This is a genomic window from Comamonas sp. lk (genome assembly GCF_900564145.1).
Taxonomy (GTDB): domain Bacteria; phylum Pseudomonadota; class Gammaproteobacteria; order Burkholderiales; family Burkholderiaceae_C; genus Comamonas.
This window is the reverse complement of sequence record NZ_UOOB01000002.1, coordinates 113,844-166,695: the sequence shown is the minus strand read 5'-3', so window position 1 is coordinate 166,695 and position 52,852 is coordinate 113,844. Positions and strand designations below refer to the sequence as shown.

Genomic DNA, 52,852 nt, shown 5'->3' with positions numbered 1-52,852 from the left:
CGCGCAGTGCGGCAGCACTCAAGGCTCCCAGCCGGTTGTCGGCGTTGATATCGGCACCGGCTCGACTTGCGCTGAGCTTGCCAAGTACCCGTTCTGCGCGCTGCCAGGCCATTTCATGGCGCGGGTCCGAGGCACGCCAGCGCATGAGCTCGGCTTGATGGGTGGAGTTGTTTCCTTCCGTTTGCAGCCGCACCAGCCACTCGGCTGCTTGCAGCGCCACGCGCGGATCAACTTCTGCAGGAGTGGAGGATGAGGCCATGGCTCAGATCGCCAGCAAAATGCACTGCGCGAACGCCTGGGCCATATAGCGCTTGACGGTGCGATCCGTGACACCCAGCTGCTGCGCTACTTGCGCATATGTCAGGCCATCCAGTTGAGACAGCAGAAAAGCCTCGCGGACCTTGGGCGGCAAGCCGTCCAGCATGGCGTCGATCTGATGCAGGGTCTCCAGAATCAGTAGCTGCTGCTCGGGCGAAGGCGCCATGGGCTCGGGCAGTTGCGCCATGGCATCCAGCCAGGCCTGTTCCAGAGACAGGCGTTGCACATGGTTGATGAGCAGGTTGCGCGCTACCGTCGTCAGGTAGGCGCGCGGCTCGCGCAAGACCAAGGCCCGCTGCTCCGTCTGGGCCGTCAGCACGCGCACGAACGTGTCTTGCGCCAGGTCGGCCGCGTGATCGGAGCCACCCAGCTTGCGCCGCAGCCATCCCAGAAGCCAGGGATGGTGCTCCCCGTAGAGCGCGGCTACGTCGGATGCGGCGTTGGAGAGCTGGGACAAGATGCTGTTGGTGTTTTATTTGAGAATGAGAATTATTGTTGATTGGTGGCAAAAATGAAATAGCTGCGGCTTCTATGAACACAAGGCACAAGCGCGGTTGTTGTTTTCTTGGCGCTTGCTTGAGGTGGTCCGAGGTCCGGGTCATGGCGCTGGATGCAGTCAGGCTTCCACGGCAGACGCTGATGGGAAGCGCCGTTGATCTGGCTTTTGCTATTGAATAGATAGCTTCTGGCGAATGATGAATAAGCGCTGCAGGCGATTTTCATTCTTGTTTTGGCTGTGTTCACGCTTGCGCAGGCTGACAGGCTGTCGTCCGGGTTTTGCGAATGGGGCAAGGGATTTGTATGCTGGGTGCGGACTTGTTCGGGCTCAGCTCTCCCCACTCTAAGAAAGAAGCCTCCATGACGACTCTCCAGATCAACGGCCAGACGCAGTCGGCCGATGCGGCGCAGGAAACCCCTTTGCTCTGGGTGCTGCGCGATGAGCTAGGCCTGTGCGGCACCAAGTTTGGTTGCGGCATGGCGCTGTGCGGAGCTTGTACCGTGCACCTGGATGGGGAACCCATCCGTTCCTGCATCACGCCGCTGTCTGCGGTGCAGGGCAAGGCGGTGGCCACCATCGAAGGCATGGAGCTCGACCGCGTAGGCAAGGCCGTGCAAGCCGCCTGGGTGGAGCTGGGCGTGGCCCAGTGCGGCTACTGCCAGGCAGGGCAGATCATGACGGCCGTGGGCTTGCTCAAGAAAACGCCGAACCCCAGCGACAAGCAGATCGACGAAGCCATGAGCGGCAATATCTGCCGCTGCGGCACCTATCCGCGGATTCATGCAGCGGTCAAGCTGGCATCCAGGCTTTTGACCGTGGGGGTGAAGTAAATGCAAGACCTTTTTGACACCCTAGACATCAGCCGCCGCAGCCTGCTGCAGGGCGGTGCGGGCCTGGTCTTCAGCCTGGGCGTCAGCCAAGGCGGTTGGGTCTTTGCCCAGGATGCGGCCAAGCCGCCCAAGGCCTATGGCGCGGATTCCATGCCCGGCGGCACGGTGGATGACCCCCTGGCCTTTGTCGGGATCGCCCTCGATGGTGCGGTCATCATCGTGGCCCACCGAGCCGAAATGGGCACGGGTGTGCGCACCAGTCTGCCCATGGTGGTGGCCGATGAAATGGAAGCGCGCTGGGAGCGGGTCAAAGTCGTTCAGGCTCAGGCCAATGAGGCCAGGTACGGCAACCAGAACGTGGACGGCTCGCGCAGCATGCGCCACTTTCTTGCGCCCATGCGCCGCGTGGGCGCTGCCGTGCGCCAGATGCTGGAGGCTGCAGCCGCAGCCCGCTGGGGCGTGCCGGTGGAGGAGGTCAAGGCCGTGCAGCATGAGGTGATTCACACGCCCAGCGGCAAGCGCCTGGGTTTTGGCCTTCTGGCTATCGATGCCGCCAAGCAGCCCGTGCCCAGGGGCGATGCGCTGCGGCTGAAGAGCGCCGCCGATTTTCGCTACATCGGCAAGGGCCAGATTGCGGCAGTGGATCTGGTGGACATAGGCCGTGGCAAGGCCGTGTATGGCCAGGACATGCGCTTGCCGGGCATGGTCTATGCCGTGGTGGCCAGACCGCAGGTGCTGGGGGCCAGGCTGCGCAGCTACAAAAGCGACCATGTCAAGCAGATGCCGGGAGTGAAAAAGGTGCTGGAGCTACCGGGCTACAAGGGCGCTCCCATGTTTCAGCCTCTGGGGGGCGTGGCCGTCGTGGCATCCAATACCTGGGCGGCGATGCAGGGCCGCAAGGCGCTGGAGCTGAACTGGGACGAGGGAGAGAACGCCAGCTACGACTCCGTCCAATACCGCAAGCTGCTGGAAAAAGCCGCCAGCAGCCCCGGTAAGCTGGTACGCAAAAATGGCGATCTGGATTCTGCGGTCAAAGCTGCGGGCGACAGAAAGCGGGTGGTTGGCGACTACTACATACCCCATTTGGCCCATGCCTCCATGGAGCCACCGGCGGCCACGGCCCTGGTCGCGGCGGACAAGAGTCGCTGCGAGATCTGGACTTCGGTGCAGGACCCGGAAACCGCCAAAAAACTGGTGGCCAGCTTTCTGGGTCTGACGCCCGAACAGGTGACGGTCAACGTGCTGCTGCTGGGCGGTGCCTTTGGCCGCAAGTCCAAGCCCGACTTTGCGGTAGAGGCGGCGCTGATTGCCCAGTCCATGCCGGGCACGCCGGTGAAGCTGGTGTGGACGCGTGAGGACGATATCCAGCACGATTTCTATCACGCTGTCTCGGCCGAGCGGCTGGAAGCCGTGCTGGGCCGCGACGGCATGCCCATCACCTGGCTGCACCGCACGGCAGCACCCACGATCGGCTCGCTGTTTCAGCTGGGAGCCAAGGGGCAAAGCAGCATGGAGATGGCCATGTCGGCCATCAACATGCCCTATCAGATTCCCCATGTGCGCATAGAAACCGGCGAGGTTGCAGCGCATACCCGCATCGGCTGGTTTCGCTCGGTCTACAACATTCCCCATGCGTTTGCGGCCCAGTGTTTTATTGCCGAACTGGCCCACCGTGCAGGCAGGGACCACAAGCGTTACGCGCTGGATCTGATAGGTCCGGCGCGCAGGATCAACCCTGCCGACCTGGGCGATGACTGGAATTACAGCGAATCGCCCATGCTCTACCCCTATGACACCGGCCGCTTGCGTGCCGTGATCGAAGCGGCGACACGCGGCGCGCGCTGGGGTAGAAGACTGCCCAAAGGCCATGGCCTGGGGCTGGCGTTTTGCTATAGCTTCATGAGCTATTCGGCGGTGGTGGTGGAGGTGGCCGTCGATGCCAAGGGCGGCATCAAGCTGGTGGCCGTGGATACCGCGCTGGACTGCGGCCCCCAGATCAACCCCGAACGCATTCGCGCGCAAATGGAGGGCGGCGTCATCATGGGCCTGAGTCTGGCCATGAGCAGCGAGATCAGCTTCGAGAAAGGCCGCGTCAGGCAAAGCAACTTCCACGACTATGTGGTGCTGCGCCATGCCGAGCAGCCCGGCGTGATTCGCTGCCATCTGGTGGGCAACAGCCTGGACGTGCCGCCCGGCGGCGTGGGCGAGCCGCCGCTGCCTGCTGTGGCTCCGGCATTTGCCAATGCCATTTTTGCGGCCACGGGCAAGCGGATCAGGGCCTTGCCCATTCAGTCGCTCGGCTAGCTGGCTGAGTCTTCATAAAAAGGCCGGCTGGCAGCATGCCCGGCCGGCTTTTTTGCATCTTCAGGGGCAGGGCTGCGTCGCCCGAGTCTCTGGGGTTGATACCGATGTTGATAAATCAACATTGGGTAAAGATGTCTGGTATTTTGTGCATATGTGAATTACATGGGCGCATGTGCAGAGGCCGATCCGGGGCTGACCTGGCCGGCACCTTCCACCTGTTTTATCCATCGCATTGCCATGAGCTCCGATTCCGCTTGTGAAGAGACTGTTTGCAGCCAGAGCTTGCCGCTGGACGAGTTTCTGACTTTCAAACTCATGGCTCTGGCCAATGCGCTGCAGATGCAGGTGACGCGCCACTATATTGCGCCGGTCACTTCCGTTGGCTTGGTCGAATGGCGCCTCATGGGTCTGTTGCAACAGCATGGCGAAAGCCATGCCGGGGCGCTGGCGCGCATCAGCCTGATCGACAAGGCGCAGATCAGCCGCAGCCTGCAGCCGCTGATAGAGCGCGAATGGGTGCAGCGCCGTGTGGATCCGCAGCATGCGCGCCGCCATCTGCTGAGCTTGACGCCGCAAGGGCTGAGCCATTTCAACTGCGTGCTGGCCCAGGCCAGACCATTTCAGGCCGCGCTGCTCAATGCGCTGACGCGGCAGGAGCGCGAGTCGCTCAATCAGATCATGGCCAAGCTGATGCAGGCCGCCGAGGCCATTGATGCCCAGGCCTCGCAGCAAGCTGCGGATTCAGAGCCAAACAGGCCTCTGGCCATTGAACAGTAAGCGCTGAATGCTCTTGTTTTGATAACAACCACGGAGACCGACCATGCACCCCGATGAAATCAGCGCACGCCGCGAGCTGGCTGCCTGCTACCGCATTTTTGCCATGCTGGGCTGGGATGAGCTGATCTACAACCACATTACCGTGCGCCTGCCGGATAGCGTGACCGGCGGCGAAAAGCAATTTCTCATCAACCCCTTTGGCCTGCACTACGGCGAGGTCACGGCAGCCAATCTGGTGCGCATCAACGTCAGGGGCGAGGTGGTCGGCCACTCGCCCCATCCTGTCAACCCGGCCGGTTTTGTGGTGCACGCAGCCATTCACGATGGCTTGGAGGGCGCGCATTGCGTGATGCATACCCACACCACGGCCGGCATGGGCGTGGCCTGCCTGGAGAGCGGTCTGAGCCAAAGCAATTTCTACAGCGCCCAGTTGCATGGCATGGTGGCGTATCACGACTTTGAAGGCATCACCATTCATGCCGGCGAAGGCCCGCGCCTGCTGCAAAGCATAGGGCGCTGCAAGGCGGTGATTCTGCGCAACCATGGTCTGCTGAGCTGGGGCAGCCATCTGCCCCAGGCTTTTGCCGTGCTGTGGACGCTGCAGCGCGCCTGCGAGGTGCAGCTGGCCACGCAGGCCATGGGTGCGCCGCGCATGATTGACGAGGCCACGGCTGCGCGTTGCAACGCGGACTCGCTGACCTTCAACGACGACCATGGCGGCCCCCGCGATGTGTTCGACCATCTGGTGCGGCGCGTGAATCGGGTCGACAGCAGCTATCTGGATTTGTAAGCGGAGTGTGGTGATGAGTCTGAAAAAAGCATGTATTTACGGCGCCGGTGCCATTGGCGGCTGGCTGGGCGTGGCGCTGGCCAAGGCCGGTTGTGAACTCAGCGCGGTGGCACGCGGCCAGACGCTGGCGGCCTTGCAGCAAAACGGCTTGACGCTGGTGCATGGCGATCAACGCGAGACCGTGGCCGTGCGCGCCGCGCAGGACCCGGCGGCGCTGGGCGTGCAGGACGTGGTGGTGATTGCCGTCAAGGCCCCGGCTATGCCTGAAGTTGCCAAGCAGATTGCGCCGCTGATAGGCCCGCAGACCCTGGTGCTGACAGCCATGAATGGCGTGCCCTGGTGGTTTCTGGCCGGCGGTGTGGATGCCAGCCTGCAAGGCCTGCAGCTCAAGACGGTGGACCCGGGTGGCGAGATTGCGCGTGCCATTCCTACCTCCCAGGTGATCGGCTCGGTGGTGCATGCCAGCTGCTCGCTGGATGCTCCCGGCGTGGTGCGCCGCCATTTTGGCAACAGCATCATCGTGGGCGAGCCCATGGCCACGGCCGGCGCACAGCCTACAGAGCGCCTGATGGCCCTGGCCGAGCTGCTGCGCCGGGGCGCTCTGGAGGTCAAACTCTCCGAGCACATTCAGCGTGAGGTCTGGTACAAGCTCTGGGGCAATATGACCATGAACCCGGTCAGTGCCATCACGGGGGCGACCACGGACAAGATTCTGGGCGACGAGCTGGTGCGCAACTTCATCACGGCCGTGATGCTGGAGGCCAAGGAAATCGGAGCCCGCATCGGCCTGCCGATTGCGGATTCTCCCCAGGATCGACACCAGGTGACGCTGAAGCTGGGCGGCTTCAAGACCTCCATGCTGCAGGATGTGGAAGCGGGCAAGCCTGTGGAGCTGGACGCCCTGGTGGGCGCGGTACGCGAGATGGGCGCTCTGTGCGCTATGGCCACGCCTTGTACCGATGCCCTGCTGGGACTGACCCGGCTGCGCGCCCAGCAGCTGGGTCTGTATCCGGCATAGGGGCGCTAGGCTTTGCGTCAAGTCTGGGTGAGTGCATTCGGAAAAAATCGTATGCGCGTGTATGCGGCTATGCAGCGGACGGAGCTTGGCCCTAGACTGGGCGACCATGAGCACCCATACCTCCAGCAAGCCCTCTCCTTCAGCTTCCGGCCAGGACAGTCGTGACAACCAGTGGGCCACGCTGTGCGTGGTCGTCACCACGGTGGACAGTGCCGAAGCTGCCGAGGACATGGCCCGGGCCATTGTCTCGGGCAAGGCCGCTGCCTGCGTGCAGGCCGAGCGCATCAACTCCTGCTATATGTGGGACGGCGTGCTGCAAAACACGCCCGAGTGGCGGCTGATCTTCAAGACCCTGCCCGATGCGCTGCCCCGGCTCACCCGGCTGATCCATGAGCAGCACAGCTATGAGGTGCCGCAGATCACCATGCGCACCGAGCGCTGCCTGCAAGACTATGCCAAGTGGCTCAAGGCCCAGATTCAGACCTGAATGAAAAAAGGAGTGCCCAAAGCACTCCTTTTTTGTATCAAATTGGCCTGAAGCGCACATCCATCAAGCGCTTGAGGCTATCGAATTTGCAGTATCTCAGGACAGCAAAGCCTGGGCAAATTCCTTGGCGTTAAAGGTTTCCAGATCCTCGATCTTCTCGCCCACGCCGATGAAGTAGACGGGAATCGGGCGCTCCTGCGCGATGGCCGCCAGCACGCCGCCCTTGGCGGTGCCGTCAAGCTTGGTGACGATCAGGCCGGTCAGCTGCAGCGCATCGTCAAAGGCGCGCACCTGGGTCAGAGCGTTCTGGCCGGTATTGCCATCAATCACCAGCAGCACCTCGTGCGGGGCCGAGCCATCGGCCTTGGTCACCACGCGCCGGATCTTGCGCAGTTCTTCCATCAGGTGCAGCTGGGTGGGCAGGCGGCCTGCGGTATCGACCAGCACCACGTCTTTTTTGCGGGCCTTGCCGGCAGAAACCGCATCAAAGCTCACTGCAGCCGGGTCGCCGCCTTCCTGGCTGACGATTTCCACGGTGTTGCGGTTGGCCCAGACGCCGAGCTGCTCGCGCGCAGCGGCACGGAAGGTGTCGGCTGCGGCCAGCAGCACGCTCTGGCCTTCGTCGGCCAGGTGCTTGGTCAGCTTGCCAATCGAGGTGGTCTTGCCTGCGCCGTTGACGCCGGCCACCATGATGACGGTGGGCGTGTGCTCGCCAATCACCAGCGGCTTTTCCAGCGGGGCCAGCAGATCGGCCAGGGCGTCGGCCAGCAAGGCCTTGACGGCCGCCGGCTCGGTGGTCTTGGTGTCCTTGACGCGGCGCTTCAAATCATTGAGCAGGTGCTGGGTGGCTTTGACGCCGGTGTCGGCCATCAGCAGCGCATCTTCCAGCTCCTCGTACAGCGCATCGTTGATCTGCGTGCCGGTGAAGACGGTGGCGATGCTGGAGCCCGTCTTGCGCAGGCCGGCCTTGAGGCGCTCGGTCCAGCTTTGGCGGCTGGCATTGGCGGCTTCGGGCTTGGCCGTGGGCTCGGGGGCGGCGACAAAATCGGCTGTTGGTTCGGACTTGCCGCCAAAGGTCTTCCGCCACCAGCTGGAGCCCTGGCTGGTTTCGGGAGCCTCAGCAGGCGCCGGGGCTGTTGCCCCTGGCTTATCCTGTGAGCCTGGTGCCTGCGGACTTTGCGCCTGCAGGCTTGGTGGCTGGGCGTCGCTCTGAACCGGAGACGGGGAGGCGGGCGCCGCTGCAGTCTCTGCAACGGGCACGTTTTCTGCCGCACTGGGCGGATTGGGCTTTTTCTTGAAAAAACTGAACATTGGCGGGTTCTTAGAATCACATCATTCTATGAAACATGTACGTGCACTCCCTGTACTGGGCTTAATGGCCTGTTTAAGCGCTGGGGCAGCCTTGGCTGCACCCAAGGCATTGTCCAAATCCGAGCCGGTGGTCGCAAGTGCTGCGGCCCCGGTTTCCACCAGCGCCGCCGTGCAGCAGTTCAAGCTGAGAAACGGCATGCAGCTGATTGTGCAACCGGACCGACGCGCTCCCACGGCCGTGCATATGCTGTGGCTGCGGGTGGGCGCGATCGACGAGGTCGACGGCACCTCGGGCGTGGCCCATGCGCTGGAGCACATGATGTTCAAGGGCAGCAAGACCGTGAAGCCCGGCGAGTTCTCGCGCCGCGTGGCGGCCTTGGGCGGGCAGGAAAATGCGTTTACCAGCCGCGATTACACCGGTTACTACCAGCAGATTCCATCCAGCCGCCTGGAAGATGTGATGAAGCTCGAATCCGATCGCTTTGCCAACAACCAGTGGCCCGATGCGGAATTCAAGAAAGAGATTGAAGTGGTCAAGGAAGAGCGCCGCATGCGCACCGAAGACCAGCCGCGTGCCGTGCTCATGGAGCAGCTGATGGCCGCCACCTTCATCGCCTCGCCCTATCACCGTCCCATCGTGGGCTGGATGAGCGATCTGGATGCCATGACGCCCGACGATGTGCGTGACTTCCACAAGCGCTGGTATGTGCCCGCCAATGCCGCCCTGGTGGTGGCTGGTGATGTAGACGTGGCCAAGGTGCGCGCCTGGGCCGAGAAATACTACGGCAGCATTCCCGCCCGCGCCGTGCCCGTGCGCAAGCCGCGCACCGAGCCGGTGCAGATCGGCGTGCGCCGCATCGAGGTCAAGCAGCCCGCCGAGCAGGCTTTTGTGGCCATGGCTTACCGCGTGCCTTCGCTCAACCATGTGGAACAAATGGATCAGGGCGACAAGGATGCGCTGGCGCTGCTGGTGCTGTCTGCCGTGCTGGATGGCTATGACGGTGCCCGGCTGGAGCGCGCCCTGGTGCAGGGTGAAGGCCAGAAGAACGGCCGCGTGGCCGACAGTGCCGGCAGCTCGGCTTCCATCATGGGGCGCGGTCCCAGCCTGTTCATGCTGACCGGCGTGCCGGCCAAGGACAAGACGCCTGCCGAGGTGGAAGCGGCCTTGCGCGAGCAGATCCAGAAGATTGCCCAGGAGGGCGTGCAGGCCGAGGAGCTGGCCCGCGTCAAGACTCAGTGGATGGCCTCCAACGTCTATGAGCGCGATTCCGTCATGGGTCAGGCTCAGAGTCTGGGCAGCTACTGGGTGCAAGGCATGCCGCTGGATGCCGAAGACAAGCTGCTGGTCGCACTCAAGAAAGTCACTTCGGACGACGTCAAGGCCGTGGCCGCCAAGTACTTTGGCGACGACCAGCTGACGGTGGGCACCCTGGTGCCCCAGCCCCTGCCTGCCGGCGGCAAGCCGCAGCGCCCCCTGTCCGGCAAGGCCGACGCCGGTGGACCGGTTCACTGAGCGCGGCTGGAGAAGTTTATGAAGAGTATGAAAAAGATAGCTTTCAGTGCAATATTCATGGGCGCAGGAATGGGATTGATGACTCAGTCCGCCTGGGCCTTGCTGCCGATAGAGCATTGGACCCAACCCAGCGGCGCCCAGGTCTGGCTGGTGCAAAGCCCCGGCATTCCCATGGTGGATGTGCAGCTGGATTTTGACGCCGGCTCCCGCCGCGACCCCAAGGAACAGAACGGCCTGGCTGCTTCGGTGGCCATGATGGCCTCCAAGGGTGTCAAGGCCACCGGCGATCAGCCGGCGCTGGATGAAAATGGCCTGGGCCAGGCTTGGGCCGATCTGGGCGCCAGCTTTGGTGCCAATGCCGGTCGTGACGGCTTCACCTATGGCCTGCGTTCCCTGACCGAACCCGATTTGCTGCAAAAAGCCGTGGCCCTGGCCGCGCGCCAGATGGCTACGCCCAGCTGGCCCGAGGCGGTCTGGCAGCGCGACCGCGAGCGCTGGGCCGCGGCCATCAAGGAAGCCGCCACCCGCCCCGGCACGGTGGCGGCCAAGGCGTTTCGCAAAGACATCTTCGGCAGCCACCCCTATGGCAACGAAGTCACGGGCGAAAGCCTGGCGCGCATCGATATCTCGGCCATGCAGGCTTTTCACCGCCAGCTGATTGCCGCCTGCCGCGCCAAGGTCAGTGTGGTGGGGGCCGTCAGCCGCGAGCAGGCCGATACCCTGGTCAAGCAGCTGCTGGGGCCTTTGCAGGCCGCCAACGGCAATGATTGCGCCCCGCTGCCCGAGGTGCCCAAGGTGGCCGATCTGAGCGAAGCCAAGACCGAGAACATTCCGTTTGAATCGGCCCAGGCCCAGGTGCTGATAGGCCAGCCCGGCATTGCCCGCAACAGTCCGGATTTTCTGGCCGTGATGGTGGGCAACCACATCCTGGGCGGCGGCGGCTTTACCTCGCGCTTGATGGAGGAGGTGCGTGAAAAGCGCGGCCTGACCTATGGCGTGTACAGCGATTATTCTCCGGGCCTGGACCGCGGCGCCTTCAAGATCGGGCTGCAGACGCGCCCGGATCAGGCGGCGCAGGCGCTGAAGATCTCGCAGGACGTGTTGCGCAAATTCGTGGCCGAAGGCCCGACCGAAAAAGAACTCAAGGCGGCCAAGGACAATCTGATAGGCGGTTTTGCCCTGCGCATTGACAGCAACCGCAAGCTGCTGGGCAACGTGGCCAATATCGCCTGGAATGGCCTGCCGCTGGATTACCTGGAGCACTGGACGGATCGCGTCCAGGCTCTGACAACCAAAGATGTGAAAGACGCCATGCAACGCATGATTCAACCCGACCGTATGGTGACCGTGACCGTGGGAGCCAAGCCATGAGCCGCAGCGCCATCAAGCTCCACACCCCCGCAGGCCGCAAGGCGCTGGACAAGATGATCAACGAGGCCGAGCGCAAGGCGCAGGAAACGGCGCTGACCAAGGGCGGCAAGCCCGTGGCCCCGGCCAAGAAAGCCGCTGGCAACGGTGAAATCCGCATCATTGGTGGCCAGTGGCGCCGCACGCGCCTGCCCGTGGCCCAGAAGCCCGGCCTGCGCCCCACGCCCGACCGCGTGCGCGAGACACTGTTCAACTGGCTGGGCCAGGATTTGACCAACTGGAAGTGCGTGGATGCTTTTGCCGGCACGGGCGCTCTGGGTTTCGAAGCCGCCTCGCGCGGCGCCAGCAGCGTGGTCATGAACGAGCAAGATGCGGCCTTGGTGCAGCAGCTGCAGCGCCTGCGCGAGCAGCTTGATGCCAAGGCTGTGAAGGTTCAGCGCGGCGACGGGCTGAGCTGCCTCAAATCCATCAGCGGCCAGGATCTGGTGTTGCTGGACCCGCCCTTCGATCTGGTCGACATGTTCGAGGCAGCCGTCAAGGCTGCGGCCCAGGCCATCAGCGATGGAGGCTTCATCTATCTGGAAGGCCCCGAGGCCTGGGGCGAGGAGCAGTTGCAGCCCCTGGGTCTGGAGCTACACCGCTACCTCAAGGCCGGTGCTGTGCATGCCCATTTGCTCAAGAAGCTGCCCTGAGCGGAATTTTCCGTAGCTTTTGCTATTGAATGAAGAGCTGCTGGTGCTTGATATACAAGCGCTAGCAGCTCTTTTTTATGAAATCTTGCTCAACATCAGCTCTGCTGAACCGGCTCGGAGGGCTGAATGCATAATGCTTTTTTCCGTGTGGCAAAGCATTGCCGCGCTCCCTCGAATGCCAGCAAGGAGACAAATCCCCATGAGCCAGGACCTGATTGCCGTGTATCCCGGAACCTTTGATCCCATCACGCTTGGGCATGAGGATGTGGTGCGCCGGGCCACGCAACTGTTTGGCAAGGTCATCGTGGCGGTGGCGGCAGGTCATCACAAGAAAACCCTGTTCAATCTGGAAGAGCGCATGGCCATGGTGAGCGAGGCGGTGGCGATCTATCCCCAGGTGCAGGTGCAGAGCTTTGACGGCCTGCTGCGCGACTTTGTGGTCTCGCGCGGCGCCAAGGCCATGGTGCGCGGCCTGCGCGCCGTGACGGACTTTGACTACGAATTCCAGCTCGCCGGCATGAACCGCACCCTGATGCCCGAGGTGGAAACCGTGTTCCTCACCCCCAGCGACCGCTACCAGTTCATCAGCTCCACCTTTGTGCGCGAGATTGCGACGCTCAACGGCGAGGTGGATAAATTCGTCTCCAAGGGGGTGCTCGACCGACTGATGGCCAAGGTGGGGCGCACGAGCTAAAGCTTTAGGCTGGCGCCTGCGCTCTGCGCTGGGTCAGCACCTCGTGCACAAAGCGCAGCTTGGCCCAGGCACCGGCAGACGTGGCAAACGGGTAGGCATCTCCATGGCCCAGGCTGTGATTGAGGCTGTTGTGGATCAGCGTCAAAGGCACCCACTGGGCTTGCACAAGGTCGAAGCTGGGCGTGGGCAGCGCCAGGGGGTCGCGCATCTGCCATGTGGGGCTGGGCGGAATTTCAGGCACCGTCATCTGCATTCGGTAGCTGGCTGCGGTTTCCAAAAGATCCATCATGTGCAGATAGTGCGCCCAGGTCTCGGCCCAGTCTTCCCAGGGGTGAGAGGTGGCGTAGGCGCTGACATGGGCGGCTTGCCAGCCGGTATCGAACGGGTTTTTGTTGTAATGGCTTAGCAAGGCATTGCCATAGTCTTGGCGCTCATCGCCGAATAGCGCTCGGTACAGCTCCAGCCAGGGGCTGTTGGCTATCAATTTTTCCCAGTAAAAATGCCCGGTTTCGTGGCGCAGATGACCGATCAGCGTGCGGTAGGGTTCATGCAGGGCCAGGCGGCGTTTGGCACGTTCGTCATCGTCGGCCTCGACGACATTGAGGGTGATCATGCCGCTGTAGTGGCCGGTCATCACCGGCGGTGCGCCCGGCATGTCGGCCAGCAAGGAAAAGCGCGGCTGCCAGTCATCATCCATCAGGCCCAGCTTGGCCAGGGTGTAGTAGAGCCTGCGCTTGGCCGTCTCGATCTTGGCCCAGCGGAATTCATTGGCCGGGTTGCTGGAGTCCGGTAGCCATTCAGTCTGGCGGCAGGATACGCACAGCGTATGTGCGTCGTGGGCCTCAATGGCGAAATTGCACAGATTGAGGTTCTGGCGGTGGGCGCACAAGCGGTAATGCAAGGGCTGGACGGCGGCAACGCGCAACTGGTCTGGCAGGAAGGCAAGCTGCGCCCCGCAGTGCACGCACTGCAGGCTGTCAAAGAAAACCAGATGGCCGCAGGCATCGCAGTTGAATACTTGCATGGGCTTTACTGTAAGGTCTGGTGGATCGGCTGCGGCAAAGTCAGGGCTTTGCCAAAAAAAGCCGGCATGCATGCCGGCTTTTTTCAAGAGGCCCGGGCATGCGCCCCGATGAGGGCGCTATCGGGCCGGTCTTTATGGGCGTACCACAATGCTGTTGCGCACTTCGCGCACATTCTTGGTGGTACGAGCAATCTCGCCAGCGCGGGCCTTTTCCGCATCAGATTTGGCAAAGCCGGACAATTGCACCGTGCCGTTGAGTGTTTCCACACTGATGGAGGTTGCGGAGACGCTCTTGTCCTCGGCCATCTTGGCTTTGACTGCCGTGGTAATGCCAGCATCATCCACATAAGAGCCTACGCTTTGCTGATTGCGGGCCACCGAGCAAGCAGTGGTTCCCAGCACAGCAAGACCAGTGACGGCAGCGAAAGCGAGAGTTCGGATCATTGGTTTCATGAAGCTCCTTTGCGGTTGAAAAACTATCGATGAGGCCAGTGCCGCAGTCACAGGCGTGTCTGCGGCAATGGCTTCAGATTCACTTTCTGCGGCTGCGGCCCAGCATGAAGGCCGTGGCAATGGCCGCGCCGGTGGCCGCAGCAATCAGCATGGAGCGGCCAGGCTGCTCGGACACATAACGTGTGGTGGCGTCGGCTGCCGTCTGGAATTGACGACGCGCCTTGTGCGAGTTGTCGGCCCAGAAATTGATGCTGCGCTCGGCCAGATCCTGGGCGCGAGTGGCCAGATCGTCGATCAACTGGCGGTTGTATTCGCTTTCGGCATCGCGCAGATTGCGACCCGCTTCATCAATGGCTTCGGAGGCGGTGCGTCGCGTGCTGCGATACGCGTCTTGGGCGGCATCCTTGACGTCGGCGGCCACATCCTGGGCTGCGTTGGCAGCCTTGTGGGCCGTGTTCTTGGCGGAGTCCAGTACCTCTTCGGCGGCGCCCTTGGCATTGCTTGCCACGTCCTTGGCCGAGGCCTTGATCTCTTCCACCACGGACCTGGCGTTGTTATCGGCTTGACTCATCAGCTTGATCTCCCAAAAAACGCACTGTCGCAAGCCTGCGACAGGCATGGTCATTGCTTATATGGCTCCCGCTGTAAGCAGCGGCGGGATTGATGATGGCGAATACCGCCTGTTTGTGCAATGCACCGGTCGGTATTGCAGGGTATTTGGTGTTACCGGTGGTGTTTATTTCTTGATCAGGCTCACGGCAAAGCTGATCACGGCCATGACGATGAACACAATGAACAGAATTTTGGCGATGCCGACTGCTCCGGCGGCGATGCCGCCGAAACCAAATACGGCAGCTATCAAGGCGATGACAAAAAAAACAATGGCGTAGTGCAGCATGACAGTCTCCTCAATCCGTGATTTCAATGACGCCGGTGGGCGCTGAAAAATGGGTGATGAGTCGACTGTAGGTACTGCAGCCAGGCCGTTTTGACGGTATCGGGCCTGCCTGGGCGTCAGGGCTATCGCAGGCATGCTTGTAGGAGAAGTACCGATTGCGCTGCTGCTGATTGCGCTGCTGCACCCTTGTCAGACCGCCAGGGTTGACAGCGGAATGACGGCAGAAATGGTGGTGCCCTTACCGATTTGCGATGAAACCGTCAGGCGACCGCCTGCGGCTTCGACTCTGTGACGCATGCCGGCAAGTCCGTGGGAGTTGGGGCGCATGCTGGCGGTTTCAAATCCATCGCCATCGTCCTGGATCTGCACCGCCACATAAGTCGGGTAATTGTGTACCGTCACCATGACATGCTGGGCTCTGGCGTATTTTCCGATATTGGTCAGTGATTCCTGCACCACGCGATAAACCGTCAACTGGGTGGATTCCGGCAGATCCACCTGCTCCAGAATCGACTCCACGTCAATGCCGCTGCGTTCGGCGAATTCGCGCGTCAGGATTTCAAGCGCCGTGGTCAGGCCCAGGTTGGACAGCGAGGAGGGACGCAGGTCTTCAATGATGCGCCGCTTGAGAGCAATGCCGCTGTTGAGCGTCGCGATCAGATGGGTAATGCGCTCCCCAACTTCTGGCGCGCTGATGTCGATTTTGGACTTGAGGCGTGCAACATCCAGTTTGGCGGCCGTCAGAAGGGAGCCCAGCTCGTCATGCAGCTCACGGGCGAGGTGGCCGCGCTCATCTTCGCGCACCTGTTGCAAGTGGGTGGCCAGTTCCGTCAGCGTGGCGGTGCGTTCGCGCACGATTTCTTCCAGGCGATTGCGTTCATCGCGCTGGATTTCCTGCTCGCGCTGGTTGGCCAGCTGCAGCAGATGCGCCTGGCGCAGATACATGAAAAATCCCAGAATCCCCAGCACGGTGACCGTGGCGATACCGATTCGGGAGAGAGCTAGCGTGTGCTCGATGTCGTTGACATCGCGCTCGCTCTGTTTTTCAATGCCGGCCAGGAGCATCTTGCTGTACCCGCGTATGGCATCCATGTTCTCCATGCCTACGTCGGTAAACATTACAAAGCGCCAAGCATCGTTATTGCCTTGGCGGTACAGACGAAGGCTCAGCTCCATTTCGCTCATCTTGCGTTCCACATGACGCGCCAGGGGAGAGAAAGTGGCCAGATCGCTGGGATTGAGAATGAAGATCTTGCGTAGCTCATCCATGGTGCCGTTGATGGCCAGCGTCGCGTCGGTGTAGGGGTCGAGGTAGCGATCTTCTCCTGTCAGCAGGTAGCCGCGCAGACCTGTTTCGGCATCCAGAATCTGTTGCATTAACTGATTGATTTTTGCGCGGGTATTTTGAGTCTGTGTCAGCGTGTCCAGAGCTGTCATGGAGCGCACGTAACCCGCTTCATTAATACTGGCCATCAGTACCGCCGCAATGATTGCAATCACCAAGCTGATTGCAATTTTGCGCAAATGTATCCAGCGCATCTACATCCTCTCACCTACAAGCTAATTTCCTGATATTCTGCATAATCTTATCGTCAATGACTGACGTGTGCATGTCGGTCAACCCCGGTGAAGCGCCGCGAGAGCTTGCGTAGCTTCATGAAAAAGAGGTATTCATGATTAAAGTTGGCATTGTGGATGACCATGCAATCGTCCGTTCGGGTTTGCGCCAGTTTCTCTCCGAACATGTGGACTTGCGGGTGGTAGGAGAGGCCGCCAATGGTCGGGAGGCGATTGATCTGGTTCGCGAGCATGAGGTGGATGTCCTGCTGATGGATTTGTCAAACGTCGCATCGACATTCAAATCCTGGCAGCGACGACGCACATCGGCCGTGGCATAGTTACTCAGGACAATCATTTTCTGATGGGGAAGACGCTGCTGAAATGCAGTAACCACGCCCAGACCGCTGCCTTGGCGCAGGAATAAATCCACGATCACCAGGTCCCAGGCATCGGCATGCTGGGCTAGCCAGTCCGTGGCCTCGGTCTCTGTTTCTGCAATGCCTACTGGCTGTACCTCGGCCAGCTCTGCCAAGGTAGCTATCAGATTTTCACGAATTGTTGGATTGTCTTCAACGAAAAAGGTGCGCAGCTTCACAGTAGTTCCAACTAGGTCATTTCACGGACGGTGTTGCCCATGAACCTGTCTATGCAACCGATTGTGGCGTATGGCCTCAAGCCGGCATGACAGCAGGTAAGCGGCACGCTCGTCAGAGCCAGGCCTACAAATTGTTTAGACAAACTGGGCAGTCCGGGTTGTGGGCCGTACGGATGCGGCTCCACTCCATGGTGCGTGCGTCCAGCATCTGAAGTTGTCCGGAGGATGGCTTGCCAAAGCCGGCTATCAGCTTCAAGGCTTCGGCGGCCTGCATGGTTCCGATGAGGCCGACGATGGGGGCAAACACACCCATGGTGGAGCATTGAACTTCCTGAAACTGCGCATCCGGAGGGAAAATACAAGCATAGCAGGGGGCGTCCGGTTCGCGGGGATCGATAACCATCAGTTGGCCGTCCAGCCGGATGGCCGCACCCTCGATCAAGGGCGTTTTGTGTCGTACGCAAGCCGCATTGATGAGGTGACGGGTCTGGTAGTTGTCCGTGCAGTCGAGCACCACACTGGCCTGAGGAATCAGTTCATCCAGCAGCTCCTTGGTGGCGCGCTGCTGCAGGCCGTGAAACTGCACATCAGGATTGATGGCATGCACGGCGGCGCGTACGGAGTCCACTTTCGGAGTGCCTACGCGCTCCATGGTGTGTGCAATCTGGCGCTGCAGATTGGTCATGTCCACGGTGTCGTGGTCGACCAGGGTGATCTGGCCCACACCGGCAGAGCCCAGATACAGAGCGGCCGGGCAGCCCAGGCCACCGGCGCCTATCACCAGCACATGGGCCGCCAAAATACGCTCCTGTCCCTCGATGCCGATTTCATCGAGCAGGATGTGGCGCGAATAGCGCAGCAGCTGATCGTCATTCATCTGGTTGATTTCCTTTGCTTCAGGCAGGAACGGTAGTCACCATGAAAAAAGCCGGGCTGGGGGCCCGGCTCGGTGAGGGGGACGGCAGCCGCGAGCGATCAGTGGCTTTTTTTCTCCGGACTGGCCTTGTCGGAGGGCTTGTCTGCCGCCTTTTTATCGCCGCTCTTCTTGTCGGCACTGTCACCGGCTTTTTGCTCGGGCGGGCGTTCGGTCAAGGTCTTGCTGACCTTGACGGGCAAACCTTTGAGCTTGTTCAGGGCTTGCTGCAGCTGGAAGTCCTTGTCCGAGCCGAACTCCGGCAGACGGCGCTCCGACAACGGCTTCTTGGATTCCTCTTCCAGGCGTTTGCGCGCCTCTTCACGGGATTTTTCCAAGGCTTCGTTCTTGACTTCCTCGGTGCCTTGTCCGCTGGACAGGTGTTTTTCCAGATCGGCTTCGCGCATGCTCAGCGCGGCAAAAATATCGCCTTCGGCGGTCTCGTCGACCATCACGTCCGGGACGATGCCCTTGGCCTGAATCGACTTGCCGCTAGGCGTGTAGTAGCGGGCCGTGGTGAGCTTCAAGGCAGTCTCAGGTCCCAGGGGGCGCACGGTCTGCACCGAGCCCTTGCCAAAGGTCTGGCTGCCCATGATGGTGGCACGCTTGTGGTCCTGCAGGGCACCAGCCACGATCTCGCTGGCCGAGGCCGAGCCTTCGTTGACCAGTACGACCATGGGCAGCTTTTTGAGTGCGGCAGGCAGACGCTGCAGCGGATCACCCAGACCGCGCTGAGCATAGAACTCGGGCGAAGCGGTATAAGTGGCCTTGCTTTCTTCCAGCTGGCCGTTGGTGGAGACCACCTTGGCGTCCTGAGGCAAAAAGGCTGCCGAGATGGCGATGGCCGCATCCAGCAGGCCGCCGGGATCGTTGCGCAGATCCAGCACCAGACCCTTGATGTTCGGGTCCTGCTTGTAGATTTCCTCGACCTTGCGCACAAAGTCGTCCACCGTGCGCTCCTGGAACTGGCTCAGGCGGATCCAGCCATAGCCTGGTTCTACGAGCTTGCCCTTGACGGACTGGGTCTTGATCTCTTCGCGCGTGATGGTGACGGGGAAGCTGCGGCTTTCATCCTTGCGCAGGATGTTCAGGCGCACCTTGGTGTTGGGTTCGCCACGCATGCGCTTGACCGCATCGTTGAGCGAGAGTCCCTTGACCGCAGTTTCATCAATCTTGGTGATCAGATCGCCGGTCTTGAGGCCGGCGCGGAAGGCGGGCGAGCCTTCGATGGGCGAGACAATCTTGATCAGCCCATCTTCCATGGTGATCTCAATGCCCACGCCCACGAACTTGCCGCTCGTGCCTTCGCGAAATTCTTTGTAGGATTTCTTGTCGAAATACTGGGAGTGCGGGTCCAGGCTGGAAACCATGCCGGAGATGGCATCGGTAATCAGCTTTTTATCGCTGACCTGTTCTACATAATCGGTCTTGATCAGACCGAAAACCGCGGACAGTTGCTGGATTTCCTCAAGCGGCAAAGGCGTGACGCCTCCACGGGCCAGAGTTTGCAGGGATACCGTGGTCAACGCACCGGCCACCACGCCTACAGAAATCCAGCCAGCAATTTTGATTTTTTGACCCATAGCACCCCTTTAACCATTCGCAATATACACCTTGGATGGCGCAAGGCTTATGAGGTTCCATAGCTCTTGCGTTGCTCTTGCCCCGGACTGCAAGGCTGGGCCAGCCGTCCGGGGCATGGGTATCAGGCTTTGCCCTGAGATGCCACAGCCGAGGCCGCCTTGGCTGCTGCTTGCGCATCGCCCAGGTAGTAATGGCGAATCGGCTTCAGGTTCTCGTCCAGTTCATAGACCAGAGGGATGCCGTTGGGGATGTTCACGCCCACGATTTCGTCGTCGGCGATGTTGTCCAGGTACTTGACCAGGGCGCGGATGGAGTTTCCGTGAGCCGTGACCACAATGCGCTTGCCGGACTTGATGGCGGGCGCCATGGACTCGTTCCAGAACGGAATCACGCGTTCCACGGTGTCCTTGAGGCACTCGGTCAGCGGGATTTGCTCGGGCTGCAGCTTGGCGTAGCGCACGTCGGAGCGCTCGCTGCGTGGGTCCGAAGCTTCCAGTGCGGGTGGCGGCACGTCATAGCTGCGGCGCCATTCCAGCACCTGGGCTTCGCCATATTGCTTGGCCATGTCGGCCTTGTTCAGACCTTGCAGGCCGCCATAGTGGCGCTCGTTGAGGCGCCAGTGGTGCACCACTGGCACCCAGGTGCGGTCCATCTCGTCCAGCACGTGCCACAGGGTACGGATGGCGCGCTTGAGCACACTGGTATAGGCCACATCGAATTCATAGCCTTCGGCCTTGAGCAACTGGCCGGCAGTCTTGGCTTGCTCAATACCGGTGGAAGTCAGATCCACATCGGTCCAGCCGGTAAAACGGTTTTCAAGGTTCCAGGTGGATTCACCGTGGCGGATCAGAACGAGCTTGTACATGGACTCTCTCAAAGTAGCAAAGCAGTTATGACGCAAAGTCAAAGCCCGCTATTTTAGGGGTTTGCATTTTTCCATTCAGCCGTCGGGATAGTGGCAACATGCTTTGTTGCATGGAGTTTGGGGGATTTCTTCGTTAGCGCCAGGTGTGCAGGCAGGGCGCCGACCCTTGGGGATCAGGCACTTGCCCTTGATTTCGCACAGTCTCAGACGGACCGCCGGGCGAACAGCCGGGCCTACCCTCTAAAATCGGCAGGTTTGCCATCCCAAGGAATGACGTGAAATTCATCATCGATAACTGGTATTTGATCCTGATTGCCGTGGCATCGGGCGTGATGCTGCTGTTGCCCATCGTACGTGGTGCCGGTGCAGGCTCGCTGTCGGCTGCTGCAGCCGTGCACCTGATCAACCGCGAAAAAGCCGTGGTGCTGGATGTGAGCGAGCCCGACGAGTTTGCTGCGGGCCACGTCAACGGAGCCAAGAATCTGCCCCTGGGCGAGCTGGAACAAAAGCTGCCCACCATGGTCAAGAACAAGAATCTGCCCCTGGTACTGGTCTGCGCCAAGGGTGCTCGCGCATCGCGCGCCGAAGGCATCGCCAAGAAGCTGGGCTATGAAAAGGCCCAGGCTCTGGCTGGCGGCCTGAAGGCCTGGCGCGCCGCGGGCCTGCCCGTTGAAAAAGCCTGATCCAGCCCCATCTGCTCTCAGATGATTTAGATAGCAGCCCGTAACGCGCCCTCGCCGGACGTGTTGCAGGCCTGAACAGCCGGGCTGGCGCAAGTGCCGCAGCCCCGGCGAACCGACCCACAGGAAGAGTTGCTCATGCAAGCCGTCAAGATGTACACCACCGCCGTCTGCCCTTTTTGCATTCGTGCCAAGCAGATTCTCAAGGCCAAGGGTGTGGAACAGATCGAGGAAGTGCGCATTGATGTCGATGCCGCTGCCCGCGATCACATGATGCAGACCACCGGTCGCCGCACCGTGCCGCAGATTTTCATCGGCGAGACCCATGTGGGCGGCTGTGATGATTTGATGGCTCTGGACGCCAAGGGCGGCCTGCTGCCTTTGCTGCAGAGCTGATTGCCAGACGCCTGTGCTTATCGCATTGCAGCATTCGCCAGGCTTTGCCCATGGGGCAATCCCCGGTGAGCAGTCACTGGACTTGGCTTCCGGAGCTTGTGCTGCACTGCATAATGCCAGTTGCTATTTCCTGGAAATGCCCGTTGTGACTTAGCGCGCAACGGGCATTTGCATTTCCCAGACTTTGTTTTCCCGAAAGAAGCATCTCATCATGGCCGAACAAGACAACGCTCCCGTTTTCCAGATCCAGCGCGTTTACCTCAAGGACCTGTCCCTGGAGCAACCCAACTCTCCCGCCATTTTGCTGGAGCAGGAACAGCCCAGCGTGGACATCCAACTGGGCGTGGAAGCCACTCCCGTGGCCGAAGGTGTGTTTGAAGTGGCTGTGACCGCTACCGTGCAGACCAAGATTCAGGACAAGACCGTGTTCCTGGTCGAAGCCAAGCAAGCCGGTATCTTCGAAATCCGCAACGTGCCCGAAGATCAGATGGGTGGAGTGATCGGCATTGCCTGCCCCCAGATCATCTATCCCTACCTGCGTGGCAACGTGGCCGACATCGTCACTCGCGCCGGTTTCCCGCCCGTGCACCTGGCTGAAATCAACTTCCAGGCCATGTACGAGCAGCAGCAAGCCGCTGCGGCCGCGCAGACCGAAGGTCAGCTGCCTCAGTAAGCAGCGTCTGCGGGCCTGGTTTTTGCAGTGTGCAAAAATCAGGGCTCAGGCACAAAAAAGAGGCCCGAGCGGCCTCTTTTGCTTATGTGGATTGCGCTAACTGCTATCAATATTCGTATATGAAAATTCTTGTCATAGGCGCCGGAGCCTGGGGTTCGGCCCTGGCCATGAGTGCCGCAGCCCGCCCGGACAAGCGCACAGTCACCCTCTGGGCGCGTGATGCCGCTCAGGCACAGGCCATGCAGACCGAGCGTGCCAACACGCGCTACCTCAAAGGCGTTCAGTTCCCGCCGGCGCTGGCCGTGGTGCATGGCGACGTGATGGAGCAGGTGCGCGACGCGGATCTGGTGGTGCTGGGCACGCCCATGGCAGCGCTGCGCGAATGGCTGGGCAAGCTCAAAGATTGCAGCGTGCCCGTGGTCTGGTTGTGCAAAGGCTTTGAAGCCGTGGCCGCCGGTGCGGCGGCCCGCAGCATGGGCCTGATGGCCCATGAAGTCTGCCAGCAAGTGGCGCCTCAGCTGCGCTGCGGCGTGCTTAGCGGCCCCAGCTTTGCGGCCGAAGTGGCCCGCAACCAGCCCACGGCCCTGGTCGCGGCCAGCGCCCATGCCGACGTCAGCGAGATGCTGGTGAGCGCTTTCCACGGTGATGCCATGCGTGTCTATGCCAATACCGACATCGTGGGTGTGGAGGTGGGTGGCGCCGTGAAAAACGTGCTGGCCATTGCCACCGGCCTGTGTGACGGGCTGCAACTGGGGCTGAATGCCCGTGCGGCTCTGGTCACCCGCGGTCTGGCCGAGATGACGCGTCTGGGCGTGGCGCTGGGCGCGCGCACCGAAACCTTTATGGGCCTTTCGGGCCTGGGCGATCTGGTTCTGACTGCGACCGGCGATCTGTCGCGCAACCGCAAAGTGGGCTTGTTGCTGGCCGAGGGCAAGACGCTGGAGCAGGCCGTGGCCTCGCTAGGCCATGTGGCGGAAGGCGTGTACAGCGCGCGCACCGTGCTGGCGCGTGCGCTGCACCTGGGCGTGGAAATGCCCATCACCGAAACCGTGGTGGCCTTGCTGGACGGCAAGCTGCCGGTCTCGGAAGCCGTGCAGTACCTGATGGCGCGCGATGCGCGCGGTGAGTAAGTTTTGAGGATTTTTGGCTTGAAGCGCTTATGTAATGTGCGCTTCAAGCTATCAAATCAGGAATAAAAAAGCCCGAAGCACAACCGTGCTTCGGGCTTTTTGCATGGACAGGGCGAATTACAGACCTATTTCCAGCGCCAGCAGCTCGTCCACCGTCTGGCGGCGGCGAATCAGCCGGGCCTGGCCTGCATCCACCAGCACCTCGGCAGCCAGAGGGCGGGTGTTGTAGTTGCTGGACATGGAGCTGCCATAAGCGCCCGTGTCGTGAATCACCAGCAGATCGCCCACCGTGGCGCCGGCCAGGGTACGTGGCAGCACCACGCCGCCGTCGCCCTGGGTGAATACGTCGCCCGACTCGCACAGCGGGCCGGCCACCACGCTGTCCTGCGCGGGCAGTTGCTGGCCGTCGCGGCGCAGCACTTCCATGCCGTGGTAGCTGCCGTACATGCTGGGGCGCATCAGCTCGTTGAAGCCGGTATCGACCAGCACAAAGTGGTTGCTGCCCGCATTCTTGGTGGCGCGCACCGTGCCCAGCAGCACGCCGGATTCGGCGACCAGGAAGCGGCCGGGTTCCAGCTCCAGCCCCAGGCTGTGGCCTACGATGGCTTCGGCTTGCTGGCGTGCTGCATCCCAGAGGCCGTGGTAGTGGGTGGTGTCAATGGTGGCATCGCCATCACGATAAGGGATGGACAGACCGCCGCCGGCCGAGATGGCGTGCAGATCGACGCCAGCCGCCTTGGTGCGTTCCACCAGCTTGACCATGGCGCCGCAGACTTCCTGCAGATGGCCGTAATCCACGCCCGAGCCGATGTGCATGTGCAGACCGGCCAGTACCAGTCCGCCGGACTTGATGGCGGCCAAGGCCGCTTCCAGCTCGCTGTGCCAGATGCCGTGCTTGCTGTGCTCGCCGCCGGTATTGGTCTTGTTGCTGTGACCGTGGCCGAAGCCGGGGTTGATGCGCAGCCAGACATGGTGTCCCTTGGACACGGCGGCCAGCTGGTGCAGCATGTCGATGGAGCCGGCGTTCACGGGAACCTGGTGCTCGACCACGGTGGCCAGCGTGGCCTCGTCCATCACATCGGCGGTGTAGACGATGTCACTGGGTTCGCCAAAGCCGGGCGTGAAGCCGGCGGCCAGAGCGCGCAGGATTTCGCCACGCGAGACCGCATCCACCTTCACGCCTTGTTCGCGCATCAGCTTGAGGATGTGGATGTTGGAGCAGGCCTTTTGCGCAAAGCGTACGGTGTCGAAAGCCTGCAACTGGGCGATGCGCTCGCGGATGGTGGCCGCGTCATACACCCACAACGGCGTGCCGAATTCGTCGGCCAGGGCCCACAGCTGGGCAGGAGAAAAAGGGTTGGACATGGCTTGTTCTTGCGTAAATCTAGGGATTGCTGCCGATGATGGGTGGTTTTAATCATTCAGTCCAATCGCTTTTTGTTTGAGGTTTATTCAATCTGGATATGCTTTGCCAGATGTCTCTGAGTTCTGCATCCCCCGATTCGACCGCGCGCATCACCCATCGCCATATCGAGGTGTTTCGCGCCGTGATGACGGCGGGCAGCGTCACGGGGGCTGCGCAGCTGCTCTATACCTCCCAGCCCACGGTGAGCCGGGAGCTGGCGCGCATGGAGCAGTTGCTGGGCTATGCCTTGTTCGAACGCGTGCAAGGCCGCTTGCGCGCCAATGCCCGCGCGCTTTTGCTCTGGGATGAGGTGCAGCGCAGCTGGCAGGGGCTGGAGCGTGTGGTGGAGCGTGCGCAGGAGCTGGGTCGGCCCCAGGCCGCGCACATCAGCGTGCTGAGCCTGCCGGCCCTCAGCCATGCCCTGCTGCCGGGGGCCCTGGCCCAGCTCTACCGCCAGCATGGCGCGGTCGCTGTCAGCGTGGCCACGCAAGAGGGGCCGATGCTGCAGGAATGGATGGCCGCCCAGCGCTTTGATCTGGGCCTGACCGAGCAGGCCGAGGCTCCGCCGGGCACACGCAGCCTGCCGCTGCCGGCCATGGATGAGGTGGCGGTGCTGCCTGTCAATCACCCGCTGGCGGCCAAGCCGCTGCTGAGGGCCGAGGATTTTGCCGGCCAGCCTTTCATCAGTCTGGCGCGCGACGACCCTTATCGCCTGCAGATTGATGCCGTGTTTGCCCGCGCTGCCGTGGCGCGCCTGCTGCAGCTGGAAACCCATAGCGCCGTGGCCGTATGTGCCATGGTGCAGCATGGGCTGGGGGTGGCCATCGTCAACCCCTTGACGGCACGCGCCTGCGCCGGGCCACAGCTGGTGGTGCGGCCGCTGGCGTTCTCCGTGCCGTTTCAGGTGCATGCGCTGCTGCCGCTGCACCGGCCTTCGGATGCTGCCGTGCAGTGGCTGCTGGAGGCGCTGGTGCATGAGAGCCACCGCTTTGCGCTCGGTGCCTGAGCCACAGGGTCGGGCTCGGGCGGTCATTCCGTCCTGCAGGCTGTAAAGGCTGGACTCAGGCCCTGATGCGTTGCAGCAGGCGCTGGCTGGCGGCATCCATGCCTATGACTTCCACCGTGCAGCCATGCTGTTGCAGGCGCTGCACCACCTTGTCCAGAGCGCTCACGGCCGTGATGTCCCAGAACTGGGCGCGGCTGACGTCGATACATACGGGGCGGCCTGCCGCAGCCCGTACGTCAAAAGCTTCGATCAGCGCATCGGCCGAAGCGAAAAACACCTGTCCGCTGACCTGCCAACCGCAAGCGCCGTTTGGGGCATCATCCATGCGGCTCACGCTGAGCATGCTCGATACCTTGACGCTGAAAAACAGGCCGGAGAGCAGTACGCCGGCCAGCACGCCAGCGGCCAGATTGTGGGTGGCAATGGTGATGAGCACCGTGCTCAGCATCACGGCGCTGGACAGGCGAGGGTGACGCAGCAGATTGCCTAGCGACTTCCAGTCGAACGTGGAAGCCGACACCATCACCATGATGGCGACCAGGGCGATCACCGGCACTTTGGAGACCCAGGGTTTGAGCGCCACCATCAAAATCAGCAGGAAAACGCCGGCAAACAGCGTGGATAGCCGGCCGCGGCCGCCGTATTTCACATTGCCGACGGCCTGGCCGATCATGCCGCAGCCGGCAATGCCGCCAAACACGCTGGCCGCCATATTCGCCAGGCCCAGGCCGGTGCATTCGCGGTTCTTGTTGCTGGGCGTGCCGGTCAGATCATCGACCACGGCGGCCGTCAGCACCGATTCCAGCAGGCCCACCATGGCGATGGCCAGCGCCGGCAGGGCGATGATGCGCAGCGTCTCCAGCGTGGCGGGCACCTCGGGCATCGCCCATTGCGGCAGGCTGGCGGGCAGGGTTCCCAGATCGGCCACGGTGTGCAATGGCAAATCCAGCATGCTGGCCAGCACGGTGAGCAGCAACACGGCAATCAGCGGCGAGGGAATGGCGGTAAAGGCCCGGATCTGCAGCCTCTGGCCCAGCCACGGCAGGCCGTAGATGATGGCCAGGCCCAGCGCCAGCATGGCCCAGGTGGCGGTATTGGCGCCATGCAGATGCGGGAGTTGGGCCGAAAAAATCAGCACCGCCAGCGCATTGACAAAGCCGGTGCGAACCGAGCTGGAGACAAAACGGATCAGCATGCCCATCTTGCATAGGCCAAACACGATTTGCATGATCCCGGCCAGCAAGCCGGCCGCCAACAGGTATTGCAAGCCGTGCGAGGCCATCAGCGGCGCAGCCACCAGGGCGACCGAACCCGCTGCCGCCGACACCATGGCCGGTCGGGCGCCAAACACCGCAATCACGATGCTGATGACAAAGGAGGCGAAAAGCCCTACCGATGGGTCCACTCCCGCGACAAAGGAAAAGGCAATGACTTCGGGGATCAGGGCAAAAGTGGCAACGGAGCCGGCCAGCAGTTCGCGGGGAATGCTGGGGGCCCATTCGGCGCGCAGGCGCTGGAGTAGAGAAGGCTGAGTCATGAAAGCAAGTCGGCCCCAGGGAAACATTTGCCGGGGCTCAGATGCGAGATGGTACGCAGGCTGGGGCGGCTTTGCTTGAGCGCTGCGCCGTGGCTGGCGGCGAAAGCTTGGGTGGCGAGGCCGGCTTGTCCTGCGAGACTCACCCTGGCGAGCCAAGCAAGCTTAGCGGCTGGCTGCCGCTTCCTCGCTGACCCAATCGATGAATGCCTTGATTTCAGGGCGTTGCATGGCGTCGGGGCGGGTGACCGCATAGTAGGCAAATCTGGCCGGCCAGGGCTTGTCCAGAACCTGCACCAGGCGGCCGGCGGCGATCTCCTCGCGGGCATAGACCTCGGGAACGAGTGCCAGTCCCTGGCCGGCTTCGGCGGCGCGAATCAGCAGAAAGTCGTCCTCGAACGCGGTGCCGCGTTCTGCGCGCGCGTCCGGGGCGGTCTCGTGCGCAGACAGCCACAGCGGCCAGTCGGCACGGTCGCTGTCATGCAGCAACGGGTAGTTCAAGCAGTCCTGCGGCTGATTCAGTTCTTGATCGCCGGCCAGTAAGCCGGGGCTGGCCACGGGCACCAGCACCGGCGCCATCAGACGCTTGACCTCAAGACCGGGGTAGTTGCCCAGGCCGTGGCGCAAGGCCACATCCACACGATCGCTGCGCATATCTGCCAAGTCCGACGTGGCTTCGACCCGCACTTCGATCTCGGGGTGGCGCTGATTGAAACGCCCCAGGCGCGGCACCAGCCAGGACGCGGCAAAGCTGGCCACCGTGCTGACCGTCAGAGTCGGGCGCTCCTTGCTTACCTCCAGGGCGGCCACAGCGCTTTCTATCTGCGCGAAGGCCTGCAGCAGCGAGGGATAGAGGCTGGCTCCGGCTTCGGTAAGGCGCAAACCCAGTCTTTCCCGGGTGAACAGCACTGTCTCCAGCCGCTCCTCCAGCAGCCGTATCTGCTGACTTACCGCACCTGAAGTCACGTGCAGGGCTTCGGCTGCAGCCTTGATGCTGCCGCGCTGCCCGACTTCGACAAAGGTGCGCAGCGCTTGCAGAGGTAGATGGGTAGACATTGAATATAGTTTTTCTAAATGCAAAACAAAAAACAATCGTTTCACTATTTGAGCATTGAAATAGATGATTGATCAAGTCTGTGGCGGTTCACAGATTTAGTAAAACTATATTGATTGGATCTTGAAATGACTTATTCGCACTGGCGGCTTAACCCTGTCCGCTTGCGCACGACGCAATGCGTCTACTGGCTTGATTTTTTGACCCCCGGGATTTCATGGCCGCAGTGCCTGGCCGCGCTCCCAGGCTCAGTTCCTGCTCAAGCGAGCCAGGCCATGATCGAGCTCTATACCGACAGCTCTCCCAACGGTTTCAAGATCACCATCGCTCTGGAGGAGCTGGGCTTGCCCTACACGCTCAGGCATGTGCGCATTGAGCAAGGCGAGAACCGCCAGGCTGATTTTTTGCGCCTGAATCCGCATGGTCGCATTCCGGTGCTGGTGGACCACGAGACGGGAATCACGCTGTTCGAGTCGGCCGCCATCCTGCTCTACCTCGCAGAGAAAACCGGCCGCCTGTTGCCGACCTTGCCGCAGACGCGTTGGCAGGCCATGCAGTGGCTGCTGTTTCATGCTTCCAGCGTCGGACCGCTGATAGGCCAGCGCGTTCACTTCGAACTGGGAAGCAGCGAGAAAAATCCTGCCGCCATCGAGCGATACCGCCAGCTGAGCAATGCTGTCTTCGCGGTGCTGGATCAGCGTCTTGCCGGTCATACGTATCTGGCTGGCGAGGAGTATTCGATCGCAGACATCGCCCATTTCGGCTGGAGCCATATCGCGCGAATCATTGATTTCGACTTCAGCGCCTTCACCCATCTGTCCGCCTGGCACGAACGCGTGGCCAGCAGACCTGCGGTACGCAAAGGCGTTAGCTTGCCCGCCCCCGCAACGGGCGCATGAAATGCGAACAGGAACAGCAATGAACGATAGCCTTTCCTTTGGCGGCGCTTCTGCCCCCGTTTTTGCGGCGCATCCTGGCTACCGCCGCATGTTTGCTCCGGATGCTCTGACCCTGGGCATTTTTCTGCCGCTGCGGTTTTATCAAGGCGATATGCAGGTGCTGGCCGGCCAGTCCGAACTGGTCAGTGCCATTGACCGCTATGGATTCGCTGCCGTGTGGGTCAGAGATGTGCCCTTGTTCGATCCCTCGTTTGGCGATGCGGGGCAGGTCTTCGATCCTTTCACCTATCTGGCATTTCTGGCCGCCAAGACCAAGACGATTGCGCTGGCCACTGGCAGCGCCATCTTCTCGCTGCGCCACCCTATCGAGCTGGCCAAGGCTTCGGCCACCATAGATCAGCTCTCCGGCGGGCGGCTGGTGCTGGGAATTGCCTCTGGTGACCGGCCCGTCGAGTTTCCAGCCTATGGACTCGAGCATGGCAAGCGCGGGGAACGCTTTGCGCAGTCTGTGACCTACTTTAGACAGTTGCTGCAGCAGGGCAGGCCGGTCATTGACTCCCCGTTGGGCCGCATTGATGGCGCGGAGTTTCTGCCCAAGCCTGCAAACGGCACGATTCCGCTGATCGTCACCGGTTCCTCCGGCCAATCGCTGCCCTGGATCGCAGAGCATGCCGACGGCTGGCTGACCTATCCCGGGCCCACCCATACGCGCCAGGGCCCTCAGCGCCTGGCTGAGAAGATCCAGGCCTGGCGCGCCATGATTCCTGATGGCGGCTTTCGCCCACATATGAGCAATGAGTGGCTGGATCTTGTGGAAGATGCCGACTATCCCCGTACGCCCATGCATGGCGGTTATGTGCTGCGCACCGGGCGTAAGGGCCTGATCGATTTGCTGGAGCAGTGGCAGGAGGCAGGGGTCAATCACGCCGCCCTTGGCGTGCAGTTCTCGCAGCGGCCCGTGGCGCAGGTGCTGCAGGAAATTGCCGAGGAGGTGTTGCCGTATTTCCCCTCTCACCCAGGCCCGGCCCCTGCCGCCGCCTTATGGTAGGCGCCAGGAGCTGTACCGCTGGTGTCGCGTGAACCTTTCAGGAGATAAGCCAGATGAATACCAAAAGCCATACAGACAGCACCGCGCTGGTGCTCAGAGAGATCAGGCCAAGCGATCGAACCCAATGGGAGTCGCTATACCGCCAGTACGCGGATTTCTATCAATCACCCATGGATGGAGCCATTCTGCAGAGAACCTGGTCGTGGCTGATGTCGCCTCAGCATCCTCAGGAAGCCATGGTGGCAGTCTCGGCGACAGGAGAGCTCCTAGGCCTGGCTCACTATCGTGGCTATCCCGAACCGCTTTTGGGGCAGGAGGTCGGCTTTCTTGACGATCTTTTTGTTCTGCCAAGCCATAGGGGCGGCGGTGTAGGGCGCAGTCTGATCGCTGCAGTTTCATCCATCGCCGAACGCAGGGGTTGGCCTTTGCTGCGCTGGATCACCGCACAGGACAATGCCGCTGCGCGCCAGCTCTATGACCGGCTTGCCCAGCCCACGGCCTGGGTGACCTATGAGCTGACGCCCGCCAGGCCTGGATTGGCGCCTCGCTGAAACCACCGGTAGCTCTGTCACCCGGCGCTGCCTCAGCCCCTGTCTTGCGAGTCACATCAGTTGCGGGGCAATTCCCGGATCTCCACTGTGCCGCCGGCTTCGTAGACCGGATTGCCAGCCAGAAACTGCTTGGCGCTTTCGAGACTGATGGCACGCACGCGAATGAAGCCGCTCAGATCATTGGCGCTGGGCTGGTCCGCCTGACTCTTTCGCAGGCGCAGCCCGGGGGCCATGGAGCTGCCGCCATCGAATTGCCCGCTGCTGCGCAACTGGCCCAGGTACTGCTCCCATTGCTGCGGGTCGCGGGCTGCTTCGGTGTGCTGAGCATCCTGATGCATCAGCAAGATGTATTCGTTCATGTTTGGATCCTTGGTTCGCGACAGCCACTAGATTAACTGAGCGCCGCAGGCTCTCGGCATTAAGCCGTGCTTGCGGTTTTCAGCGTGGACAGCCTGCCGTAGTTCATGGTCAACATGCCTGCAACGGCCATGGCGCCGCCCGTCACCAGAGAGGGGGTGATGGGCTCACCAAGCCACAGGCTGGAAAACACCGAGCCAAATAGCGGCACCAGGGCCATATAGGCCGCGGCCGCCCCGGCGCCCAGAACCTTGACGCCATTCAGATACCAGGCATAGGCCAGGGCTGTGGCGCCCAGTGCCAGAGCCAGCAGGCTGTACCAGGCGGCCGGTGCTGCATCAGCCAGGTCGCGCCAGGCCGCTGGCCCTTCCAGCGTCAAGCTGGCAATCAGCAGCAGAACGGCACCCATGGCTGCCGTGAGCGTGGTGGCGGTCAGCGAGTCGACGGTCACCAGCACCATGCGCCCCACCAGGGTGTAAGCGACCCAACAGGCGGCGCAGCCCAGCAGCAGCCATTCTCCTGCGCCGGAGCGGCCAGCTTGAAAGGCGGCCAGCGAGCCGTCGCTGAGTACATACAGTGCCCCCGATACGGCCAGCGCCACTCCCAGGCCCATCAGCCAGTTCAGCGCTTCACGAAACAGCAGGGCTGCGAACACCAGCGTCAGCACGGGGTTGAGCGCCACCACCATGGCGGCCTTGCTGGCCGCAACGGTCTGCAGCGCCAGCAAAAAGAAGATCGAGTAGCCCAGCACGCCGACGGCCGCCGCGCAGGTCAGACCTGCCCATTGCCGGGTGTTGAGCGTGCGCAAGCTGCTCAAGCGCCCGCTGCGGTACAGCCACACAAACAGCACCAGGCTGGCCAGCACAAAACGCAAGCTGGCTGCCGCCAGCGGCGGCATGGCTTGAGCGACGATGCGGCCCCATGGCCAGGAGGCTCCCCAGAAAGCGGCCATGCCGACCAAACCCAGATGCGTGGAATAGCGAGAACAGATCATGGTGTCGTACTATCTGCTTATCTTGATTCATCGTCGAATGAGTAAAAGCTCATGACTTTCACGCAGCTGGAAATCTTTTCCGTCCTGGCCCAGGTGGGCAGCTTCTCGCGCGCGGCCGCAGCGCTGGGCATTACGCAAAGCGCGGTCAGCCACGCCATCAAACAGCTGGAAACCGAGCTGGGGGTGAGTCTGCTGAGCCGTGAAGGCGCAGGGACCGTATTGACCCCCGTGGGCAGCAAGCTGCTGACCCGGGCCAACGACATCCTGCAGCAAAAGCAGGCGCTGCATCAGGAAGCCGGCTATGAGCGCGGCATTGCCCGTGGCACGCTGCGCATTGCCTCTTTCGGGGCCAGCAGCTCTTTGCAGCTGCTGCCGGCCTTGATGCTGGAATACCAGCAGATCCAGCCGCTGGTGGAAGTGCAGATCGACGAGGCCGTGGATGCTGTGGTCGTCCAGTGGCTGCTGGAGCGACGGGTGGAACTGGGCTTTGTGGTTCTGCCCGACGAGCGTTTTGAAACCCTGAGGCTGGCCACGGATGAGTTGGTGGCTGTGCTGCCGGCGTCCCACGCGCTGGCGGCCAAGTCAGCGATTGGCGCCGGCGATCTGCACGATCAGCCCTTTATCCGCACGGCTGCCGGATCGGGCCCGTATATAGACCAGTTTCTGGCATTGGACGGCGCGGTGCCCAGAACGCTTTTCCGCTTCGAGCAGCTTGGCTCCATGATGGGTTTTGTGGCCCAGGGCCAGGCCATCACGGTCGCTGCCCGTCTGGCATTGCCCGAGCCGCCGGCCGGTGTGGTCTATCGCCGCCTGCAACCGCCGCGGCCCAGGGAAATCGCCTTGGCGGCGCTGAACTTTGGCAAGCTATCGCCTGCCGCTCAGGCTTTTGTCGAGGTCGCCAGGAAAAAGGCGGGGTGCGGCCTGCTCAAGCCGCAGGCCGCTTGAAGCAGACCATCTTGGGCCTGAAGCGCTGCAGCACCTCGCCGCGCTGGTTCTTGGTCTGGCAGAGCACGCGCACCATGGCGCGGTTGGGCTTGGATTGGGAGGGAATGATTTCCACGATTTCCGACTCCACATGCAGCACGTCGTCGGGCCGGGTGGGCTGGGGCCAGGCCAGCTCTTCCATGCCGCCGCCGATCACGCCGTCAACCAGCGGAATGCTTTCCGTCACCAGACGCATGCTGATGGAGGCCGTGTGCCAGCCGCTGGCGGCCAATCCCTGGAAGAAGGTGTTCTTGGCCGCTTCGGGGTCGAGGTGAAACACCTGGGGGTCGAACTGTTTGGCGTAGGCAATGATTTGCGCCTCATCGAGCGCATAGCCGCCGCTGACAAATTTTTGCCCCACGTACAGATCATCCAGATACAGCTTCTCGCTCATGCCTGCCTCCTTGCATTGAATGCGCAGCAGTATGCATGCTGGCGGCGAAAACGGCTGTAGCGCATGCGGCATGCGGGCCGCCCGGCTATGCTGGCGGCCATGATGCTCGGGTTTGAAGATTCAGAAGTGGCGCAGATTCAGCGCCAGGGCGAGGACTTGCAGATCCGCTTTTCTGCAGCCCGCCTGGTGGAGGGGGGCAAAAGCGGGGCTGGCGAAGGCCTGTGGCAGCCTATGCTATTGATTTGAGAGCATGTGGTGATTGATGGCGCTGGGCTTGAGGTTGTTTTGACCTCAATTGGCCGTTTGCGCTACGGCCAGCTGGAGATTCAGGGCCAGCGCCTGCGCAGTCTGCCGTCTGCCTTCGAAAGCGAGGCGGCCTATGCGCTGGAGCTGGATTTTGCCAATGGCAGCCGCTGCCTGCTGCAGGGCCGGGGTCTGCGGCTGCAGCCCACCGGCCAGCAGTGCTCGGTGCAGTCATTTCAATGCGGCTAGCAGCCGCCTGGCCAAGCGGCGCTGTCAGAACTCCAGATTGTCGATCAGCCGCGTGCCGCCGGCCTGGCCGTTGACGGCATGGGCGCCTATGCGGGCGGCACCCAGCGCCACCAACTCACCGCTGCGGGCGTCTGCCGGGCTCAGCAAGTTGCTGCGCTGGCGCACCGTCAGGTAGTCGGGTTCCCAGCCCTTGGCGCGCAGATCGGCCATGGCCTGGGCTTCCAGCTCGGCCAGATTGCCGCCTTGCCGCGCTGCGTCGGCCAGGGTCTTGAGCGCCTGGGACAGTGCCATGGCCTGCACACGCTGCTCATCGCTGAGATAGCCGTTGCGCGAGCTGAGCGCCAGGCCGCTGCCGGCGCGGGCTGTATCGGCACCCAGGATCTCTATGGGCATGGCAAATTGCTGCACCATGCGGCGAATCACCATGATTTGCTGGTAATCCTTTTTGCCGAACACGGCCACGCCGCCGCCGGTGGTGGCGAACACGGCCTGGAACAGCTTCATCACCACGGTGCACACGCCGGTGAAGAAACCGGGGCGGAAATGCCCTTCCAGAATGTCGGCCAGCAGCGGATCAGCCTGCACCTTGAAGGTTTGCGCCTCAGGGTAGAGGTCTTTCTCCTTGGGGGCAAAGACAATATCGCAGCCTTCGGCCTCCAGCTTGGCGCAGTCGGCGTCAAATGTGCGTGGGTAGCTATCAAAATCTTCGTGTGGCAGAAACTGCAGGCGGTTCACGAAGATGCTGGCCACGGTCACGTCGCCATGCTGGCGCGCCAGCCGAATCAGCGACAGATGGCCTTCGTGCAGATTGCCCATGGTGGGCACAAAGGCGGGGCGACCCCGACTCGCCAGTGCGCTGCGCAGCTCGGCGATGGTTTGAACGATTTGCATGATCTGACTCTTCAACTTTCCCAACTGATATCCGTGATGCGGCCGGTCGCATCGCATTTGACGGCAAGTATCTGGTCGCTGCCTTCGGGATCGATACGGTAGTCCAGCACCAGGGGGGCGCCCTCGCTGCTGCACCACAGGCCCATGCTGTGCAGCGTGAGAAGGCCTACAAAATCGAGGGCGTCCACGCTGGTCTGCCCGGCGGACTGGGCATGGGCGATCAGGATCTGCGTGGCTTCCAGACCCTGGGCATTTTCTTCCTGCGCCAGGTCCACATGAAAGGCGATGAAGTCGCTGTCTTCCTGCAGATAGGTGAGCAGTGCGGCGCGGGCCCGCGCATCCAGGGTGGGCAAATTGTTGAGCGTGGTGGCAAAAGCTCCCAGCAGCATGCTGTTGAGTTCCTGCTGGGGCGCGGCCCAGAGCCAGGCTTCCACCTCCCGGCCGGCCAGTGGCAGATGGGCTTCCCACACCACATCGGTGTCCTGCAGCTTGTCGGTGTTGAGCGGGCCAAAGTACGTGTGATTGATCTGGGCCATGCGGCTCTCCTTGGCGCTTACCAGGCGTGAAGTGCGTTGTTGGGGAAGCTGCCATCCTTGACGGCTTTCACATAGGCTTCCATGGCGCCTTTGACGCTGCCTGCATCGGCCATGAAGTTGTGCACAAACTTGGCCATCTTGCCCAGGTTCACGCCCAGCATGTCGTGCAGCACCAGCACTTGACCGGCCGTGCCATTGCCCGCGCCAATGCCTATGGTGTGGCAGTGGGGCAGCTCATCCGTCAGCTGCGCGGACAGGGCGGCGGGCACCATCTCCAGCACCAGCATGGAGGCTCCGGCCTCCTGCAGCTCGCGGGCCTGGCGGCGCAGAGTCTGTGCCGAGACATCGTCCTTGCCTTGCACGCGGTAGCCGCCCAGAGCGTGCACGGTTTGCGGCGTCAGCCCCAGGTGGGCGCAGACGGGAATGCCGCGCTCGACCAGAAACTCCACGGTAGGGGCAGTCCAGCCGCCACCTTCCAGCTTGACCATATGGGCACCGGCCTGCATCAGCTCGCAGCTGCTGCGCAGGGCCTGCTCACGGCTTTCGGCATAGCTGCCATAGGGCAGGTCGGCAATCACCCAGGCCGTGCCCTGTGCCCGGTGCAGGCCGCGTGCCACGCTGGCCGTGTGATAGACCATATCTTGCAGCGAGACGCCCACGGTGCTGTGCAGTCCCTGGCAGACCATGCCCAGCGAGTCGCCCACCAGAATGCATTCCACGCCGGCCGCATCGGCCACGGCCGCAAACGTGGCGTCATAGGCGGTGAGCATGGTGATTTTTTCACCCGCTGCGCGCATTTGCGCCAGGCGCGGCAGGCTGACGGGGCGGCGCTGGGGCAGGGGAGGCGGTGGAATCGTGCCGTAAGGCGTGCCGGTGGTGGCGGTCATGCGGATCTCCTAGCTTGGTTCTCGGTATTGCCCTCGGGCTTTGAATGGGGCAAATTTGCCCGCGAGTCTATGCCAAGCAATGGCCCTACGCCAAACCCAAACAGACCATGCCCCGCCGGATCGCCGGTACTATGCTTTGCAGACGATCCGGCGCAGCGGCGCCAGATGACCTATTCGCACGAGGTGTGTTCATGTTGATTGAAGCGCAGGAGCCCACATCAGAGCTGGTGGCTCATTCATCCTCAAAAGCTCCCGTGGCCTGGCAGGGCTTGCGCAATGTGAACCTGCTGGAGTCGCTATCCGATGAAAAACTGGCCGAACTGGCAACCCAATGCCACTGGCACCGGCTCGAAGCCGGGCAGGTGCTGCACGGGCCGTATCTGGATCAGCGGCTGTACATGCTGATTCACGGCGGCTTGAACGTGGGCAGCTACACGCCCAACGGGCGGGGGCTGATTCTGGGCCAGCTGCAGCCCGGCGTTTTCTTTGGCGGTCTGGCACCTCAAGACCCCTTGCTCTGCGTGCCGGTGACGGTGGAGGCCACGCAGCCCAGCCTGGTGGCTTCGCTGTCCAAGGTGGACCTGGAAGCGCTGATCATGAGCGAGGTGCAGGTCATGCGGGCCGTGATCGAGCGGCTGAGCGAGCTGGCCGCTACCTTGGCGCGGCGGGTGGTCAATCTGGGCACGCTGTCGGTGCGCGGACGGCTGCATGCGCAGCTGCTGGAGCAGGCGGAGCGGGCGGGCATAGAGGGCGACGAGGCGCTGCTGTCGCCGGCGCCGCTGCAGCACGATCTGGCTTTGATGTTGGGCACCAGCCGCGAGGAAGTGGCACGCGAGATGTCGCGGCTCACGCGCCTGGGCTTGCTGCAAAGAGAGGGCCGTGACCTGCGCATCTGCCGCGTGGACGGGCTCAGAGTGCTGCTGGAGGAGTCGCGTTGATTTTCGTATGGTGAAATGCATTTCGGAGTGAGAAAACGCACAGACCCGAAAAGCGGCGGCGCGCATAGTCGAGCCATGCCACACACAGTGGCCTGAACTTGAAAGGATCACACTATGCGCACCCTCTCCGCAATCATCGCCGCTTCCCTGTTGGCTGCTTCTGGCCTGGTCATGGCGCAAGATCTGCCACAGACCGCCGCCACTTCCGGCAAGAGCCGAGCCGAAGTGCTGGCCGATCTGGAAATGTTCCAGCGCGCCGGTCTGGGCCTGCTGCCTTCGCCCGTTGGCTATGTGGAATCCGAACACACCAATGAGTACCGCAAGGCCTATTCCGAGTATCAGCGCCTGCTGGCCAGCCCTGCTTACACCGCAGCCGTGGCCAAGTACGAATCGCGTTCGACCTCGCGTCTGGCTTCCAAATAAGCTGAGGCTTTCTCTCTAGCCGTTCGAAGAGACGGCCATCTTGGTGGATGCGCGCTGCCGGAGTTTCTCCAGCAGCGCGTTTTTTTATGGCCAAAGCGCGGACAAGCCTAAGCAGTTATGCTGCCCGCATTCACCCGATTGCTCCCGCCCTGTTTTGATAGCTGCTTGCGTATATCCAATCAGGGCTTGAGGCCTGTTTGACTTGAAATCCTGCATAGACTTCTCCGATCCGCACGACCCGGCTGCACCACGGCTGCGCCAACAATTTGGCCGGCCTTTGCGCGTGCTGGCTGCCTATGCCTGCGACGAAGTGCCTGCGGTTTTGCAGGCCGTGGAGCAGGCCGCGCAGCAAGGCCTGTATTGCCTGGGCTGGCTGGCCTATGAAGCGGCCGCGGCTTTTGACCCCGCCTATGCCGGTGCCGTGCATGCGGCGCTGCCCGGCCAGCCGCTGGCCTGGTTTGGCGTGCATGAGCAGCTGCAGGACTGGGAGGCTTCAGAGCCGGATCAGCGCAGCCTGCCCCCGCTGCAGTGGCTGCACAGCCCCGATCGTGCCCGCTTTGATGCCGATATCGCCCGCATTCACGCGGCGATTGCCCAAGGCGAGTGCTATCAGATCAATTACACAGCCCCTCTGATTGGCAGACTGTGCGGGCCAGCAGGTCTGGACCGCTCGGCTGCGGCGCAAGCCTTGTTTGCGGTGCTGCAACGTGCCCAGCCCGGCGGTTATGCGGCGCTGGTTGATAGCGGCGACATGCAGGTGCTCTCTGTTTCGCCCGAACTGTTTTTTGACTGGAATGGCGAACGCATTCTGACCCGGCCCATGAAGGGCACGGCCGCCAGAGGCGACACGCCCGAGGCCGATGCTCTGCAGGCCCGCACCATGCGCGAATCGCCCAAGGAAAGGGCGGAGAACGTGATGATTGTGGATTTGCTGCGCAACGATCTGTCGCGCATTGCCGTGCCCCATAGCGTGAAAGTACCGCGCCTGTTCCATACCGAAGCCCTGCCCAGCGTGTGGCAGATGACCAGCGATGTGGTGGCGCAGACGCGCCCCGGCACCACGCTGGCCCAGGTGTTTGGTGCCTTGTTTCCCTGCGGCTCCATCACCGGCGCGCCCAAGCGCCAGGCCATGCGGCTGATTCAGGCGCTGGAGCCGCAGGCGCGCGGCGTGTACTGCGGCGCTCTGGGGCTGGTGCGCCCAGGGACTGCGCCGGGCCGGATTCACGCCACATTCAATGTGCCGATCCGCACGCCGGTGGTGCACGGCGATGAAATTCGCTGCGGCATAGGCAGCGGCATCACGGCCAGTGCCACGGCAGCGGCAGAATGGCAGGAGTGGCAGCACAAGCAGCGGTTTCTGGACCTGCTGGGCTGATCGTCAACATGCTCTCAAAAAGGAGCGGTGCCGCTGAAACAGCCGGGCCGCAGCAAGCCGTGGATTTTGAAATTCTGGAAACCCTGGCCCTCAAGGACGGCCGTTGGCAAAACTGGCCTCTGCACTGGGCTCGCCTGCAGATTGCGGCCCAGCATTTTCGCTATCCGCTAATGCAGATGCAGCTGGAGCACGATCTGCAGCAGCTGCAGCAAAGTCAGCCCATGGGGCACTGGCGCGTGCGTCTGGCGCTCAATGCGAGCGGCCAGATCGACATCACCTCGCATGGGCTGCACGACAGCCTCCAACCCGTACAGGTGCAACTGGCCGGCAGCCCGCTTCCCAATGCGTTGGCCCACAGCGAGTGGGTGCGCTTCAAGACCTCGCGCCGTGGGCATTACGAGGCTTATCAGCCGCAAGACGCTGCGGTGTTCGACACCGTGCTCTACAACGAAAACCGCGAGATCACCGAGTGCACGCGCGGCAATATCGCCATGCAGCTGGACGGCCGCTGGGTCACACCGCCGCTGTCATGCGGTCTGCTGCCCGGCGTGGGTCGGGCGCTGGCGCTGTCGCAAGCTAGGGTGGTGGAGCAGGTGGTGACGCTGGACGACGTGCCGCGCGTGACGGCCTGGGCCTTTGTCAACAGCTTGCGCGGCTGGCTGGAGGCAAGGCTGACGCCCTGACACGCACAAATGGTTTGCATGGTGCGGTGACTCTGCCAGAATCTTCTCAACTTCCCCCACAGGAGACCACGCCATGGAAGATGACGATTTTGATGGGCTGTATCTGGATCTGATGCAGGAGTTCCTCTCGGAAGCCACGCCCGTGCAATGGCTGGCTGTGGCCTGCACCATGAACTACGACGGCAATGGCAATGGTGCGCTGGTGGACTGGATGATCAAGCAGCGCCAGCTGGAGCCGGCCGTGGCCAAAGCCTTGTACTGGTATTTGCAGCCCAGCTACTACCAGCACTATGCCGTGCAGGAGAAGGTGCCCAGCATCAACCGCAAAGGCTGGGCGCGGGTGCAGGCTCTGGCCGAGCGTTTTGAATCCGGCAAACTGCCCGAACCCACCATAGGCTGGGACCCGGCCAACGATCTGGCATCGCCCACCTGCAAGTCCGAGCACCCCGGCTATGACTGGACGGCCGAGGAGGTCAAGGGCAAGGATGCGGCCTGGAGCATTCCCGCCATCATGCGCACTGCGGTACCCGGCCCGCAACCCGATATCTATGCCTATTGCGACGAGCATGACTGGGAAGAGGGCATGCCGCCGCATGTGCAGGAGGCGCTGAACGCCGCCATGAATGAAGAACCGGATACTGACGACGAAGACTGACGGGATGGCTTTGCACGCAGGCAATGCTGGAAATCGTTGTTGAAATCCTGGGCGAGTTTTTGCTTCAAGCCATTGGCGAGGCCTTGGTGGAGCTGGGCTTGCATTCGCTGGCCGAACCTTTTCGCCGCCCGCCCAATCCCTGGCTGGCTTCCCTGGGATATTCATTGTTCGGCGCCATTCTGGGCGGATTAAGTTTGCTGGTCTTTTCGCAGCATTTTCCGCAGGACGGACCTGGCCGCTGGCTCAATTTATTGCTGACGCCCGTGGCCGTGGGTGGCGTGATGGTGCTCATGGGTGCCTGGCGCAGCCGGCGTGGCGAGCAGCGCCTGCGCATCAACCGCTTTTTCTACGGTTATCTGTTGGCTCTGGCCTTTGCCCTGGTGCGCTTTGCGGCTGCGGTCTAGCAAGGCGTCTGTAGGGAATGCTCTGTTGGTATCGTTTAGCGATACCGGGTAAATATAGATCTCAAAATCGGCCCGCACATTTCTACTATCGCTTCACCACCACTTCTGGAGCAAGTCCGTGAACACACAGCAAACACACAGCAAGCCTTCATCCGCCTTTGTCGCTGCCTCCTGGGCCGCGCTGCTGCTGGGTATCGCGGCTTTCATGGCCGGGCTGTGGAACGCAGACATGCAGCTCAACGAAAAAGGCTTTTACTTTGCCGTGCTGGTACTGGGTCTGTATTCCGCCATTTCCTTGCAAAAATCCGTGCGTGATCGGCTGGAAGGCATTCCCGTCACCGGCATTTACTTTGGCATCAGCTGGGTGGCGCTGATCATCGCCGTGCTGCTGCTGGCCACGGGCCTGTTCAATGCCACCTTGCAACTCAGCGAAAAAGGCTTTTACGGTATGGCGTTTGCACTGGGCCTGTTCGGCGCGATTGCGGTGCAAAAGAACACCCGCGACAACCTGGGCGGCGAGGCCGGCGAAGAGCGCAGCGAGAAAAAGCGTGAAAGAGCAGCGGCTGCAGCCGCCCCGGATGCGGCTAAGCCCACCGAAGGCTCAGGTTCAGGCTTCACCCGCTGAGCGCCTGGGGCCCAAAGCCCTGTGATCCCTTCAAAGACCTGCTGGCATGGCCCGCAGGTCTTTTTCATGGGCGGGCGCGTTCGTCAGCCTGAGCGCGCTGCTGGGCGATGAAGCGGGAAAAGACGGCGGCCAGGCGCTCGGTCTCGGGTGTCTGCGCTGTCCAGTCTTCCAGCTGTGCCAGGGCCTGGACCGTGGCTTCAAAGCTGGACAGCTGCCCCGGTAAATGGGCTTTGCGAATGGCATAGCCCGATGCCGGAACGTCTTTCAATGCCAGGCGCGGCAGCGCTTGCAGGGCGGGGTTGAGATACAGCATCTTGCGGCTTTTGCGCCAGGTGCCGTCAATCACCACCAGTCGCAGCAGCCGGGGCGGGCAGGGCCAGTGCGCGGGCAAGGGGGCCGCGGGCAGCAACTGCAAGGCTGCGTCCTGTTCGGTAGTCTCTGGATACAGCAGCAGGGCCTGGCGCGGCTCTGTATCGATATCCACGCTGGCAGCCCAGGGCTGGTGCAAAGCCGCTTGCAGCTCGGCGGCATCAAACTGCTCGCCCACCAGCAGACGGCTGTGGGGCAGGCTCAGCTGGAGCAAACGTCCCGTGCCCTTGGCTTCGTGGACTTCCATGGGGTGCTGCAGTATCAATACCTGTACCCCGTGCTCCACGGGCTGTGCCAAGGCGCAAATGCAGGTGCGCTGTGCGCGCTGGCATTGCGGACAGCGCGTGCGTGGCGCGGGGGGGCAGGACGTTTTACTCATGAATTGATAGCTATAAGCGCTTGATGATCAATGGTTGGATGAGGTTTTGGCTTGTATTCCTCTACGGAGGACCATATAAAGCGCTATGTGAGCGAGCCCATAAAAAATGCCCGCAGCCAGTGCGGGCATGGGCTCGAGGGCGGTGCTGATTTACAGACGGCCCTTGAAGTAGGTGGCCTTGTCCATATCGGCCACATCTACGCTCAGCTGCACCAGCATATCGCCGGGCTGGGGCACGAGGCGGCGCAGCACGGCGGCCAGGCCGTCGGACATTTCCTTTTTGGCCTGTTCGCTGCGGCCGGACATCAGCTGCAGCTGCACGTGCACGAAACCGCGGTTCTCGGGCGAGCTGCCAATGTAGAAGCTGGTCAGGCGCGCAATGCGGGATTTGACGTCGGCTTCATCGGTCACCGTGGGGTGAGCGCAGACCACGGCATTGAGTTCGCGCATCAACTCGCGCTCGTTCAGGCCGGTGAGGTTGTCGGTGTATTCAATATGCAGATGAGGCATGGTCTTGTCTTGCTCTGTGCTTTCGCGATGGAAAGCCGTTTATAGCAGCTGCGTAGGCACCTTGTGGCGCAGTTCCACCTGTTTGTTCTCATCGTTGACGAAGACCAGCTGGGGCTGGTGGCTTGCCACATCGTTCTCGTGCACCTGGGCAAAGCTGGCAATGATGAGCAGATCGCCCACGCAGGCGCGGCGCGCTGCTGAACCGTTGACGGAAATCATGCCGCTGCCGCGCTGGCCCTTGATGGCATAGGTCACAAAGCGCTCGCCGTTGTCGATATTCCAGATATGAACCTGTTCGTTCTCGGCAATATTGGCAGCGTCCAGCAGGTCTTCATCAATGGCGCAAGAGCCTTCGTAATGCAGCTCGCATTGCGTGGTTTTGACGCGGTGGATCTTGGACTTGAGCAGGGTGCGGAACATGGGGTGTCTCTCTGGGGCGCTGTGCGCGTTGCTTGAATGGAGCAGGCCTGTGCTTGCGAAAAAATCACGCAAGTCTAAATGCGATCGGGAAAACCCATGTAGTTCATTAAGGGCATTGACAGCGAAATGCAGCGCAATGGCATTCCCGTTGCCGATAGCTGTAGCAGCGGTAGCCGAAGGCTTGAATGGCGGATTGCAATGCAGTTGTTGCTTTTTTGTCAATCCAAGGGTTGTAACTAATGTTTCATTTTCGATTTGTCTAATGACGTCAGTCCCAGGCGGGGCCGAGTCTTAGGGCCGGTCATACCGTTCTGCATGGGCTTTCTCATTTCTATAAACCCAGTGAACAGCATGAAACGTACTTTTCTCGCCCTTGCCACCCTGAGCGCCGCAGCCGGTGCCATGGCCCAATCCAGCGTTACCGTTTTTGGCGTGGCCGACGTGTCGGTGGCCCATATCTCCACCTCGACCAAGAGCGTTTCCGGTCTGGCCACCGGCGGCAACGCCAGCAGCCGCCTGGGTTTTCGCGGTGTGGAAGATCTGGGCGGCGGCCTGAAGGCCGACTTCTGGCTGGAAGGCAGCCTGAGCATGGATGACGGCACGGCCGCCGGCTTCAGCTTCGATCGCCGCTCCACCGTCAGCTTGCTGGGCAATTTTGGCGAAGTGCGCCTGGGCCGCGACAAGACGCCTGCTTACCAGAACCTGGAAAACTTCCACGCTTTTGGCGACACCGGCATGGGCGCCATCAACGGCCACAACCTGATCAGCAGCTCTGCTGCCGGCACCTCCGAAGGCTCCAACCCCAAGCGCAACTCCAACACCATCAGCTATCTGCTGCCCAAGCTGGGTGGTGTGTACGGCCAATTGACCCACAGCTTTGGCGAGAAGGCTGATGACCACAGCCTGGCCAGCTCCACCGGCTTGCGTCTGGGTTATGCCAACGGTCCGCTGAATGTGGCTGCAGCCTATGGTGTTGCACGTGGCGGTACGGCTGCTGTGGGCGTGGACTACAAGACCATGAACCTGGGTGCGTCCTACAACTTTGGTGTGGTGACCCCCATGCTGCTGATTGCCTCGGATCGCGGCAATGACAAGCGAGTTGATATGTACAGCCTGGGCATGAGGATGCCTCTGGGCGTTGGCGAACTGCGCGCGGCCTACACCTGGTACAAGGACAAGAAACAAAGCGATGCGGACTCCCAGCGTCTGGCTCTGGGCTATGGCTACAAGCTGTCCAAGCGCACCGAAATTTACGCCGCCGTGGCACGCATGAGCAACGACGGCAAGGCCAGTCGCAAGCTGGGTTCCTCGCTGAGCCCCACTCCCGTGGTGGGCAAGAGCCTGACCGGCTACGAAATCGGTCTGCGCCACAGCTTCTAAGCCGTCAGGCCTGAGGGGGCTGCGGCAAAAGCTGCGCTCTCGGGTTTGATGAACTTGCCGAGTTAGGCCTCCGGGTGGGGAAGCCTTCCGACTCTTCGCAAGCTTGCCCCGCATCTGCGGGGCTTTTTTATCTGCGCAATGCTCTCAGGTCAGATCGAGCACGCAACCGTCGCCAATGCTGTCGCGCCACACGCGCACGCGGCTGGGGGCGGGCTGCATATCGGCCAGGGCGTTGGCGATGAAGAGGCTCAGATTTTCCAGTGTGGGTTTGCCCAGGCCGGGGATTTCATCCAGAAAATGGTGATCCAGCTGATCACGCAGTAGCTCCAGGCGCGCGCGCAGATAGCCCAGGTCGATGACCATGCCGTTGTCCGGATTGCGGGGGCCGGTCACGCTGACTTCCGCGTAATAAGTGTGGCCGTGAATACGGCGGCTGCCCTCGGTTTCAATCGCGCGCTCCAGCGTATGGGCCGCATCAAAGAAAAAGCGCTGGTGAACGGTGAACTGCATATTAGTGATCTATGACTGACGCGGGAAATTGGCATGCACCAACGTCAGTGACAGCGAGCAAGAGCCGCCCCGAAGCGAGGCTGTCGTCTCCCTCCCGCGTAGCGAGAGAGGGGCGCCCGGCCAAGGGGGAAGGCGCGAAGCGACTCAGGGGGGGTTTCATCGAATCCCGGTGAGCTTGTGGGTTTGCAGACTGAGGCGCCAGGTCGGACGCTGCAGGCATTGTTCAATGCAAGCCTCGATGTTGGCTGCCTGATTGGCATTGTCCATGGGCTGCAGAAAATAGTGGGCAAACTGGGTGCCGGCCTCAATGGCTTGCAGATCGAAGCCGGGCTGGGGCCAGACCAGCTTGATTTCCTGGCCGCTGCGCTGAATCCAGTCGGCACCGGCCTTGGGGCTGATGCACAGCCAGTCAATGCCTGGCGGTGCGGCTATCGTGCCATTGCTTTCCACGGCAATGCGAAAACCGCGCTCGTGCAGGGCGGCAATCAGTGCCTCGTCCACCTGCAGCAAGGGCTCGCCGCCGGTCAGTACCACCAGGCGGTGCTGGCTGTCCGTGGCCGGCCACTGGGCCAGAATGCGTTCGGCCAGCGCCTCGGCGGTGCTGAACTTACCGCCCAGCGTGCCGTCGGTACCTACAAAGTCGGTGTCGCAGAACTGGCAGATGGCGCTGGGGCGGTCCTGCTCGCGGCCGGTCCACAGATTGCATCCGGCAAAGCGGCAGAACACGGCTGGCATGCCCGCCTGGCCGCCTTCTCCTTGCAAGGTGTAAAAAATTTCTTTGACGCTGTATGTCATGCCTGTGCTTTCACTGCGGGTGTGTATTTTTCATCCGCAGGTGGGCGAATGTAAGTCCTGACTGCCAGAGTCTGCTGTGCAAAGGCAAAAAGTCAGGATGAAGGGCTGGGGTATCTGTCCTAGGCGTTCTGGCTCAGACGGGCGTATAGGCCAGGCGCACGTAAATCGGTGCAAAAGCTTCGGCCTGGGTGATCTCGATCAGCGTTTCCTTGGCCAGCTCCAGCATGGCGATAAAGGTCACGACCAGCACGGTAGAGCCTTTTTCGGGGTTGAAGATGCGCTCGAACTCCACAAAGCGCTGGCCTTGCAACTGCTTCAAGATCTGGCTCATGTACTCGCGCACGGACAGTTCTTCGCGGGTGATCTTGTGGGTCTGCACCAGCTTGGCGCGTTTGAGGATGTCGCGCCAGGCCGCTTGCAGTTCGCCGATTTCCACGTCCGGAAAGCGCGGCTGCAGGCTTTGCTCAATATGCACCGTGGCCTTGAGAAAGTCGCGGCCGTACTGGGGAATTTCCTTGAGCTGCATGGCCGCCAGCTTCATCTGCTCGTATTCGAGCAGGCGCCGCACCAGCTCGGCACGCGGGTCTTCGGCCTCTTCGCCGCCTTCGGGCTTTTTGGGCGGCAAGAGCATGCGCGACTTGATCTCGATCAGCATGGCCGCCATCAGCAGGTACTCGGCGGCCAGCTCCAGATTGGTGCTGCGAATCTCATCGACGTAAGCCATGTACTGGCGCGTCACATCCTGCATGGGGATGTCGAGGATGTTGAAGTTCTGCTTGCGGATCAGGTAGAGCAGCAAGTCCAGCGGGCCTTCAAAGGCTTCGAGAAAGACTTCCAGCGCATCGGGCGGGATGTACAAATCCTGCGGCAGGGCGAACAAAGGCTCGCCGTACAGACGCGCCAAAGCCACCTGATCCAGAACATCCGGATAGGTGGCGGCAAGAGCGTCTGCGCTATCGCCCGCAGGCGAGGTGGGATCGGGCAAGACCTGGCTTGCGTCAGCCTGGCTCATGGCTTGCTATGCAAGCAGGAGCTTTCTGCGCTTGCTGGATAAGCGTAAGAGGCCGATTTCATCAAGATGTTGAAGCCAGGGCGCCGGGCTCAGGAGTGGTTGGTCTGGTAGACGTAGGGCTTTTGCTCCACGCGGCCGGCGCGCAGGTCTTCCCAGACTTCATGGTTCACGTCCTTGTCCCACAGCAGGGAGCGGCCTTCCACTTGCTGTTCGGCCAGCGCGGGATTCTTGCTCTTGAGTTCGTTGAGGAAGTTGGTGGTGTCGGAACGGTAGTCAGGGCGGCGGAAGAAGGACATGTGCTTAAAACCTCTTTGGATGCAGGATTTTAGCCGTTTGGCCGCACAAGACGGAATGGCGGCTATTTCAGGTCATTCAGGCAGATCTGGGCAAAGGCCTTGCAGTCAGCGGAGGCGCCGCTGTGCTGCAGCACTTTCTCCAGCAAGGCGCTCAGCTGCGCAGGGCCCACGGGATTGGGATCGCGCGCCAGCATCTCGGCGTCCGCGCGGGTGGTGCGGTCCAGCCAGCCAATGACCTGGGTGCTGGGTTGGCGCAGCAGCGATGCGGCCAGTGCCGGGGTGTAGCTGACCATGGGGTGCTCTTCGATCAGGCTGCCGAACGGTCCGGGGCCGCCGTAGTCGAGTTCGGGCCAGGCCTCGACCAGGGCCAGAATGCGGGGCAGCAGCGCCTCCAGAGGCTGGGCCTGCAAGAGCTCCATATGTTCATACACGGGGTCGATGATCAGCCATTTGTCTTGCTGCAGCTGGGCGGCTTGGGCGGCATGGTGGAACTGGGCGAACAGGGAATCCAGAGAGTGGCTCATGGCAGGTGGGGAGAAAAACGGGGAGAGGGTTTGGGCAGGCCGGCTTGCATATTCGCACGGACAGCTGCCGGCAAACTGTCAGAATCCCCAGTCTGTCCGCCACTCATCTGATGCATGTCCATGAATCTTCTGACCCGTCTGGCCGCTGCGGTGGCCACCGTCGCCCTGGGGGCCTTGGCCCTGGTGGGCTGCGATGAGCAAAAAATCAAGGAGCTGGAGGAAGGCCTGTCCACCGAGGCCGATGTGCGCGCCAAGTTTGGCGAGCCCGAGCGGGTCTGGCCCGAGCCCGATGGCGCGCGCACCTTTGAGTACAACCGCCAGCCTGCCGGTGCGCGCAACTACATGATCACCATCGACGCCGAGGGCAAGATGAGCGCGCTGCGCCAGGTGCTGGCCCCGCACAATTTCGCCAAGATCGTACCGGGCATGGAGGAAAACGAGGTGCGCCGCATGTTGGGCAAGCCCGCCAAGGTGATGACTTACCAGCTCAAGCAGGAAACCGAATGGGACTGGAACTACATCGATCCGCCCACGCGTGAGATGCAGTTCACCGTCACCTTTGGCGCCGACGGCCGGGTGTTGCGTACCTTGAACCGGGAGCGCCTGCCGGACGAAGCCCGCTGAGCCTGCGGTAAATGCTGCAATGCACAAAAATAATGGGCTTATAGGCATGAGAGCAACATCGCCGCAAGGCTGATGTTCGTAAAATTCGGGTTAACACCAGTGCTACCCGCCCTGGTGTGCCCGGCCTCCATCCAGGTGTCGGGCATGCAACTTGCTGTCCTACCCCGACATGTCCACGCCGCTATCGAATTCCTCCAGCCCGCTGACTTCAGCGCCGGCTTCTCCTCAGCCCGCCTTGCGCCACGGCCGCTTTGAGGATGCGCAAGCCCTGTTCACGGGCTCGCTGTTTGTCTCCATCACCATGCTGCTCTTCGCCCAGGCCGGCTTGCTGACCGGCAGCACGGCGGGTCTGGCCTTTCTGTTGCACTACGCCACGGGCTGGCCGTTTGGGGTCATCTTCTTTGCCATCAATATTCCGTTTTACTGGTTTGCCTGGAAGCGCATGGGGGCGGAGTTCACCATCAAGACTTTTATCTCGGTGGCCATGCTGGCGCTGATGGCCGATGTGGGGCCGCGTTTCATCCATGTGGATTATCTGAACCCGCTGTTTGCGGCCGTGCTGGGCGGCCTGCTCATGGGTACGGGCTGCCTGTTTCTGGCGCGCCATCACTCCAGCCTGGGTGGTGCCACCATTGTTTCGCTGTATCTGCAAGAGCGTTACGGCATTCGCGCAGGCAAGGTGCAGATGATGATTGACTGCACGGTGGTGCTGCTGGCGCTGTGGATTGTGCCGTTCGAGCGCGTGGCCTATTCCATTCTCGGCGCGGTGGTGATGAGCCTGTTTTTGTGGATCAGCCACCGGCCCGGGCGCTATACCGGCAATTGAAGCCAGATACTCTGACTTTCATAGCTGCTTGCGTTTGATGAATAAGCGCTGCAGCCATGTTTGATATGAAAAGCCCGCCCGGTAGATGCCGGAGCGGGCTTTTTTTGGGTCTGTTCAGTTCGCTTCTAAGGCGGCTGCAGCGGGCTCTGTCAGCTCGGCCTGATCGGCCAGCTCGCTCAACGCGACCAGCAACTGGGCCACGTCCTCTTGCGTGTGCGCGGCCGACAAGGCGATGCGCAGCCGCGCCGTGCCCTTGGGGACGGTGGGCGGGCGAATGGCCGGCACCCAGAGGCCGCGCTGGCGCAGGCCTTCCATCAAGGCCAGGGCCTTGTCGTTGCTGCCGATGACCAGGGCCTGTATGGCGGTGTGCGATGGCAGCAAGCGCCAGCTGGTGCGCGCCAGCAGTGGCTCAAGACCGGCGCGCAGCTGGGCTATGCGCTGCTGCAGCCGGTCGCGCAAGGCGGGTTCGTGTTCCATCAGCCGTACGCTGGCCTGCAGCGCGCGCGCCAGCAGGGCGGGTGCGGCGGTGGCAAAAATATAGCTGCGGGTTTTCTGCAGCAGCCACTCCACCAGCAGCTCGCTGCCGGCGACAAAAGCGCCGCTTGCACCGGCCGCCTTGCTGAGCGTGGCCATATAGAGCACGCGCGGCGAAGCATTGGCACCCGTCAGTCCGGCGGCCGCCAGACAGCCGCGGCCCTGGGGGCCGAGCACGCCAAAGCCGTGGGCGTCGTCCAGCAGCAGCAAGGCGTCGTAGCGCTCGCACAGGGCCAGAAGGCCGGGGATATCGGCCACATTGCCATCCATGCTGAAAACAGCATCGCTGACCACCAGCTTGCGCTGCACGCTGCTGGCGGCCAGCAGGGCCTCGAGGGCGGCCAGATCGCCATGGGCAAAGCGGTGAATTTGCGCACGCGAGAGGCGGCTGCCGTCGATCAGGCTGGCATGGTTGAGTGCATCGGAGAACAGTGCATCGCCTTCGCCCACCAGCGCCGGAATGATGCTGGCATTGGTGGCAAAGCCGGCGTAGAAGTACAGCGCCCGGGGCAGTTGTACAAAGCGGGCCAGGTCCTGCTCCAGCTCCGCATTGGCCGTGCTGTGGCCGCTGACCATGGGCGAGCCGCCCGAGCCCACGCCAAAGTCCTGCGCACCGGTGCAGGCGGCAGCCACCAGCTCCGGATGGGTGGCCAGGCCCAGATAGTCATTGCTGCAAAACTGCAGCATGGTCTGGCCGTCCACGCTGATATGGGCGCCGTGCAGCGGGGCTACGGTGCGGCGCTTGCGGCGCAGCAGGCCCGCGTCGAGCGCTGCCAGCTGCTTGGGAATGTCCTGCAGCCAGAAGTTGGGCGCCGTTTCGGGCGCGCCATGGATTGCGGTAGGGGACGTGACGGTGCTCATAGCCATTCCTTGGGCAGCGTGAATTGCGCATGGCGCGGATCGGGTTGGGTCTGCCAGGGCAGGTCGGCCAGAAGCGGCGCGCCCAGCTTGCGGCGCAGCCAGTCCATGTTTTCTTCGGGCACCAGCATGTCGGGGTCGACGCGGCTGGCAATCCAGCCGGCCAGTGGCAGGCCGCTGGCACGGATGGCATTAGCCGTCAGCATGGCGTGGTTCAGGCAGCCCAGTTTCAGCCCCACCACCAGCACCACCGGCAGTTGCAGCGCCACGGCCAGGTCGGCAATGCTCAGCGTCTCCGACAGCGGCACCAGCCAGCCGCCCGCGCCTTCGACCACCACGGCGTCGGCCTGGGCAGCCAGCTGGCGGTAAGCGTCCAGGATAGGTTCCAGCGTCACTTCAACGCCGGCCCGCTGGGCGGCGATATGGGGCGACATGGGGTCGGGTAGCAGCACCGGGTTGTCCAGTGCGGGCGCTACGGCCAGGGTCGATGCAGCGCGCAGGGCCAGCGTGTCCTCATTGGCCCAGCGGCCCTGACCGTCAGGCTCGGCACCGGCGGCCACGGCCTTCATGCCGACCACGCGGCGGTGGTGCTGGGCCAAGGCCTGCAGCAAAGCACAAGAGGCCAGGGTCTTGCCCGCGCCGGTGTCGGTTCCGGTTACAAAACAGCCAATCATGCAGTCACCTCTTGCGTCAGTAGCTCTGATTCTTGTAGCAACGTGGCTTCCAGTGCCTCCAGCGCCATGCGACCCAGATGGGCAACGGCCTCGTCGTCCAGCACATAGGGCGGCATGCAGTACAGCGTGCGACCTATGGGGCGCAGCAGCAGGCCGCGCTCCATGGCGGCGGCGTGGTAGCGGCGCGAAAAGTCGGGCAGGGAGCTGTCAATGTCCCAGGCCCAGATCATTCCCTGCTGGCGGGCGTGGCGCACGCGGGGGTGGGCGCTCAAGGGGGCAAAGGCGGTGCTGATGCGCTGTGCCAGCTGCCGGTTGGCGGCTAAGGCGTCTAGCTGCTCGAACAGCTCCAGCGTGGCCACGGCGGCGCGGCAGGCCAGCGGGTTGCCGGTGTAGGAGTGCGAGTGCAGAAAGCCGCGCGCCACATCGTCGTCATAGAAAGCGGCGTAGACGGTATCGGTGGTCAGCACGGCCGACAACGGCAGCGTGCCGCCGGTTAGGCCTTTGGACAGGCAGATGAAATCGGGCTGTATGCCGGCTTGCTGGTGGGCAAACAGGCTGCCGGTGCGGCCGAAGCCCACGGCGATTTCATCGACGACCAGATGCACCTCGTAGCGGTCGCACAGCAGGCGGGCCAGGCGCAGGTATTCGGCATCGTGCATGGCCATGCCGGCTGCGCACTGCACCAGCGGTTCCACGATCAGCGCGGCGGTCTGGTTGTGATGGGCTTGCAGCCATTGCTCCAGACCCTTGGCCGCGCGGCGCGCCACATCGGCCGCGGTTTCGCCGGGTAGGGACTGGCGGGCGTCGGGGCTGGGCACGGTATCCGACAGACGCACCAGCGGCGCATAGGCTTCGCGGAACAGCGCGATATCGGTGACGGCCAGCGCGCCCACGGTTTCACCGTGGTAGCCGCCGGCCAGGCCGACAAAACGGTTCTTGCCGCTGCGGCCCTGATTGCGCCAGTAATGGGCGCTCATCTTCAGCGCGATTTCGGTGGCCGAGGCGCCGTCGCTGCCGTAGAAAGCATGGCCCAGGCCGGTGAGGGCGGACAGGCGTTCGGACAGCTCCACTACCGGGGCGTGGGTAAAGCCGGCCAGCATCACATGATCGAGCCGCTCCATCTGGTCGGCCAGCGCGGCTCGGATATGGGGGTGGGAGTGGCCGAACAGATTGACCCACCAGGAGCTGATGCTGTCCAGATAGCGCCGGCCGTCCGTGCCGTAAAGCCAGGGGCCGCTGGCGCGCTCAATGGCAATCGGCGGCGCGCTTTCGTGGCGCTTCATCTGGGTGCAGGGGTGCCATACGGCAGCCAGGCTGCGGGCTTCTAGGGTCTGAGTCATACAGGGCTCCAAAGGCCGGACCCCGGCATCAAGCGCAAGGGGGACGGTCAGAACGGCACAAGACGGTTGAAATGCATCCATGCCTTTGCGCGGCCATCCGCGTGATCAGCTTGGAATGGCGCGCAATGCAATGGAAAAACGCAGCCACAGCTGTGGCCGCTGCGTGTCAGAGGGCAAAGCGGTGGCGATCACAGCTTTGCGTGGCGGGCTCAGGCGGCCGGGGCGTAGGCCTTGAGGCCCAGCTTGCGCATCAGTGTGGTGTCGGCTTCCACATCGGGGTTGCCGGTGACCAGC

General features: G+C 62.2%; 63 protein-coding genes and 2 pseudogenes (2 of these 65 only partly in view). 31 read left to right on the top strand and 34 right to left on the bottom strand.

What is annotated here, in order from left to right:
* The 3 genes in view from EAO39_RS19590 to EAO39_RS22770 are tightly spaced (at most 29 nt apart) and all read right to left on the bottom strand, a layout consistent with a single transcriptional unit that may run on beyond the window.
* Positions 1–259, bottom strand: the 5' portion of a protein-coding gene (locus EAO39_RS19590) for a FecR domain-containing protein (protein ID WP_120971386.1). The gene continues 755 nt to the left of window position 1, outside the view; the window shows 259 of its 1,014 coding nt (coding positions 1–259); the start codon lies at positions 257–259; its stop codon lies beyond the left edge, outside the window.
* A gap of 3 nt (positions 260–262) precedes the next feature.
* A complete protein-coding gene (locus tag EAO39_RS19585) occupies positions 263–778 on the bottom strand; it encodes a sigma-70 family RNA polymerase sigma factor (protein ID WP_120971385.1) in 516 nt (171 codons plus the stop codon).
* Positions 779–807: 29 nt separating this feature from the next.
* A complete protein-coding gene (locus EAO39_RS22770; protein WP_162989659.1) occupies positions 808–1,110 on the bottom strand; it encodes a hypothetical protein in 303 nt (100 codons plus the stop codon).
* A 66-nt stretch (positions 1,111–1,176) separates the two neighbouring features.
* On the opposite strand from EAO39_RS22770, the gene EAO39_RS19580 reads away from it, so the two are divergent.
* The 6 genes from EAO39_RS19580 (at position 1,177) to cutA (ending at position 7,023) form a co-directional block, all read left to right on the top strand.
* A complete protein-coding gene (locus EAO39_RS19580) occupies positions 1,177–1,647 on the top strand; it encodes a (2Fe-2S)-binding protein (protein WP_120971873.1) in 471 nt (156 codons plus the stop codon).
* Complete coding sequence (locus EAO39_RS19575) at positions 1,648–3,951, top strand: molybdopterin cofactor-binding domain-containing protein (RefSeq protein WP_120971384.1); 2,304 nt, start codon at positions 1,648–1,650, stop codon at positions 3,949–3,951.
* Positions 3,952–4,188: 237 nt separating this feature from the next.
* Positions 4,189–4,728 (top strand): MarR family winged helix-turn-helix transcriptional regulator, encoded by a 540-nt coding sequence (locus EAO39_RS19570; protein ID WP_120971872.1) that lies wholly within the window; start codon positions 4,189–4,191, stop codon positions 4,726–4,728.
* Positions 4,729–4,771: 43 nt separating this feature from the next.
* Entirely contained in the window at positions 4,772–5,518 is a 747-nt protein-coding gene (locus tag EAO39_RS19565) for a class II aldolase/adducin family protein (protein ID WP_120971383.1), read from the top strand.
* Positions 5,519–5,531: 13 nt separating this feature from the next.
* Positions 5,532–6,536 carry a 2-dehydropantoate 2-reductase gene (locus tag EAO39_RS19560; RefSeq protein WP_120971382.1) on the top strand — a complete coding sequence of 335 codons (1,005 nt, stop codon included), beginning with the start codon at positions 5,532–5,534 and terminating at the stop codon, positions 6,534–6,536.
* Between the two features lie 106 nt (positions 6,537–6,642).
* On the top strand, positions 6,643–7,023 hold the full coding sequence (gene cutA, locus EAO39_RS19555) for a divalent-cation tolerance protein CutA (protein ID WP_162989658.1): 381 nt from the start codon (positions 6,643–6,645) through the stop codon (positions 7,021–7,023).
* Positions 7,024–7,119: 96 nt separating this feature from the next.
* Here the strand turns inward: cutA and ftsY are convergent, their stop codons facing one another.
* Positions 7,120–8,334, bottom strand: a complete 1,215-nt coding sequence (gene ftsY, locus EAO39_RS19550; protein WP_120971380.1) for a signal recognition particle-docking protein FtsY — start codon at positions 8,332–8,334, stop codon at positions 7,120–7,122.
* Between the two features lie 64 nt (positions 8,335–8,398).
* Between ftsY and EAO39_RS19545 the strand changes: the two genes are divergently transcribed.
* The 4 genes from EAO39_RS19545 (at position 8,399) to coaD (ending at position 12,601) form a co-directional block, all read left to right on the top strand.
* Positions 8,399–9,847, top strand: coding sequence for a pitrilysin family protein (locus EAO39_RS19545; protein WP_120971379.1), 1,449 nt, complete (start codon positions 8,399–8,401; stop codon positions 9,845–9,847).
* Between the two features lie 18 nt (positions 9,848–9,865).
* On the top strand, positions 9,866–11,218 hold the full coding sequence (locus EAO39_RS19540) for a pitrilysin family protein (protein ID WP_120971378.1): 1,353 nt from the start codon (positions 9,866–9,868) through the stop codon (positions 11,216–11,218).
* Positions 11,215–11,907 (top strand): 16S rRNA (guanine(966)-N(2))-methyltransferase RsmD, encoded by a 693-nt coding sequence (rsmD, locus tag EAO39_RS19535; protein WP_120971377.1) that lies wholly within the window; start codon positions 11,215–11,217, stop codon positions 11,905–11,907. The genes EAO39_RS19540 and rsmD overlap by 4 nt, the downstream gene beginning before the upstream one ends.
* Positions 11,908–12,106: 199 nt before the next feature.
* Positions 12,107–12,601, top strand: a complete 495-nt coding sequence (gene coaD, locus EAO39_RS19530; protein WP_120971376.1) for a pantetheine-phosphate adenylyltransferase — start codon at positions 12,107–12,109, stop codon at positions 12,599–12,601.
* A gap of 4 nt (positions 12,602–12,605) precedes the next feature.
* Here the strand turns inward: coaD and EAO39_RS19525 are convergent, their stop codons facing one another.
* From EAO39_RS19525 to EAO39_RS19505, 5 genes are all read right to left on the bottom strand, one after another.
* Positions 12,606–13,625, bottom strand: coding sequence for a putative zinc-binding metallopeptidase (locus EAO39_RS19525; protein WP_120971871.1), 1,020 nt, complete (start codon positions 13,623–13,625; stop codon positions 12,606–12,608).
* Positions 13,626–13,757: 132 nt separating this feature from the next.
* Positions 13,758–14,078, bottom strand: a complete 321-nt coding sequence (locus tag EAO39_RS19520; protein WP_120971375.1) for a BON domain-containing protein — start codon at positions 14,076–14,078, stop codon at positions 13,758–13,760.
* A gap of 79 nt (positions 14,079–14,157) precedes the next feature.
* Positions 14,158–14,649 (bottom strand): hypothetical protein, encoded by a 492-nt coding sequence (locus tag EAO39_RS19515; protein ID WP_120971870.1) that lies wholly within the window; start codon positions 14,647–14,649, stop codon positions 14,158–14,160.
* A 165-nt stretch (positions 14,650–14,814) separates the two neighbouring features.
* Complete coding sequence (locus tag EAO39_RS19510) at positions 14,815–14,976, bottom strand: DUF1328 domain-containing protein (protein ID WP_120971374.1); 162 nt, start codon at positions 14,974–14,976, stop codon at positions 14,815–14,817.
* 189 nt (positions 14,977–15,165) lie between these two features.
* On the bottom strand, positions 15,166–16,515 hold the full coding sequence (locus EAO39_RS19505) for a CHASE3 domain-containing protein (protein ID WP_120971373.1): 1,350 nt from the start codon (positions 16,513–16,515) through the stop codon (positions 15,166–15,168).
* Positions 16,516–16,649: 134 nt separating this feature from the next.
* Between EAO39_RS19505 and EAO39_RS19500 the strand changes: the two are divergent.
* Positions 16,650–16,817 (top strand): annotated as a pseudogene (locus EAO39_RS19500) (response regulator transcription factor); the annotation flags it as partial.
* Here EAO39_RS19500 and EAO39_RS19495 read toward each other — a convergent pair.
* From EAO39_RS19495 to gpmA, 4 genes and pseudogenes are all read right to left on the bottom strand, one after another.
* A pseudogene (locus EAO39_RS19495) lies at positions 16,808–17,131 on the bottom strand (response regulator); the annotation flags it as partial. The pseudogenes EAO39_RS19500 and EAO39_RS19495 sit on opposite strands and share 10 nt — an antisense overlap.
* Before the next feature lie 124 nt (positions 17,132–17,255).
* Positions 17,256–18,008 (bottom strand): HesA/MoeB/ThiF family protein, encoded by a 753-nt coding sequence (locus EAO39_RS19490; RefSeq protein WP_120971372.1) that lies wholly within the window; start codon positions 18,006–18,008, stop codon positions 17,256–17,258.
* A 98-nt stretch (positions 18,009–18,106) separates the two neighbouring features.
* A complete protein-coding gene (locus EAO39_RS19485) occupies positions 18,107–19,627 on the bottom strand; it encodes a S41 family peptidase (RefSeq protein ID WP_120971371.1) in 1,521 nt (506 codons plus the stop codon).
* A gap of 122 nt (positions 19,628–19,749) precedes the next feature.
* Complete coding sequence (gene gpmA, locus EAO39_RS19480; RefSeq protein ID WP_120971370.1) at positions 19,750–20,493, bottom strand: 2,3-diphosphoglycerate-dependent phosphoglycerate mutase; 744 nt, start codon at positions 20,491–20,493, stop codon at positions 19,750–19,752.
* 275 nt (positions 20,494–20,768) lie between these two features.
* Here gpmA and EAO39_RS19475 point away from each other — a divergent pair, with 275 nt between their 5' ends.
* From EAO39_RS19475 to EAO39_RS19460, 4 genes are all read left to right on the top strand, one after another.
* Positions 20,769–21,176 carry a rhodanese-like domain-containing protein gene (locus EAO39_RS19475; RefSeq protein WP_120971369.1) on the top strand — a complete coding sequence of 136 codons (408 nt, stop codon included), beginning with the start codon at positions 20,769–20,771 and terminating at the stop codon, positions 21,174–21,176.
* A 135-nt stretch (positions 21,177–21,311) separates the two neighbouring features.
* Positions 21,312–21,569, top strand: a complete 258-nt coding sequence (grxC, locus tag EAO39_RS19470) for a glutaredoxin 3 (RefSeq protein ID WP_120971368.1) — start codon at positions 21,312–21,314, stop codon at positions 21,567–21,569.
* Positions 21,570–21,780: 211 nt separating this feature from the next.
* Positions 21,781–22,242 (top strand): protein-export chaperone SecB, encoded by a 462-nt coding sequence (secB, locus tag EAO39_RS19465; RefSeq protein WP_120971869.1) that lies wholly within the window; start codon positions 21,781–21,783, stop codon positions 22,240–22,242.
* Positions 22,243–22,361: 119 nt separating this feature from the next.
* Positions 22,362–23,372, top strand: coding sequence for an NAD(P)H-dependent glycerol-3-phosphate dehydrogenase (locus EAO39_RS19460; protein ID WP_120971367.1), 1,011 nt, complete (start codon positions 22,362–22,364; stop codon positions 23,370–23,372).
* Positions 23,373–23,489: 117 nt separating this feature from the next.
* Here the strand turns inward: EAO39_RS19460 and lysA are convergent, their stop codons facing one another.
* Positions 23,490–24,737, bottom strand: coding sequence for a diaminopimelate decarboxylase (gene lysA / locus EAO39_RS19455; protein ID WP_120971366.1), 1,248 nt, complete (start codon positions 24,735–24,737; stop codon positions 23,490–23,492).
* A 110-nt stretch (positions 24,738–24,847) separates the two neighbouring features.
* Between lysA and EAO39_RS19450 the strand changes: the two genes are divergently transcribed.
* Positions 24,848–25,783 carry a LysR family transcriptional regulator gene (locus EAO39_RS19450; RefSeq protein WP_120971365.1) on the top strand — a complete coding sequence of 312 codons (936 nt, stop codon included), beginning with the start codon at positions 24,848–24,850 and terminating at the stop codon, positions 25,781–25,783.
* Positions 25,784–25,838: 55 nt separating this feature from the next.
* On the opposite strand, the gene EAO39_RS19445 is transcribed toward EAO39_RS19450, so the two are convergent.
* The gene (locus tag EAO39_RS19445) at positions 25,839–27,320 is read right to left on the bottom strand and encodes a SulP family inorganic anion transporter (protein WP_120971868.1); all 1,482 of its coding nucleotides are present in this window, start codon (positions 27,318–27,320) and stop codon (positions 25,839–25,841) included.
* 162 nt (positions 27,321–27,482) lie between these two features.
* A complete protein-coding gene (gene gcvA / locus EAO39_RS19440) occupies positions 27,483–28,373 on the bottom strand; it encodes a transcriptional regulator GcvA (protein ID WP_120971364.1) in 891 nt (296 codons plus the stop codon).
* A gap of 273 nt (positions 28,374–28,646) precedes the next feature.
* Here gcvA and EAO39_RS19435 point away from each other — a divergent pair, with 273 nt between their 5' ends.
* Genes EAO39_RS19435 through EAO39_RS19425 form a run of 3 tightly spaced genes read left to right on the top strand, consistent with a single transcriptional unit; the run spans position 28,647 to position 30,869 of the window.
* On the top strand, positions 28,647–29,270 hold the full coding sequence (locus EAO39_RS19435) for a glutathione S-transferase family protein (RefSeq protein WP_120971363.1): 624 nt from the start codon (positions 28,647–28,649) through the stop codon (positions 29,268–29,270).
* Positions 29,271–29,289: 19 nt separating this feature from the next.
* The gene (locus tag EAO39_RS19430; protein ID WP_120971362.1) at positions 29,290–30,318 is read left to right on the top strand and encodes an LLM class oxidoreductase; all 1,029 of its coding nucleotides are present in this window, start codon (positions 29,290–29,292) and stop codon (positions 30,316–30,318) included.
* 53 nt (positions 30,319–30,371) lie between these two features.
* Positions 30,372–30,869, top strand: coding sequence for a GNAT family N-acetyltransferase (locus EAO39_RS19425; protein ID WP_120971361.1), 498 nt, complete (start codon positions 30,372–30,374; stop codon positions 30,867–30,869).
* Positions 30,870–30,925: 56 nt separating this feature from the next.
* Here the strand turns inward: EAO39_RS19425 and EAO39_RS19420 are convergent, their stop codons facing one another.
* Both EAO39_RS19420 and EAO39_RS19415 read right to left on the bottom strand, forming a co-directional pair.
* The gene (locus tag EAO39_RS19420; protein ID WP_120971360.1) at positions 30,926–31,228 is read right to left on the bottom strand and encodes a YciI family protein; all 303 of its coding nucleotides are present in this window, start codon (positions 31,226–31,228) and stop codon (positions 30,926–30,928) included.
* Positions 31,229–31,287: 59 nt separating this feature from the next.
* Positions 31,288–32,220 (bottom strand): DMT family transporter, encoded by a 933-nt coding sequence (locus EAO39_RS19415; protein ID WP_120971359.1) that lies wholly within the window; start codon positions 32,218–32,220, stop codon positions 31,288–31,290.
* Between the two features lie 51 nt (positions 32,221–32,271).
* Here EAO39_RS19415 and EAO39_RS19410 point away from each other — a divergent pair, with 51 nt between their 5' ends.
* Positions 32,272–33,165: a LysR family transcriptional regulator gene (locus EAO39_RS19410; RefSeq protein WP_120971358.1), complete on the top strand. Its 894-nt coding sequence runs from the start codon at positions 32,272–32,274 to the stop codon at positions 33,163–33,165.
* Here the strand turns inward: EAO39_RS19410 and EAO39_RS19405 are convergent.
* The gene (locus tag EAO39_RS19405) at positions 33,146–33,598 is read right to left on the bottom strand and encodes a MaoC family dehydratase (RefSeq protein WP_120971867.1); all 453 of its coding nucleotides are present in this window, start codon (positions 33,596–33,598) and stop codon (positions 33,146–33,148) included. The two genes, EAO39_RS19410 and EAO39_RS19405, sit on opposite strands and share 20 nt — an antisense overlap.
* Before the next feature lie 285 nt (positions 33,599–33,883).
* Between EAO39_RS19405 and EAO39_RS23045 the strand changes: the two genes are divergently transcribed.
* The gene (locus tag EAO39_RS23045; protein ID WP_240467132.1) at positions 33,884–34,090 is read left to right on the top strand and encodes a hypothetical protein; all 207 of its coding nucleotides are present in this window, start codon (positions 33,884–33,886) and stop codon (positions 34,088–34,090) included.
* A 24-nt stretch (positions 34,091–34,114) separates the two neighbouring features.
* Here the strand turns inward: EAO39_RS23045 and panC are convergent, their stop codons facing one another.
* Genes panC through panB form a run of 3 tightly spaced genes read right to left on the bottom strand, consistent with a single transcriptional unit; the run spans position 34,115 to position 36,404 of the window.
* Positions 34,115–34,981 (bottom strand): pantoate--beta-alanine ligase, encoded by an 867-nt coding sequence (gene panC / locus EAO39_RS19395; protein ID WP_120971866.1) that lies wholly within the window; start codon positions 34,979–34,981, stop codon positions 34,115–34,117.
* Positions 34,982–34,992: 11 nt separating this feature from the next.
* Complete coding sequence (locus EAO39_RS19390) at positions 34,993–35,517, bottom strand: DUF2004 domain-containing protein (protein ID WP_120971357.1); 525 nt, start codon at positions 35,515–35,517, stop codon at positions 34,993–34,995.
* Between the two features lie 17 nt (positions 35,518–35,534).
* Entirely contained in the window at positions 35,535–36,404 is an 870-nt protein-coding gene (gene panB, locus EAO39_RS19385) for a 3-methyl-2-oxobutanoate hydroxymethyltransferase (protein ID WP_120971356.1), read from the bottom strand.
* 191 nt (positions 36,405–36,595) lie between these two features.
* Here panB and EAO39_RS19380 point away from each other — a divergent pair, with 191 nt between their 5' ends.
* From EAO39_RS19380 to yiaA, 7 genes are all read left to right on the top strand, one after another.
* Positions 36,596–37,342, top strand: coding sequence for a Crp/Fnr family transcriptional regulator (locus tag EAO39_RS19380; protein WP_120971355.1), 747 nt, complete (start codon positions 36,596–36,598; stop codon positions 37,340–37,342).
* A 114-nt stretch (positions 37,343–37,456) separates the two neighbouring features.
* A complete protein-coding gene (locus tag EAO39_RS19375) occupies positions 37,457–37,765 on the top strand; it encodes a DUF4148 domain-containing protein (RefSeq protein WP_120971354.1) in 309 nt (102 codons plus the stop codon).
* 202 nt (positions 37,766–37,967) lie between these two features.
* Positions 37,968–39,140 carry a chorismate-binding protein gene (locus EAO39_RS19370; RefSeq protein WP_120971353.1) on the top strand — a complete coding sequence of 391 codons (1,173 nt, stop codon included), beginning with the start codon at positions 37,968–37,970 and terminating at the stop codon, positions 39,138–39,140.
* A gap of 59 nt (positions 39,141–39,199) precedes the next feature.
* Positions 39,200–39,823, top strand: coding sequence for an aminotransferase class IV (locus EAO39_RS19365; RefSeq protein WP_240467131.1), 624 nt, complete (start codon positions 39,200–39,202; stop codon positions 39,821–39,823).
* Positions 39,824–39,896: 73 nt separating this feature from the next.
* Positions 39,897–40,478 carry a DUF4274 domain-containing protein gene (locus EAO39_RS19360; RefSeq protein WP_120971351.1) on the top strand — a complete coding sequence of 194 codons (582 nt, stop codon included), beginning with the start codon at positions 39,897–39,899 and terminating at the stop codon, positions 40,476–40,478.
* A gap of 23 nt (positions 40,479–40,501) precedes the next feature.
* The gene (locus EAO39_RS19355) at positions 40,502–40,882 is read left to right on the top strand and encodes a hypothetical protein (RefSeq protein WP_120971350.1); all 381 of its coding nucleotides are present in this window, start codon (positions 40,502–40,504) and stop codon (positions 40,880–40,882) included.
* A 118-nt stretch (positions 40,883–41,000) separates the two neighbouring features.
* Positions 41,001–41,507, top strand: a complete 507-nt coding sequence (yiaA, locus tag EAO39_RS19350) for an inner membrane protein YiaA (RefSeq protein ID WP_120971349.1) — start codon at positions 41,001–41,003, stop codon at positions 41,505–41,507.
* A gap of 64 nt (positions 41,508–41,571) precedes the next feature.
* Here the strand turns inward: yiaA and EAO39_RS19345 are convergent, their stop codons facing one another.
* The 3 genes from EAO39_RS19345 to panD form a co-directional block, all read right to left on the bottom strand.
* A complete protein-coding gene (locus EAO39_RS19345; protein ID WP_120971348.1) occupies positions 41,572–42,255 on the bottom strand; it encodes a tRNA-uridine aminocarboxypropyltransferase in 684 nt (227 codons plus the stop codon).
* Between the two features lie 150 nt (positions 42,256–42,405).
* On the bottom strand, positions 42,406–42,765 hold the full coding sequence (locus EAO39_RS19340) for a 5-carboxymethyl-2-hydroxymuconate Delta-isomerase (protein WP_120971347.1): 360 nt from the start codon (positions 42,763–42,765) through the stop codon (positions 42,406–42,408).
* 39 nt (positions 42,766–42,804) lie between these two features.
* Positions 42,805–43,185: an aspartate 1-decarboxylase gene (gene panD / locus EAO39_RS19335; protein ID WP_120971346.1), complete on the bottom strand. Its 381-nt coding sequence runs from the start codon at positions 43,183–43,185 to the stop codon at positions 42,805–42,807.
* A gap of 351 nt (positions 43,186–43,536) precedes the next feature.
* Here panD and EAO39_RS19330 point away from each other — a divergent pair, with 351 nt between their 5' ends.
* Positions 43,537–44,565, top strand: coding sequence for a porin (locus tag EAO39_RS19330; RefSeq protein ID WP_120971345.1), 1,029 nt, complete (start codon positions 43,537–43,539; stop codon positions 44,563–44,565).
* Positions 44,566–44,709: 144 nt separating this feature from the next.
* Here the strand turns inward: EAO39_RS19330 and EAO39_RS19325 are convergent, their stop codons facing one another.
* The 5 genes from EAO39_RS19325 to EAO39_RS19305 form a co-directional block, all read right to left on the bottom strand.
* Positions 44,710–45,075 carry a 6-carboxytetrahydropterin synthase gene (locus EAO39_RS19325; RefSeq protein WP_120971344.1) on the bottom strand — a complete coding sequence of 122 codons (366 nt, stop codon included), beginning with the start codon at positions 45,073–45,075 and terminating at the stop codon, positions 44,710–44,712.
* Between the two features lie 156 nt (positions 45,076–45,231).
* The gene (gene queE / locus EAO39_RS19320) at positions 45,232–45,870 is read right to left on the bottom strand and encodes a 7-carboxy-7-deazaguanine synthase (RefSeq protein WP_120971343.1); all 639 of its coding nucleotides are present in this window, start codon (positions 45,868–45,870) and stop codon (positions 45,232–45,234) included.
* 133 nt (positions 45,871–46,003) lie between these two features.
* Complete coding sequence (locus EAO39_RS19315; RefSeq protein ID WP_120971342.1) at positions 46,004–46,882, bottom strand: ScpA family protein; 879 nt, start codon at positions 46,880–46,882, stop codon at positions 46,004–46,006.
* A gap of 89 nt (positions 46,883–46,971) precedes the next feature.
* Positions 46,972–47,178, bottom strand: coding sequence for a DUF3460 family protein (locus EAO39_RS19310; RefSeq protein ID WP_120971341.1), 207 nt, complete (start codon positions 47,176–47,178; stop codon positions 46,972–46,974).
* A gap of 62 nt (positions 47,179–47,240) precedes the next feature.
* Positions 47,241–47,702, bottom strand: a complete 462-nt coding sequence (locus EAO39_RS19305) for a hypothetical protein (RefSeq protein ID WP_120971340.1) — start codon at positions 47,700–47,702, stop codon at positions 47,241–47,243.
* Between the two features lie 120 nt (positions 47,703–47,822).
* On the opposite strand from EAO39_RS19305, the gene EAO39_RS19300 reads away from it, so the two are divergent.
* Positions 47,823–48,326, top strand: a complete 504-nt coding sequence (locus EAO39_RS19300; protein ID WP_120971339.1) for an outer membrane protein assembly factor BamE — start codon at positions 47,823–47,825, stop codon at positions 48,324–48,326.
* A gap of 169 nt (positions 48,327–48,495) precedes the next feature.
* Complete coding sequence (locus tag EAO39_RS19295) at positions 48,496–49,152, top strand: YitT family protein (RefSeq protein ID WP_120971338.1); 657 nt, start codon at positions 48,496–48,498, stop codon at positions 49,150–49,152.
* A 114-nt stretch (positions 49,153–49,266) separates the two neighbouring features.
* Here the strand turns inward: EAO39_RS19295 and bioF are convergent, their stop codons facing one another.
* The 4 genes from bioF to bioB form a co-directional block, all read right to left on the bottom strand.
* Positions 49,267–50,547, bottom strand: coding sequence for an 8-amino-7-oxononanoate synthase (gene bioF, locus EAO39_RS19290; protein ID WP_120971337.1), 1,281 nt, complete (start codon positions 50,545–50,547; stop codon positions 49,267–49,269).
* Positions 50,544–51,218, bottom strand: coding sequence for a dethiobiotin synthase (gene bioD, locus EAO39_RS19285; protein ID WP_120971336.1), 675 nt, complete (start codon positions 51,216–51,218; stop codon positions 50,544–50,546). The genes bioF and bioD overlap by 4 nt, the downstream gene beginning before the upstream one ends.
* On the bottom strand, positions 51,215–52,558 hold the full coding sequence (bioA, locus tag EAO39_RS19280) for an adenosylmethionine--8-amino-7-oxononanoate transaminase (protein WP_120971335.1): 1,344 nt from the start codon (positions 52,556–52,558) through the stop codon (positions 51,215–51,217). Before bioA ends, bioD begins: the two co-directional genes overlap by 4 nt.
* A gap of 209 nt (positions 52,559–52,767) precedes the next feature.
* Positions 52,768–52,852, bottom strand: partial view of a biotin synthase BioB gene (gene bioB, locus EAO39_RS19275; RefSeq protein WP_120971865.1) — the final stretch only. It continues 965 nt past the right edge of the window; 85 of the gene's 1,050 nt are visible here — the last part of the coding sequence; its start codon lies beyond the right edge, outside the window; it ends in the stop codon at positions 52,768–52,770.

Excerpts from the sequence above, each read along its gene's own strand:
- EAO39_RS19490 (WP_120971372.1), bottom strand. The coding sequence starts at position 18,008 with ATGAATGACGATCAGCTGCTGCGCTATTCGCGCCACATCCTGCTCGAT.
- EAO39_RS19415 (WP_120971359.1), bottom strand. The coding sequence starts at position 32,220 with ATGATCTGTTCTCGCTATTCCACGCATCTGGGTTTGGTCGGCATGGCC.
- EAO39_RS19515 (WP_120971870.1), bottom strand. The coding sequence starts at position 14,649 with ATGAGTCAAGCCGATAACAACGCCAGGTCCGTGGTGGAAGAGATCAAG.
- EAO39_RS19380 (WP_120971355.1), top strand. The coding sequence starts at position 36,596 with ATGTTGATTGAAGCGCAGGAGCCCACATCAGAGCTGGTGGCTCATTCA.
- EAO39_RS19390 (WP_120971357.1), bottom strand. The coding sequence starts at position 35,517 with ATGGCCCAGATCAATCACACGTACTTTGGCCCGCTCAACACCGACAAG.
- panB (WP_120971356.1), bottom strand. The coding sequence starts at position 36,404 with ATGACCGCCACCACCGGCACGCCTTACGGCACGATTCCACCGCCTCCC.
- EAO39_RS19445 (WP_120971868.1), bottom strand. The coding sequence starts at position 27,320 with ATGACTCAGCCTTCTCTACTCCAGCGCCTGCGCGCCGAATGGGCCCCC.
- gpmA (WP_120971370.1), bottom strand. The coding sequence starts at position 20,493 with ATGTACAAGCTCGTTCTGATCCGCCACGGTGAATCCACCTGGAACCTT.
- bioD (WP_120971336.1), bottom strand. The coding sequence starts at position 51,218 with ATGATTGGCTGTTTTGTAACCGGAACCGACACCGGCGCGGGCAAGACC.
- EAO39_RS19525 (WP_120971871.1), bottom strand. The coding sequence starts at position 13,625 with ATGCAAGTATTCAACTGCGATGCCTGCGGCCATCTGGTTTTCTTTGAC.
- EAO39_RS19405 (WP_120971867.1), bottom strand. The coding sequence starts at position 33,598 with ATGAGCGAGAAGCTGTATCTGGATGATCTGTACGTGGGGCAAAAATTT.
- grxC (WP_120971368.1), top strand. The coding sequence starts at position 21,312 with ATGCAAGCCGTCAAGATGTACACCACCGCCGTCTGCCCTTTTTGCATT.
- EAO39_RS19545 (WP_120971379.1), top strand. The coding sequence starts at position 8,399 with ATGGCCTGTTTAAGCGCTGGGGCAGCCTTGGCTGCACCCAAGGCATTG.
- ftsY (WP_120971380.1), bottom strand. The coding sequence starts at position 8,334 with ATGTTCAGTTTTTTCAAGAAAAAGCCCAATCCGCCCAGTGCGGCAGAA.
- EAO39_RS19485 (WP_120971371.1), bottom strand. The coding sequence starts at position 19,627 with ATGGGTCAAAAAATCAAAATTGCTGGCTGGATTTCTGTAGGCGTGGTG.
- EAO39_RS19410 (WP_120971358.1), top strand. The coding sequence starts at position 32,272 with ATGACTTTCACGCAGCTGGAAATCTTTTCCGTCCTGGCCCAGGTGGGC.
- EAO39_RS19340 (WP_120971347.1), bottom strand. The coding sequence starts at position 42,765 with ATGCCTCATCTGCATATTGAATACACCGACAACCTCACCGGCCTGAAC.
- EAO39_RS19310 (WP_120971341.1), bottom strand. The coding sequence starts at position 47,178 with ATGTCCTTCTTCCGCCGCCCTGACTACCGTTCCGACACCACCAACTTC.
- EAO39_RS19425 (WP_120971361.1), top strand. The coding sequence starts at position 30,372 with ATGAATACCAAAAGCCATACAGACAGCACCGCGCTGGTGCTCAGAGAG.
- bioF (WP_120971337.1), bottom strand. The coding sequence starts at position 50,547 with ATGAGCACCGTCACGTCCCCTACCGCAATCCATGGCGCGCCCGAAACG.
- EAO39_RS19295 (WP_120971338.1), top strand. The coding sequence starts at position 48,496 with ATGTCCACGCCGCTATCGAATTCCTCCAGCCCGCTGACTTCAGCGCCG.
- EAO39_RS19580 (WP_120971873.1), top strand. The coding sequence starts at position 1,177 with ATGACGACTCTCCAGATCAACGGCCAGACGCAGTCGGCCGATGCGGCG.
- EAO39_RS19565 (WP_120971383.1), top strand. The coding sequence starts at position 4,772 with ATGCACCCCGATGAAATCAGCGCACGCCGCGAGCTGGCTGCCTGCTAC.
- EAO39_RS19570 (WP_120971872.1), top strand. The coding sequence starts at position 4,189 with ATGAGCTCCGATTCCGCTTGTGAAGAGACTGTTTGCAGCCAGAGCTTG.
- EAO39_RS19330 (WP_120971345.1), top strand. The coding sequence starts at position 43,537 with ATGAAACGTACTTTTCTCGCCCTTGCCACCCTGAGCGCCGCAGCCGGT.
- bioA (WP_120971335.1), bottom strand. The coding sequence starts at position 52,558 with ATGACTCAGACCCTAGAAGCCCGCAGCCTGGCTGCCGTATGGCACCCC.
- EAO39_RS19305 (WP_120971340.1), bottom strand. The coding sequence starts at position 47,702 with ATGAGCCACTCTCTGGATTCCCTGTTCGCCCAGTTCCACCATGCCGCC.
- coaD (WP_120971376.1), top strand. The coding sequence starts at position 12,107 with ATGAGCCAGGACCTGATTGCCGTGTATCCCGGAACCTTTGATCCCATC.
- EAO39_RS19510 (WP_120971374.1), bottom strand. The coding sequence starts at position 14,976 with ATGCTGCACTACGCCATTGTTTTTTTTGTCATCGCCTTGATAGCTGCC.
- EAO39_RS19420 (WP_120971360.1), bottom strand. The coding sequence starts at position 31,228 with ATGAACGAATACATCTTGCTGATGCATCAGGATGCTCAGCACACCGAA.
- lysA (WP_120971366.1), bottom strand. The coding sequence starts at position 24,737 with ATGTCCAACCCTTTTTCTCCTGCCCAGCTGTGGGCCCTGGCCGACGAA.
- EAO39_RS19315 (WP_120971342.1), bottom strand. The coding sequence starts at position 46,882 with ATGAGCCAGGCTGACGCAAGCCAGGTCTTGCCCGATCCCACCTCGCCT.
- EAO39_RS19435 (WP_120971363.1), top strand. The coding sequence starts at position 28,647 with ATGATCGAGCTCTATACCGACAGCTCTCCCAACGGTTTCAAGATCACC.
- EAO39_RS19520 (WP_120971375.1), bottom strand. The coding sequence starts at position 14,078 with ATGAAACCAATGATCCGAACTCTCGCTTTCGCTGCCGTCACTGGTCTT.
- gcvA (WP_120971364.1), bottom strand. The coding sequence starts at position 28,373 with ATGTCTACCCATCTACCTCTGCAAGCGCTGCGCACCTTTGTCGAAGTC.
- EAO39_RS19325 (WP_120971344.1), bottom strand. The coding sequence starts at position 45,075 with ATGCAGTTCACCGTTCACCAGCGCTTTTTCTTTGATGCGGCCCATACG.
- panD (WP_120971346.1), bottom strand. The coding sequence starts at position 43,185 with ATGTTCCGCACCCTGCTCAAGTCCAAGATCCACCGCGTCAAAACCACG.
- EAO39_RS19345 (WP_120971348.1), bottom strand. The coding sequence starts at position 42,255 with ATGAGTAAAACGTCCTGCCCCCCCGCGCCACGCACGCGCTGTCCGCAA.
- queE (WP_120971343.1), bottom strand. The coding sequence starts at position 45,870 with ATGACATACAGCGTCAAAGAAATTTTTTACACCTTGCAAGGAGAAGGC.
- EAO39_RS19560 (WP_120971382.1), top strand. The coding sequence starts at position 5,532 with ATGAGTCTGAAAAAAGCATGTATTTACGGCGCCGGTGCCATTGGCGGC.
- panC (WP_120971866.1), bottom strand. The coding sequence starts at position 34,981 with ATGCAAATCGTTCAAACCATCGCCGAGCTGCGCAGCGCACTGGCGAGT.
- secB (WP_120971869.1), top strand. The coding sequence starts at position 21,781 with ATGGCCGAACAAGACAACGCTCCCGTTTTCCAGATCCAGCGCGTTTAC.
- rsmD (WP_120971377.1), top strand. The coding sequence starts at position 11,215 with ATGAGCCGCAGCGCCATCAAGCTCCACACCCCCGCAGGCCGCAAGGCG.
- EAO39_RS19355 (WP_120971350.1), top strand. The coding sequence starts at position 40,502 with ATGCTGGAAATCGTTGTTGAAATCCTGGGCGAGTTTTTGCTTCAAGCC.
- EAO39_RS19540 (WP_120971378.1), top strand. The coding sequence starts at position 9,866 with ATGAAGAGTATGAAAAAGATAGCTTTCAGTGCAATATTCATGGGCGCA.
- EAO39_RS19460 (WP_120971367.1), top strand. The coding sequence starts at position 22,362 with ATGAAAATTCTTGTCATAGGCGCCGGAGCCTGGGGTTCGGCCCTGGCC.
- EAO39_RS19575 (WP_120971384.1), top strand. The coding sequence starts at position 1,648 with ATGCAAGACCTTTTTGACACCCTAGACATCAGCCGCCGCAGCCTGCTG.
- cutA (WP_162989658.1), top strand. The coding sequence starts at position 6,643 with ATGAGCACCCATACCTCCAGCAAGCCCTCTCCTTCAGCTTCCGGCCAG.
- EAO39_RS19375 (WP_120971354.1), top strand. The coding sequence starts at position 37,457 with ATGCGCACCCTCTCCGCAATCATCGCCGCTTCCCTGTTGGCTGCTTCT.
- EAO39_RS19450 (WP_120971365.1), top strand. The coding sequence starts at position 24,848 with ATGTCTCTGAGTTCTGCATCCCCCGATTCGACCGCGCGCATCACCCAT.
- EAO39_RS19505 (WP_120971373.1), bottom strand. The coding sequence starts at position 16,515 with ATGCGCTGGATACATTTGCGCAAAATTGCAATCAGCTTGGTGATTGCA.
- EAO39_RS19360 (WP_120971351.1), top strand. The coding sequence starts at position 39,897 with ATGGAAGATGACGATTTTGATGGGCTGTATCTGGATCTGATGCAGGAG.
- EAO39_RS19300 (WP_120971339.1), top strand. The coding sequence starts at position 47,823 with ATGAATCTTCTGACCCGTCTGGCCGCTGCGGTGGCCACCGTCGCCCTG.
- EAO39_RS19430 (WP_120971362.1), top strand. The coding sequence starts at position 29,290 with ATGAACGATAGCCTTTCCTTTGGCGGCGCTTCTGCCCCCGTTTTTGCG.